Below are 57,671 nucleotides of genomic sequence, written 5' to 3'. Positions count from 1 at the left end.
CCGACAGGCACAGCACGACGATCGTAATGTCGTGAACCGGACTCCCATCTCCACCTCTCCCTGACGCTTGTTATGCTGTTCGCCTGCCTGCCGCGCGCTCTATGTGCCGACCACTTTCAGATGCGGCGAGGAATTGCCCTGTGGGCGCCGCTCCAGAAGCTTCATCGCGGCGTCGACGCCGCCGGAGCGGTGCGGCACGCCCGCGACCGACAGGCCCATCTCCACGCCGGTGAGCGCGCCGAGGAGCGTCAGCGCGTTGCATTCGCCGAGATGGCCGATGCGGAAGACTTTTCCGGCGACCTTGGAGAGGCCCGAGCCGAGCGATATGTTGTAATTGTCGAGCACGATCTTGCGAAACTGATCGGCGTCGTGGCCCGGCGGCATCAACACCGCGGTGAGCACCGGCGAGAATTCGGCGGGCTCCAGGCAGAGGATCTCGAGGCCCCAGTGATTGACCGCGGCACGGGTTGCGGCAGCAAGCCGCTGATGGCGCGCGAAGACGTTGTCGAGCCCCTCTTCGAGCAGCATCGCGATCGCCTCGCGCAAGCCATAGAGCAGGTTCGTCGCCGGCGTGTAGGGGAAGAAGCCATTTGCGTTGGACTTGAGCATTTCCTCCCAGTCGAAATAGGAGCGCGGCATCTTGTTGGTCTTCGAAGCAGTGCGAGCCTTCTCCGAGATCGCGTTGAAGCCGAGCCCGGGCGGCAGCATGAAACCCTTCTGCGAGCAGCTCACGCTGACATCGACCCTCCACTCCTCGTGGCGGTAGTCGACCGAGCCGAGCGAGGAAATGGTGTCGACCATCAACAACGCCGGATGCGCGGTGCGGTCGATCGCGGCGCGGATCTCGGCGATGCGGCTGGTCGCACCGGTCGAGGTCTCGTTGTGCACGACCATCACGGCCTTGATCGCGCGCGCGGTGTCGTCAGCGAGCTTTGCCTCGATCACGGAGGGGTCAGCGCCACGGCGCCAGTCGCCGGGAACGAAATCAACCTCGATGCCGAAGCGGCCCGCCATCTGCCGCCACAGGATGGCGAAATGGCCGGTCTCCACCATCAGCACTTTGTCGCCAGGCGACAACGTGTTGACGATCGCGGCCTCCCAGGCGCCCGTCCCCGACGAGGGGAAGATCACGACCGGACCTGCGGTCTGGAAAATCTTCCGGCTGCCTTCGAGCACAGCGCGACCGAGCTCACCGAATTCCGCGCTCCGATGGTCGATGACAGGCATGTCCATCGCGCGCAGGACGCGCTCGGGGACCGGACTCGGGCCCGGAATCTGAAGGAAATGGCGTCCCTGATGCATGAAAACGTCCCTGTCGGCGGATTCTGGCCCGGTCTAGAGATTATTTTGCATTCATTTTTTGTCCTTTCAATCGAAATTTGGTATTCGATTGCGAACATCGACGCGATCAAACAGGCAAACTACTGTGCGGCAAATGAAATCCACGATTCCAGATGCCGGGGTTCCGATCGGCCCGCCAGCCGCAAATGGCGGCGACCGTCAGGAGCCTTCGCTTCACGGCGAGACCCTGCTGCGGCTGCGCGACTACGTGGTCGAGGGCAACATCCCCGACGGCGCGCGCGTTCCCGAACGTCAGCTCTGCGAGATGCTCGGCATCTCCCGCACCCCGCTGCGCGAGGCCCTGAAAGTACTCGCCGCCGAGGGCCTGATCGAGCTCCTGCCCAACCGTGGGGCGCGCGTGCGCCAGCTCAGCCAGCGCGATCTCGAGGAGCTGTTCGACGTGATGGCGGGGCTGGAGAGCCTTGCCGGGCGCCTCGCCTGCGAAGCCATTACCGATGCGGAAATCACCGTGATCGAACAGCTGCATTACGAGATGTACGGCCACTATCTGCATCGCGACATGCACGGCTATTTCCAGGCCAACCAGCGCATCCACGAGAGCATCGTCGCGGCCGCACGCAACGAGACGCTAAAGTCGACCTACGCCAATTTCGCCGGCCGGATCCGCCGCATCCGCTACTCCGCCAATTTCGCCCGCAAGCGGCAGCGCTGGGCCGAAGCGATGCGCGAGCACGAGGCCATCCTCGACGCGCTGCGCCGCCGCTCCGCGAGCGAACTCAGCGACATCCTGTTCCAGCACCTGCGCAACAAGCGGGCGGCGGCGATCGAGCACCTGACCGAGCCTCAAGACGACGCGGCGGCCCCGCTTTGAGGGGCGCTCAGCTTGCTCATTTTGAATTCATAATATAATCGACCAGAAACAAGAATGAATACTCCAGCCGGGCTCCAGCCCCTCGTTGGATCACTCCGGGACCAGGGATGACAAACGACTCCTCGCTCGAACGGCGCCTGTGCGCGGAAATAACCGGCGACGTCCTGTTCGACCGCTTCAGCCGCGGCCGCTACGCCACCGACGCCTCGTTCTACCAAATCATGCCCGCGGGCGTGGTCGTGCCCAAGACCGTGGACGAGGCCTTGCGGGCCCTGGCGATCGCGCGCGACGACGGGCGGAAGGTCACCCCGCGTGGCGGCGGCACCTCGCAATGCGGCCAGACCGTCAATGACGGGCTCGTGGTCGATCTCTCGAAACATCTGAACCGGATCCTGTCGCTGGACGTCGAGGGCCGCACCTGCGTGGTCGAGCCCGGCATCGTGCTCGACGATCTCAACCGCCAGCTGAGAAAGCACGGCCTGTGGTTTCCGGTCGACGTCTCCACGGCCTCGCGCGCCACTATCGGCGGCATGGCCGGCAACAATTCCTGCGGCGGCCGTAGCTTGCGCTACGGCACCATGCGGGACAACACGCTGTCGATGGAGGCCGCCCTTGCCGACGGCACGCTGAGCCGCTTCGGCGAGGTCTCGCGCGATCTCTCTGACTTTGACGCGAGCGACAGCGCGCGGGCGCTCTTCCGCGACATGCTCGATCTCGGCGCCCGCGAAGCCGAGGAGATCGCCACGCGCTTTCCAAAGGTGCAGCGCCGCGTCGGCGGCTACAATCTCGATGCGCTGGTGCCGCGCAATGCGCGCAACAACATGGCGCACCTTCTTGTCGGCTCCGAAGGCACCCTCGCTTTCACCACCAAGGTCGAGCTGAAGCTGTGGCCGGTGATCCGCAATAAAGCGCTCGGCGTCTGCCATTTCGGCAGTTTTTATGAGGCGATGGATGCGGCCCAGCACCTGGTCAAGCTCAAGCCGATCGCGGTCGAGCTGGTCGACCGCACCATGCTCGCGCTCGGCCGCGATATCGCGATGTTCAGGCCGATCATCTCTGCCGCCATCAAGGGCGATCCGGATGCCGTGCTCGTGGTCGAATTCGCCGAAGAGGACCAGGCGGACAATCTGGCCCGCCTCAAGCAACTCGGCGAATTGATGGGCGACCTCGGCTTCGGCTGGAATAACGACAGACGCAAATGGGGCGGCGTGGTCGAGATCACCGAGCCCAGGCTGCAAAGCGGCATCGCAGATTTCCGCGCCGCCGGTCTCAACGTCATGATGTCGATGAAGCAGGAGGGCAAGCCGGTCTCCTTCGTCGAGGACTGCGCCGTGCCGCTGCCGCATCTTGCCGACTACACCGCGCGGCTGAGCGAAGTCTTCGCGAAGCACGGCACCAGCGGCACGATGTATGCGCATGCCTCCGAGGGCTGCTTGCATGTGCGCCCCGTGCTGAATTTGAAGCTGGAGAAGGACGTCAAGGCGATGCGGGCCATCGCCGAAGAAGCCTTCGAGCTGGTGCGCGAATACAAGGGCTCGCATTCCGGCGAGCACGGCGACGGCCTGGTGCGCTCGGAATTCCACGAAACGATGTTCGGCGAACGCCTCGTGGCCGACTTCAGGGAAGTGAAGCAGCGCTTCGATCCCGAGGGCGTGCTCAATCCCGGCAAGATCGTGGACGCGCCCAAAATGGATGACCGCTCGCTGTTCCGTTACCGGCCCGACTATCGCGTCACTGACTTGAAGACCAGGCTCGACTGGTCCGTTTATCCCGGCGCCGGCGGCGGATTCCAGGGCGCGGTCGAGATGTGCAACAACAACGGCGCCTGCCGCAAGCTCGAGGGCGGCGTGATGTGCCCGTCCTACCGCGCGACGCGCAGCGAGAAGGACGTCACGCGAGGCCGCGCCAACACGCTGCGGCTTGCGATCTCCGGCCAGCTCGGCCCTGACGCGCTTTCGTCCGACGAGATGATGGAGACGCTGAAACTCTGCGTCTCCTGCAAGGCCTGCCGCCACGAATGCCCGACCGGCGTCGACATGGCCAAGATGAAGATCGAGGTGCTCGCCGCTCGTGCCGCATCACACGGCCTGACGCTGCGCGATCGCCTGGTCGGCTACCTCCCGCGCTATGCCGGCCTCGCGTCGCGCTTCGCGCCGCTCGCCAATTTGCGCAACCGCAGCCCGCTGCTGCGAAAGCTGTTCGAGCGCTTTGGCGGCATCAGCGCGCGCCGGACGCTGCCGGCTTTCCGCAGCGACGTATTTGCGTCGCCGGCGGAATCGGTCGGGCCCGAAACGGGCCGCGAGGTCGTGCTTTTCGCCGACACATTTAATCGCATCTACGAGCGCGAAAACCTCGATGCCGCGCTGCGCGTGCTCGCGGCGGGCGGTTATCGCGTGCATCTGCCGAAACCTGCAAGCGGCAGCCGGCCGCTGTGCTGCGGCCGCACATTCCTGTCAGCCGGCCTAGTCGACGAGGCCAAGGCCGAACTCGACCGGCTCGTGGCCGCCTACGCGCCGTTTGCGGCGCGCGGCGTGCCGATCGTCGGACTCGAGCCGAGCTGCCTGCTGACGCTGCGCGATGAGCTCGCCTCGCTGCGCAAGGACGATGATGCCAAGGCGGTCGGCGCCCATGCCCTCACCTTCGAGGAGTTTCTGGTACGCGAGGCGAAGGCCGGACGGCTGCAACTGCCGCTCGGCGCCATCGCCGACAAGGCCGTGGTGCACGGCCATTGCCATCAAAAATCCTTCGGCGCGTTCAAGCCGGTCGAGCAGGTGCTGCGTCTCGTCCCCGGCCTCAAGGTCGAGACCATCGAATCGAGCTGCTGCGGCATGGCCGGCGCCTTCGGCTACGGCACTGAGACCTATGACGCCTCGATCGAAATGGCCGAGCTGTCGCTGCTGCCCGTTGTGCGGCGCGCGGATCAGGCGACGCTGGTCGTTGCCGACGGCACCTCCTGCCGGCACCAGATCCACGACGGCGCCCAGCGCGAGGCGCTTCACGTCGCGCGCGTGCTGGCGATGAGCCTCGATCGTGCCGAGACTCAATCCACAACCCCTCCCATTGCAAAGGAAACCAGCCATGGCTGACCTCACCCTCGACACCGGCCGCAAGATCCTCGACGCTGCCTTCGCGAAATCCACCGAGCTGAAGCTGAAGCCGCTGGTCGTCACCATCCTCGACGCACGCGGGGTGCTCAAGATCGCCGCGGCGCAGGACGGCACCAGCCTGATGCGCGCCGAGATCGCCCACGGCAAGGCCTATGGCGCGCTCGCGCTCGGCATGGGCTCGCGCGCTTTGTTCCAGCGCGCGCAGGAGCAGGCCTATTTCATCGACGCCGTGAACACCCTCGCCAAGGGCGCGCTGGTGCCGGTCCCCGGCGGCGTGCTGATTATGGACGGCACAACCTTGCTCGGCGCCGTCGGCGTCTCCGGCGACACCTCCGACAATGACGAGGCCTGTGCGGTCGCCGGCATCCAGGCGTCCGGGCTGAAGGCCAACGCGGGGTAATCTCCGGCGGGCCCTAGCATCTGCGATCTGGAAGCCATTTTTTGATATGTTTGCGGCGTTTGGGTCGACAAATAGGCGGTAGCGTTAGAGGGGCTCGAACCCTGATCCGAGGATTATGATTCCCGCGCTCTTATTTGCAAGGCACTGATCGGCGGTTGCCACGCGCCGATCTTCAATCGTCTTGTCAAGGCAGCAATGCGGAACCAATCGGGCTGTAACGGCGAAACTCATCAATCCACGCAACCCAAGGATTCGATTGCCTGCTTGAGGTTTTCCTCACAGAGAAGAAGGCCAGTTTCTTCTTCCGCGTGACCCAAGCGTGACCCAATTGAAAGCAGCCAGGCAGCCTCGGTCCGACCACCCTGTAAGCTATTGTTGGGGATCTTGGTGGGCGCACCAAGGAGATCGGCAGTCGAAGGGATCGACGGCACAACACAATCCGACTAATAGGTTCAAATCGCGGACCTGCAACCATCTCAAATTGTTATTTGAGACGGTCGCCTAGCGTTGCCCTCCGAAGCTGGACCGGAGTGCCAGCTAATCCCTTTCAAACCCACCTTTTTTGCAGCGACCGATCGCTATTTGCTTATCAGAGGCACACCCGGGCCATGTTTATGCGCGGCGAAGCCATTCATCTAGCTTCGACCATCGCCGTCGGCCCGAAGCGTTGCGAACAGCGATGGCCACTGCTTTCTTCTGACCCACCAAGATGACCAATCGCTTGCCCCTCGTGACCCCGGTGTAGAGCAGGTTTCGCTGGAGCATAGCGTAATGCTGGGTCATGACCGGGATTACAACAGCCGGGTATTCCGAACCCTGGCTTTTGTGAATTGTCGCAGCGTAGGCAGGCACCAAGGTATCGAGTTCACCAAACCCGTAAGTTACAGCCCGGTTGTCAAAGCTGACTGTGAGCTCGCCGTCGTCTAGATTTACTTCCTGGATATAGCCAATATCGCCATTATACACTTCCTTGTCATAATCGTTCTCGATCTGCATCACCTTGTCGCCGGGCGCGAAGGTCCACCCAAAGCGCTCGACCTTATTCGGCCCTGCCGGATTCAACGCTGCTTGCAGTTCGATGTTCAGTGACCGCGCACCGACCCCGCCTCGGTTCATTGGGCAGAGAACCTGAATGTCGCGAATGGGGTCGAGACCGAAGCGTTTGGGAATGCGCGTTTTCACCAACTCGACCATGCGCAGCACAGCGGTCTCGGGCTCGTCTGCTTGGACGAAGTAGAAGTCACTCTGGCCCTCCGGCTGGCTGAGATCGGGGATGAAACCCTGATTGATGCGATGGGCAGTGGTGATAATCCGACTTTGAGCTGCCTGTCGAAATACCTCGGTTAAACGCACCACGGGTAGGGCTCCGGAAGAAATGATATCAGCAAGCACCTGGCCCGGCCCTACGGAGGGAAGTTGGTCGATATCACCAACAACCAATAGCGCTGCGGAGTTCGGCAAGGCCGTCGCGAGGGCTTGCATCAACATCACGTCGACCATCGAGGCTTCGTCGACGACAAGCAGGTCGCAGTCCAGCGCATTATCGTCCCCGCGCTTGAAGCCTCCTCCTTTCGGGTCGACCTCCAGCAGTCGGTGGATCGTCTTAGCCTCGAAGCCCGTCGCTTCTGTCATGCGCTTTGCAGCCCGGCCGGTGGGAGCGCACAACAGCAGCCTTACTCCTTTTGCCGCCAGGATACGCAGGATGCCCCTGACGATGGTGGTTTTGCCGACGCCTGGGCCGCCAGTCATCACCAGGACTTTTGACATCAGAGCGAGGCGGATCGCGGCGACCTGCGTTTCGGCGAGGGCCAATCCAATCCGCTCTTCGACCCAAGGCAATGCCTTATCAGGATTAATCCAGGCCCACGGAAGCTTGCCATTCGTAAGCCGCGTCAGCTTTTCGGCGATTGCGCGCTCCGCTCGGTGTAACCCCGCGAGGAACACACATGGAGTTTCGTCGACGCTATCGGCGATGACCGTGCCCTCGGTCAGTTCCAGAGCAAGCGCCGTCCCCACCAGCTCCACAGATACCTCAAGCAGCTTCTCGGCCAGCCGCGTCAGCTCATTCGATGGCAAGCCACAGTGTCCCTGGTCCATGGCTTCGGTCAGCGCGTATGAAATACCGGCCCGAACCCGGATCATCGCGGTTTTCTCGATTCCGAGCTTCATCGCGATCGCGTCAGCAGTCTTGAATCCTATGCCGCGGATATCCCGAGCTAGACGGTATGGATTTTCGGACATGATCTGCACGGCATCGGCGCCGTAGGTTTTGAAAATCCGGACCGCCCGGGCCGTGCCGACGCCGTTGCTATGCAGGAATAACATGATTTCGCGGATTATCTTCTGTTCGGCCCAAGCGCTGGTGATACGGCTGGCTCGCACTGCACCGATCCCTGCGACCTCGAGCAGGCGCCGGGGTTGTGCTTCTATAGTATCGAACACCTTTTCGCCGAAGGCGCGCACAAGCTTCTTCGCGTAGACCGGTCCTATGCCGCGGATCATCCCGCTTCCGAGGTATTTTTCGATCCCGTCGACCGATGTCGGTTCCGAGGTCTTGAGAAACTTCGCCTTATACTGCTGTCCGTGGGTGCGATCGTTGATCCATTCGCCCGATGCAGTAACCCACTCCCCAGCTGCGATGACGGCCGAATGGCCGACTACCGTGACCAGCTCCCGGTGCCCCCTAGCCTTGATCCGAAGGACGCAGAAGCCGGTATCGCCGTTATGAAACGTCACGCGCTCGACGACGCCCGCCAATACTTCCTGGGTCGTCGGCTGGGCCTGGTGTTTCATAAGCGCAAACATATCATTTTCGCCGTGGCCGGGCAGCGCCTGTGATCGGGATTTGGCCCCACGACTCTAGTCGTGACTCTTGTTGTGGCCTTTTGCCAGCCATCCGCCAACCGTGGTTACTGACCTCGCTAATCCATGCGAGAGGAGTATAGAACTTGGCGCCGCCAGCACCAAAAGCCGGTTGGCACTAGTCCGTGCAGAGGCCGTGATCGAATAATGCGCAAGACACCACGACGCCGCTCGACGGAAATTGCTGCCTAGCAGCGATTTCGGGCGGGACCACGGTGCTAGCGCACCCGACACGATTCGATCGTGTGACCTGAGAGAGGGCGACGCACCCTCAAAACCGTCCCCTCGCCCGCCCCTCTTGGCCCTTGCCGACAGCAGGGCAATAAATGAACCGCAACGCAGCACTATGCAGCGTGTCGTCGTGCCATTTCTGTAAGGGCGTCGAGCCCCTTTTCCGTCAATGAATAAGGCGCTGCCTGCTCTCGGCTGGTCTTTTGCACTAACGCCTTCCGTTTTAGATACTGCATGAGAGCATTTATCGAAGCGTGCGGTATTTGTAGTGCATTTTTCAAATCCCTGATCCGCAGTGATTGTGCATCGCGTATAGCCGAGAGCACCGCGCGAACGCGATCTGATTCGACAGGTAGCCGGGGCGCATGCGCTAAGCGGGCGTCCGGGTGGCGTTGCGGATGCTTCAATCCGGCCGCAGTGATCCGATAGATTGCTCTATCAGCAAGGCCGTCCTGCGCTACGACAAGGTGCCTCGCAACAAAGCGATCAAGGATCTTCTGAACACTTTTCTCTGGGAGCAAAACTGCTAGCCTTATCTTTGTATCATTGGTTGCATAGGCGTCCGGAATCACCGAAAGCACGCACGACTCATCGCGTGACAGCAAAATAGTCTTGTCATTAGTGCGCGTGACGGCCTCAAGAATTCTTTCTGAGTCCCCGAATTTCACAAGTCCTTGCGCATGAAGTTTGACCAGAAGCTGACGAACTCTTTGAAGACTGATGCCTAACCTTTCGGCAAGTTCATTGCCCTGCATCGGCCGGTCTAAAACATCGAGCAGACGCCGAGCGCCAGGGCCAGGAAGTGCATTATCAGGCCGAATTCGATCTGGAGTTGCCTTAAATCGACAATTCCTTCCCCGTCGAGTGGGATGCCAACTACTCATAGCGCCGCGCCTGGCCAGACCTAGTTCCTTCAGTGCATCGAGCGCCACTGTTGCTCTCTTGAGATCAAGCTTGGCTTGAATTGCAATTTCAGTCTTGGATTCCTTGCGCAATCTGAGCGCGGCAAGACAAGCCGCCTGGGATTCGGTCAGAATAAGACTCCGAGCTCCGGGATTCATTCTGGCTCTCTGGCTGATTCGTGCAAGGCAACAGTATGGGCGATCTAGTGACAACGAACAGGCACAGCAGCAATAATCCACAACGCGATCAGAACAATCCAACGTCGCACGGTTAGACTTGCCACCAGACCGCACGCTCGACCCAGTTTCGCAAGCGCTGCCGCGGAGGATGCTCACTCTTCAAGTCGATCGCCACCTTTCACGAACAGCAGGCCAATGGCGCCGCCCGCCAGTAGCACCGCGATCGGAATAAGGCCAATCGCCTGTCGTCGAACGGACGTGTACCGATGATGTCGCGCCCTTGGTCGCTTCCCGTTTGGCCGAACCAAGCGAGATCAGTCCAGCCATCGCAAAGATGGTAGGCGAACACGAGGCGTTCGAACTCGATGCCGCTGAAATCCTCGAAGTGAATCGGCCGGACCGTCCGAGCTATCGTCACCTGCCTGCCTCCTGGCTTCCGCAACTGCGGAGTGGGTTGATGATCTGAACGTCCTCGAAGTCCTTTTCATTGTCGGTCACGACGACGCACTCATTAGCTTCGGCTACGGCGGCAATGATTGTGTCTAGCGCGCTTCGCGAACGGCCCTTGGCTTTACCGTTGGCCATCAGCCGCGCCCAGATCAAACCCGCCTTATCGTCGAACGATAGGATGCGGCCGGCGAACAGCGCTTGCGGCCCTTCTGGGCCAGCGAACCAAGTTTCAAGGCTGCTACGCTTCTTGTCTTTCGGCTTTTCCAAGATGCCTCGGTGGATTTCGGCGACGGTAAGCGAAGCAATGAAAAGGTCGTCGTCCTTCTGCGCGCCCATCCAAGCCAGCAGGGAGCCCGACGGCTCCGGCTTTATGACGTTGCTGATGATATTGGTGTCGAGGAGATAGCGTGTCACAGATCGACCTTACGCCCATCCTCTCGCGGCCGGCTGAGGTCGAGATCCTCGCCAACCAGAGGTGAGCGACGTAACGCTGCTAGAATACCGCCCGCTTTCGGAGGCTCGCCTGCCACGGCCTGCTGTATCGTCCGGCGAAGTTTCCCAGCTTCCGGACCTTCCTCCGTCAATTTCCGGGCAAGGGATCGGAGCAGATCGCGATCGGCGTCGAGCGCCTGAATCTCGAACCGCGCGATGCCACGCTCGGTCAGACGAGACCGATAATTCTCGAGGGCTCTCTTCTGTGCACTGTTGCTCATCGCTTGCCTCCGTGCTATATCCAGATATATAGCCTTATTGTCTTTGGAGTGCAAGGCTGGTGGAAGTGTTATCGGTCCCGGTAGATAAAGATGACCTCTCCCACGCATTTTAGGTGCCGGGGGGCTGCCACCGTGACGAGACGCCCCTCTTCCAAAGGGCGTGATCACAAAAATATTATTGCTACGATGGCCATCGACCCGCGCACCGCCACTACGCCGTCACGCGCCGGCATTCGCTCCGGTGCGACGCAAACTATTGATTTAAAAGCGATTTACGCCTTGCCAAGGCGTCATCAAGACATACAACAGCCGACAAGCTTCGTGTGGTCGCCGACGCGGCTCGCGAACCGGCCGTGCCTGCGTCATCGAAGCCCGATCCACGCCTCGTCAATCTGGTCCGGCTGCTGGCGCGACAGGCCGCACGGAACTTCGTTCAAGCCGAAACAGACAACCGGACGCGAGACCGCCTCCCGGAGTAAGGAGGTCGCCCTATGAAGGTCGCGCTCTACGCCCGCTACTCATCGGACAATCAGCGAGACGCCTCGATCGAGGATCAGTTGCGGCTCTGCCGCCTCCATGCCGAGAAGCAAGACTGGACTGTCGTCGACAGCTATACCGATCGCGCGATCTCCGGCGCGTCGCTCCTGCGCCCCGGCATTCAAGAGCTGATCAGCGACGCAATGCGCGGCAAGTTCGTCGTCGTGCTCGCCGAAGCAATGGATCGGCTGAGCCGCGATCAGGAAGACATCGCCGGGCTATTCAAGCGTATGGCCTTTGGCGGCGTACGTATCGTCACGCTTTCCGAAGGTGACGTGACGCATCTGCATGTCGGGCACGATGAACGCCCTCTTCCTGAAAGACCTCGCCGACAAGACGCGCCGTGGGCTGCGCGGCCGGGTCGAGGATGGCAAGTCCGGTAGCGGGCTGTGCTTCGGCTATGACGTGGTGAAGCAGTTCGCGGCAAATGGTGAGCCGATCCGCGGCGATCGGACGATCAACGAGGCGGAAGCCGCCGTCGTGCGCCGCATCTTCGCCGATTATCTCGCGGGCAAATCGTCCCGCGGCATCGCTGCGGCATCGCTTTTGAGCTGAACAAGGAAGGCGTGCCCGGGCCGCAAGGCGCCGAATGGGGGCCGTCGACGATCCATGGCAACCCGAAGCGCGGTGTCGGCATCCTCAACAATGAACTTTATGTCGGCCGCCTCGTCTGGAACCGTCTCCGCTATCTGAAAGACCCGGATACGGGAAAACGGGTGTCGCGCCTCAATCCTGAATCCGAGTGGGTGGTTCAGGAGGTGCCGGAGATGCGCATCATCGACCAGTAAGTCTGGAACCCGGTGAAGGCACGCCAGCAATCGCTCGCTTATGAGACGTCTGTGCCCAGCGAGAATGCGCAGAACGAACGGCGGCGTCCGAAGCACCCGTTCGCGGGCCTTGTGAAGTGCGGCTGCTGTGGCGGCGGTTACACGATGATCTCGAAGGACCTGCTTGGCTGCGCGACATTGCGGAACAAGGGCACCTGCGACAACCGCCTGAACATCCGGCGAGACGCGCTCGAAACCTCCGTGCTCAGCGGCCTCCGGACGCATCTCATCGAGCCCGAGCTATTCAAGGAATTCTGCGACGAGTTCACCCGCGAAGTGAATCGGCTGCGGATCGAGCGCAGCGCAGACATCATCAGTCAGGGCAAGGAGCTGGAACGTGTCCAGCGTGATTTGGATCGAGCGATCCAAGCCATCCTGGACGGCGTGCCCGGCGCTCAGCTCAAGGATAAGATTGGCGGTCTCGAAGCCCGCAAGGCGGAACTGACCGAGCTGCTTGCCAACGCTGATGAGCCACCGCCCCTCCTGCATCCGAACATGGCGGAGATCTACCGCCAGCGGATTGTAGCGCTCTATGAGAGCTTACAGAGCGAAGACGGCAAGGCCGAGGCGGCTGAGGTATTCCAGACGCTGGTCGATCAGATGACGCTTGTGCCTGACGAGGCCGAGCTGGCAATCGTGCTGCGCGGTGACCTGGCCGCAATCCTGCGGTTCGCTGCAAACAAGAAAACCCCGACGTCCTTTCGGAAACCGGAGTTTTGGGTGCCTTGCTTTCGCAAGAATCATTGGTTGCGGGGACTCGCAACCACCGATACCGACATTCGCTAGCCGTGGCCGACACACAGGCGGCAAGCATGCCGGCCTTCGGCACTTCCGACGTGATCCAGCGCGGCACGGAGGGACTCAATCATTCGCAATCGTTCTCGGCAGCGAAAGGATTTTCGGTGGCATCAAGAACGGCTCGGCGAGATGCCACCGCAACTTAGAATTGGTAGAGATTAGAATCCCTCAAACCAGAAATCGGGAAGAAGCGGTGCAATGAGCAAGCCGTTCTTATTGCTCACCTACTTATCTTTCCCGAAGCTTGGCGAAGCGACGTTGGGCGTTACGCGATTCAACGCGCCGCGTACGTTTAGATCGATTCCGAACTGTGACCTATTGTCACATCATCGTGTCTCACTGTAGCCGAGACCCCACAGGCTTTTCTCTGATGGGGACAACAGTGAAGCGTTTAGTGGGACCAATATGCGCGGCGGCTGCGATGCTGTCCGCTTGCCAGGCACATGCAGGGGAATCACCGTTCGGCTGGATCTACACCGCCGACCTGCATCCCAAAGGCACCGGCGAATACGAGCACAAGTCGTTTCTGCAGTCCGGGCAATCCCAGGGGCAGTATTATTACCTGCAGAACAAGGAAGAGATTGAATACGGCGTGACGGACCGGTTGCAGCTTTCCGGCTATTTCAACTGGAGCTATGCCAACGCCTTTCGTAATGGCTTTGACGGGACTACGGGCGGCCCGGGCGTCACCCAATTCCTCGATGCCTCGTTCGATCCTTATGCCCGTTACGAGAAGGCGCGTTTCGATTCAGTCGCGCTGGAGGCGATTTACCAGGTCCTGAATCCCGTGACCGATCCGATCGGTCTGGCGCTCTATATCGAGCCCGAGATCGGACCGAAGGAAAAGGAGCTCGAATGGCGGGTCATCCTGCAAAAGAACTTCCTGGACGATCGCCTCATCGTCGCCCTCAATATCATGGGCAAGCATGAGCGCGAAGTCTACGCCGACGGCTCGATCGAAAGAGCCTCTCCGATCGACGTGACGGTCGGCGCGTCCTATCTCGTCGCGCCGAACTGGATGATCGGCCTGGAGACGCGCATCCACAACGAGTTCACCGGCTACTGGTTCAACAATCCCGAACATTCTGCGTTCTTTGCCGGACCTGTCATCCACTACGGTCAGAAAGAGTTCTGGTGGACGCTGGCTTGGCGTCATCAGCTTCCTGTGGTCATCACCTACAACGAGGATCAGGCCTCGGTGGTCAAGCACGGGCGCATCTACGGCGATGAGCATGCCCGCGACGAAGTGATGTTCCGCCTCGGCGTGCCATTCGGCGCCAACTAACGATCGACCAAGGCACGCAGTCATGAAATGGACACCCATCCTTGCGGCACCGGCGGCCATCGTTCTGGTCGCGCCCGCTAAAGCGAATGTCTACCTGTCTGAGCAACAGGCGATGCAGGCGATCTTTCCGGGCGCATCATTCTCCTCCGGCGGCAGGCCGGGGCTGTTCCGGGCTTCGTCGGGCGGCATCGTGGTAATCGATCGCGTGCTTGGCAAGCACGAATACATCAAATACGCCGTCGGCATCACCGCGGGCGGAATGGTGAAGCAGATCGAGATCCTCGAATATAACGAATCCTATGGCTACGAGGTCCGCGAGGCTTCCTGGCGCTCGCAATTCGTCGGCAAGAGCGCGAGCTCGCCGCTGCAGCTGAACGTCGACATCAAGAACATCAGCGGCGCGACACTATCGTGCAAGCACATCACTGACGGCGTCAGGCGCATCGTCGGTCAGTTCCAAAGCCTGAAAGGCGGCTAGATCATGAGGCGCGCGCGACCGCTCTTGGGGACCATCGTCGAGATCGAGGTCGACGGCGCTGGGCCGGCGATCGCCGAGCGGGCCATCGCGGCAGCGTTCGATGCGATCGCGCTGGTCCAGCGCCTGATGAGCTTTCATGACTGCGATAGCGATCTCGGTCGCATCAACCGCGAGGCATTCCGCACGCCGGTCCGTGTTCATCCGTTAACCGCACGCGTTCTCCGGCGGGCGCACGCCTTCCACGCGGCGAGCGAAGGCCTGTTCGATTGTGCGGTTGGCTTCGAGCTGATGCGGCGCGAATTGCTGCCCTCGGATGGTCTTGGACACGTCTCGACGGGGAGCATCGCGGCGCTGCTTGTCTCTGCTGACGACAGCGTGTCGCTTGCCGCGCCGGTAGCGATCGATCTTGGCGGAATAGCCAAGGGCTTTGCGGTGGATCGTGCCATCGCGACCTTGCGCGCGGCGGGCATTCGACAGGCGACGGTGAATGCCGGCGGCGACCTGCGCGTCATGGGGGAAGCCGCCCAGCCGATCTATGTCCACGTCCCCGATGCCGGGCTTCGCGCGGCGGGACACCTGCGCAATGGCGGCATTGCCACCTCGGCCTCGACTGCCATTGTCAGCCGCGCGAGGGCCTCCCACCTTCCAGCGCCAGACATGGACGGCAAAGCCTATTCGGTGGTCGCGCCGAGCTGCATCGCAGCCGATGCGCTGACCAAGATCCTGGTCCAAACCGGCGACCTGCAGCATCCCAGCTTTGCCCGTTTCGGCGCCACCGCTTTCATCAGCTGCGGTGACCTGCGATCAATGGCGGCCTAACCCATGCGCCTCGGCTCTGTTCAGAAGAGCGTTGTCTGGACTGCAACCAGCGTGGTCGCGCTGACCGGCCTGGCCTGGTTCGTCCTGCACGACCTCATCGAGATGGAGCCCAGCGAAACCGAACGGCTGCTGCTGATGGTCCACGGTATCTCGGCCTACGCAATGTTGATTGTGATCGGCTCGCTCCTGCCACTGCACGTGCGTTCGGGCTGGCATCGGCGGCGCAAGCGATGGACCGGTGGCACCACGCTGGCTACGCTCGTCTTGCTCGCCATGACAGGCCTCGTTCTCTACTACGGGGGCGAGCAGACGCGCGAGCCGGCCCGGTGGATCCATATCGGAATCGGGATTGCCTGCATCGCCCTGTTTCCCGTCCATGCGATGCTCGCGGCAACGATCAGGCGCAGCGCGGACAGCGCCACATCACCTCAGGATGCGGCGGCGGGGAGTCGGACTCGCCTTGCATCCGCATTATTGGGCCGACGCTAGTTAGCTAGCTTGTTCTATCGCTCGTAAGATTAGCGGATGTCTGCCTCGAGTCATTTGCGACGGAATGGCAACGTGGATGACAAGTCCGCTTTGCCCTCCGATCGCTACGGTCCTGACGAGGTAAATCTGGCGGTACCTGAGGGGTTAGCGGCTCACCAAAGCCTAAGATGCCAACTGCAACGGATATCGCGGCAGATCTGCACGCGGAGGCCCTCAGCGCGGATCTTAATGATCGCGATTTGTGAAAGGAGCCGCGGAGAAATGGCGAGGAGGACATCCGTCGACGCCTTCTGCGCGGAACGAATGGCCCCCGATGGGCCGGTCTGGCACTGGCTGTCCTGGTCGCGGACGGCTTACTCGCGGCGGCGGTCTGGATCGCCGTCGACTTCGTCCCGGGCTAGATCCTCCGCCCTGTAGAAGCGAGACTCCATGAAAGCGCCGGCGACGTAAGCGAACTGGCTGACCACAAAACACCCGATGATGACCGGAACGCGCGCAGCGAACCCAAAGTCCGCGGCTCGCAGAAGGATCGCGGAACCGATCGCGATCAACGGTGATACCAAGGCGATAATCCAGACGCGAAAAACGAGGCCGGTTGCGAATCCCAGCAAGGCGCTCGTTGCGAGCAGTGTAACGACCATATTCACGTTCAACTCCGAAGCTGCCGCAAGAAAAATGCCATCCCGCGGGACGCCATTTGCTTTTTTGAAGTCTGCTATTTACGGATCAACGGATTCTTGAGCGGAGCTGGCCCGTCCGGTGCCCACGAACGTTTGGTCAAAAATGTAGATGCCGGGCGGAGCTGCAGCGGCAGCAGCGCCAATCGTTATTCCTGGCTTCTGTTGCGCGGCTGCGGCTCCATATTTGGTTGCCTTTGCTGGTGACCATGCCGCCACCGCCACGGCACCAGCCACAGCAAATATTTCCATTTAATTGCATCCTGCCCCTCCAGATTGGCTCTGTAATGCCCGAGGCTGCTTCAGGACTCCATCGAGACCTCGCTCTAAGCAGAGTCGTCGACATCGTCGTCATCGGTCCTTGGCGCCAATGGTGGTCGCGCGCTGCAGGAATTGCGGCGCGTGATGACGCGGCTCGCGCGGGGCCGGGCGCTCGGAGGGGTCGCGGCCGAGCTTGGATTGCAGCTCCACCAGGTCGGTGAAGACGTCGGCCTGGCGGCGCAGCTCGTCGGCGATCATCGGCGGCTGGCTTGATATCGTGGAAATCACCGTCACCCGGACGCCGCGGCGCTGCACCGCCTCGACCAGCGAGCGGAAATCGCCGTCGCCCGAAAACAGCACGATCTGGTCGACATGCTCGGCAAGCTCCATGGCATCGACCGCGAGTTCGATGTCCATATTGCCCTTCACCTTGCGGCGGCCGGAGGCGTCGATGAATTCCTTGGTCGCCTTGGTGACGACGGTATAGCCGTTGTAATCGAGCCAATCGATCAGGGGACGGATCGACGAATATTCCTGATCTTCGATGATGGCGGTGTAGTAGAAGGCGCGCAACAGGGTGCCGCGGCTCTGGAATTCCTTGAGAAGGCGTTTGTAATCGATGTCGAACCCGAGCGTCTTGGCGGTTGCGTGCAGATTGGCGCCATCGATGAAGAGCGCGATCTTGTTGGAAACCGGTGACATCAAAGATTTCTCACGTTGTTGGAGTTTATTTTGGCGCCGATCAACGAGCGACGAACGCCCGCCGAATAACAGTCGAATAGTGCCGTGGTCGGACAATGTTTGTCATCGATATCAATGAATGCGTCACGATTCCGTGGGCATCGGTTGAATCTCTTTGGATGCCGTTTGCAAGGATGGACGCACCAGCGGATTGCAATTCACCATTGGCGCCTTCTATGCGCAGGAGACGTTCCCAGTAGAGAACCCTGTGCGGTTGATCAGCGTGGCAAATTGGCTGATACGCTAAGAATAGCCGTCCTTCCTGCATCGCTGAGGCGGCAACGACGGCCGCCGCCATGTCACTTCGATAATCACAGCCCCCGGCGACGTTTCCTCGCATGGCGATCGCGCCACCGTCATACGCAACCGTCTCCACGCCATCCCACCGATCATCGTCAGGCAACGCGCCAATGCTGATGGCAGCGAGCACGGCCATATTGAAAACCTGAATTGGCTCACCGCCGATGGCAATCAAGGCGCCTTCGATTAAGGCTGAAACTTTGGCGAACTGCGATCCGCGACGCGCGACAACCGCAAATCGGTCAGCCGCAGAGCGTGCGATACCGCCATCTGCGCCACAAAACGGCGCGGCGCGCTTATGCAGAACATCACTGACAACTGACGCAAGCGAACAATCGTATGCATCTGCGAGCTCGCCTAGATTTTCGATGACGACAAGAAGTGAAACAGCGTCATCCGACGGAGCCCGCGAGGCTGCCACGTCCGCTTGAGCGGCGAGTTCACGCATGGGTACAGCCGACGACGCGCCGCTTGACGCTTGTTGACGGGCGTTCAAGGTTGACGCTCCCCTCGGGGGATTGCAGGGCAGCGCGCCTCCGCAGCGATCGTTGTTGAATTTCGAACGCTGCGACGGCGCAGAAATCCCGTAAGCTCCGGCGAACACAGAGTTCCCGCCGAAACTAACCTGCAGCCATGTGTTGGGGGGCATCGCCAAGCGAGCCCCCGATGACCTGCGGCTGTCCACTTTATCCGCGATTGCTTTGTCGTGTTCCCACACCGTCTCGTCTCGACCTTTGAAGAAATGCAGTATGCGCAGCCGCTGCTCCATGCTTCGCGCTCGGCGTGATGGATGATGTTCGTCGGTGTCCGTTTCATCATCGGTCTTCATCGAGCAGGCTCAACCTACCAGTTGACCCGCACCCCGAACTTGCCGCTGTAGGCAGAGCGATCGCTGCTTGTGCCCTGCATGTAGCCGACCTGGGCAAACGCCGCGGTGCGCCGCGTCAGCTGCGCAGTGAAGCCCCCCGCGAGCTCCACCCAGCTGCCGCTGAGGTCCGAGCTGAAGGGCAGGAAGCCACTGGCCGAGGAGAACTCCGTCTTGTTGTTGCCCATGAACTCGTGCCACAGGTTGGCGCGCAGCCACGCGGTCATCATGCGCGCCCGGTCGCCCTCCTCCAGCGCCCAGGTGCGCGCGAAGCGGGGTCCCACGCGTCCGGCCAGCGACTCGGAGGTCGGGAAGCGCACCGTCGCGGCCACGTCAGCCGAGTCGTCGAGACCGATGCGCTGGTACATCAGCTGCGCCTGCGGCTCCACGATCCAGCCGCCGCCGACCTGGATCGGGTAGCCGCCCTCGAGCGAAGCCCCCACCCCGCGGCCGTTGGTCGACAGCGTGATCGGGCTCTCGAGCCCCTGGGTGCGCGACGACAGTGCCTTCACGTTGTTGTACAGGGTGACCTGGGCCACGGCGTCCACATACCAGCCCGAGGCCCCGAAGTGCGTTCCGTAGAAGCCGAGCGTCTGGGCGTCGAAGCTGTTGCGGCCCGCGCGGATGCCATCGGCATGGGTCACATCGCCGCCCAGGTGGCCGATCGCGACGGAGATGCCGGCATGATCGCGCCCACCGTCCTCACGGGCCCGGCGGTACACATCCAGGCCAACCTGCATCGCGCTGATGTCGTAGTCGAACTTCGGGCCATCGCTGTAGATCGAGCCGGTGCCCTGGCTGCCATGTATGCCGATCATGCGGCCCCAGGCTCCGTTGGCCACGGTGCGGTTCGCATCGAGCGCGCTGTCGCCGCGCAACTGCTCCTGTTCGCCGACCCGCTCGTGCATCGTGCCCAGCGTCGCGCGTCCGTAGAGCTGGGCCATCGACGGCAGCGCGGTGTAGAGCGAGACTTCCTGCCGGTAGTTCGGGGTCTCCGAGCCGGGCTGGCTCAGCGGCAGGGTCGAGCGAAGGAACCAGTCCTGGGCATCGCTGCCGTCGGTGCTGCCGCGGAACAAGGTGTATTCGTACGGACCCGCGATCACCGGCTTGCTCAGGGTGAAGGCGCCGCTGGCGGTGGTGGCGCCGTTGATCGCATCCACCACCAGGATGCCGTTGCCGTAGGTGAGCGCACCGGCGCCGCCGACGTTGGTGATCCTCAGGCCCGAGGTGCCGGTGGCCGTGCCGCCGTTGACGATCAGCCGGTCCGAGGGCGAGCCGTCCGAGCCAAGGTAGGTGTTGAGCGCGACGGTGCTGCCGATGTTGCCCACGTAGCTGTTCACCGTTAGCGTGTTGCCGATGCCCGTGCCGCCGACCTGCGCCAGGCTGTTGTTCACGAGCGTGCCGTCGATCGTGAAGTTGCCTTTGGCCAGCCCGGCGGCCGCGAGGGTATCCGCCACGGCGACGGTGCCGTTGTTGGTGACCGTGCCCGTGACGCTGCCGTAGCCGCCGAGCGTGGCGCCGGAGTTGACCGTCGTGGCGCCGCCACCGGACAGGGCCGCGCTCGTATGCGCTTCATCGCCGACCACGAGCGTGCCGGCGGTGACGGTGGTGCCGCCGCTGTAGGTGCTGATACCGTTGAGGGTCAGCGTGCCGACACCGGTCTTGGTCAGGCCGCCCGTGCCGGTAAGCGCGTTGTCGGTGGCGATGGTGTAGCCGGCGTCGTCAATGGTGGCTCCGCCGCCGTTGATGTTGAGCGCGCCCGCCTTGAAGCCGGAGATGAAGCTCGCGTTGTCCGCGATCGCGCGCAGGATGCCGCCGTCGAAATTGACCGTGCCAGTGCCGCTGCCCTCGGCCAGCGACAGCGTCTGCAGGACACCTTGGCGGCCGGAAGTGCCATTGAGGTTCACCGTGCCCGCGCTGCCCGCCTGCGCCGCGACCACCACGCCGCCAGCGGCGGTTACCAGACCTGCATCTGCAACCGTCAGCTTGCCGGTGCCGGCATTGCCGACGGTGATCGTGCTGTTGTCGGTCCAGGTTGAACCCGCCCCTGTCACCAACACCGTGCCGTTGCCGGTGGCGAGATTGCCGAGCACGCTGACCGTGCTCAGCAGCCTGCCGCCATTGCTGATTGTCAGCGTGCCCTTGCCGGCATTACCAATGATCGGATCGCCGGTATCATCCCAGATCGAGCCTGCGCCATCGATCGTCACGACACCGACGCCGGATGCCGCATCACCGATGATGCCCGACGCACTTTTCAGTGTTGCGCCATTGGCAATGGTCAAGGTGCCGCTGCCTGCCTCACCAACCACAATGGCCCCGCTCGATGTCCAGCTCGAACCCGGGCCGCTCACTGTCACCGTGCCGTTGCCGGTGACGGCATCCCCGATGATGCCGACGGTGTTCGAGACAGTACCGCCATTGCTGATCGCGAGCGTGCCGGCTCCGGCGTTGGCGACCGTCAGGGTGCTGCTGTTGGTCCATTTCGAGCCCGGGCCGCTCACTGTCACCGCGCCGTTGCTGCCCGCGGCATTCCCGATGAAGCTGTTGGTGTTCGAGACAGTACCGCCATTGCTGATCGCGAGCGTGCCGGTTCCGGCGTTGCCGACCGTCAGGGTGCTGCTGTTGGTCCAGTTCGAGCCCGGGCCGCTCACGGTCACCGTGCCGTTGCTGCCGGCGAAATTCCCGATGATGCCGGCGGTGTTCGAGACAGCACCACCATTGCTGATCGCGAGCGTGCCGGTTCCGAAGTTGGCGACGGTTAACACCAGCGCTGATAGTGTTGAGCCCGAACCGTCGACGGCGAGCGCACCCTTGCCGGTGGAAGCGCTCCCGACGGTTACAGTGCCCGACGCCGTGACGGTACCGCCACTACTAATCGCGAGTTTTCCGGTTCCGGCGTTGCCGATCGACATCGAGCTGTTGCTCCATTTCGAACCCGGGCCGCTCACTGTCACTGTGCCGTTGCTGCCCGCGGCATTCGCGATGATGCTGTTGGTGTTCGAGACAGTACCGCCATTGCTGATCGCGAGCGTGCCGGTTCCGGCGTTGGCGACCGTCAGGGTGCTGCTGTTGGTCCAGTTCGAGCCCGGGCCGCTCACGGTCACCGTGCCGTTGCCGGTGGCGGCATTGCCGATGACGCCAGCGGTGTTCGAGACAGCACCGCCATTGCTGACCGCGAGCGTGCCGGTTCCGGCGGCGGCGACGGTTAACCCCGCCGCTGATAATGTTGAGCCCGAACCGTCGACGCTGAGCGCACCCTTGCCGGTGGAAGCGCTCCCGATGGTTACAGTGCCCGACGCCGCGACGGTACCGCCACTACTAATCGCGAGTTTTCCGGTTCCGGCGTTGCCGATCGACATCGAGCTGTTGGTCCATTTCGAACCCGGGCCGCTCACTGTCACTGTGCCGTTGCTGCCCGCGACATTCCCAATGAAGCTGTTGGTGTTCGAGACAGTACCGCCATTGCTGATCGCGAGCGTGCCGGTTCCGGCGTTGGCGACCGTCAGGGTGCTGCTGTTGGTCCAGTTCGAGCCCGGGCCGCTCACGGTCACCGTGCCGTTGCTGCCGGCGAAATTCCCGATGTAGCTGCTGGTGTTCGAGACGGTACCGCCATTGCTGATCGCGAGCGTGCCGGTTCCGGTGTTGCCGATGTAGAGCGTGCTGCTGTTGGTCAAGTTCGAGCCCAGGCCGCTCACTGTCACCGTGCCGTTGCTGCCGGCGGCACCTCCGATGACGGTGCTGATGGTCGAGACAGTGCCTCCATTGCTGATCGCGAGCGTGCCGGTTCCGTTTTGGCCGACGCCTAGACTACCTCCGGAATTGTTCCATTTCGAGCCCGCGCCGCTCACTGTTACGGTGCCATTGCCGGTGGCCGAGAGGCCCAGATGTGCAGCGTTGGGAGTCGTCAGCGTGCTGCCGTTCTGGATCGTGAGCCTGCCGGTTCCAGTGTTGCCGACTACCGTGAATCCCGAAGCGCCTGTCGAAGGGCCGGAGACACCGAGCACGGTGGCATTCGGGCTCGTCGTGTTGATGGTGACGGAACTGGTCGCCGTCGGCACCGCGCTGGTCGACCAGTTGGTCCTGGTGGTCCAGTCGGTGCTCGTGGCACCGGTCCAGGTCTGCGCCGCCGCCGTTCCCATCGACAGCAGCGCCGTCACCGCCGTGCAGGTCAAGCTGGCTGGCCCGACCACACCACGTGAGGCGCGCATGGCGGACATGGCTTTGCATCTGCCTCGGGTGATCTCTGAAACGGCGGTCCAGGTGCCGTGAGCCTTGTTCCAGACCACGCGATGTGCCTTGTTCATTCCTTATCCTCTGCCAACATTGCCACCACACCGCGCGAGAATGTCCGCGACAGAGAGCTTGGCCTTGGCATCACCGCTTGCATCGAGGGTAATTCGTTCTGGTGCTTCATCTCCAACCCTGTGCCATGTCTTGACGAAGCCGCTTGATGACCGCGCGGCGACTGGTTTGGCTGCGCCTTGGGATGACGACGAAACCGAAGAGCAATGGTCGGACTCTGACATGATCTCGCGCTTACGATGATCAACGATCGATATCGGTTCATGGTGATGCGCGACGTCTTGCGGTCTGTTGCGGCCCGGCGGCAACAATCCCCTCATCGCGAAGGCGCGCACCATCCAGGCTTCCAATCGACGCGACCACGTCGAGCAGGCTGCTTGTCCAAGGGGCGGCGCCGCTGCAAAACCGCGCGATCGCCGCATCGGCACGCTCGGCGCCGATGAAGTGCGCAAGCAAGAAGGCTGCGCGACGACGCTGACGGTCCAGGTCCGAGCCTGCCGCGCCGGCGATGAGGCCCGTCACATAGGCGGTGAGGATCACGTCGGCCTGCCAAAATCCGACGTCATCAATCTGCGCGAACTGCCCGTGCACTAGACGGGTCAACCCGCGCAGTCGCGGTGCGAATTGCGTAACCGCCTCGATCATCGCAGGCGAGGCGTTGTCATCGTGTGCCGGACAAGGAACCGGGTCCAAAGCGTACTGCGATGACGCATCATTCGGCCCAGCGGCGGACGCACGGAGCTCGAAGACAACAATGGCCAGACTGGCAATTCCGAATATCATCGCTGCTGCGGCATTTCCGCCGCCGAGCCCGAGGATCATGATGGGAGCGAAGACCGTGATTGCGCCTCCAACCACCCGCAACAGGACTCGCTCCACGACCCCTCGGTTTCGAAAGGTCCGCACAGGCGATCTATTCGGCGGTCCCAGGACATCGCTGTCGCTTGTCGATTGCGGCGCGTTTCCAGCGCCGGGAGCCGCGCGAGATGAGGATGAAGGGGCCGCGCACGTGCGTTTGCTCATGGCGCTAGCGCAACCTCCACCAGGCCGCTGACCAGAGCCGCCGCCAGGACATCAAGCGCGAGTTGGAGTCGAGCCATTGACGCCCCCTCTCTCGCAAGGCGCCTTAACGCCCGGATCGCTCGACGGAGGTCGCAGCGATGAAGGATTCCCGAACAAATAGCCTTGGAGCCACTGCGCACCAGCCTCCCGTGCCAAGCGCGCATCGGAAGGCGTCTCGATGCCCTCTACGATGACGGTCTCGGCAAGGCGTGCGGCGGAGCCGACCAAATCTGACAGGCACGATTGCCACCTCGCATCGACACGCGCGCGGTGCAGGCATCCGGCGTCGATCTTCACGAAATTGAGGCTCAATGACGTCAAGGCGTGCCGACTGTTATTGCCAGCACCGAAATCGTCGACGGCGATGCGGCAGCCGAGTGAGCGCATCGCGTCAACGAACGTCCGCACCTGCTCGTTGGTTGGCAACGGCGCTGTTTCGGTGACTTCCAGGATCAGGCGGGAAGCGATACTCGTATCCTTCAGAAGCCGCGCGATAGTGGATACCCAGCCATCGTCGAGAACAGCGCTTCGTGCCGAGATATTACAGCCAAGACAAATCTCAGGCGTCGTTCGCAATTCATCGATCGTCCGATTGACGACCCACTGGTCCAACTGGCGGACGAGTCGCAATCGTTCCATCGCAAGGATCGACGCACCAGCGGGTTGAACGCGGCCATCGGCGCCCGCGATGCGCAGCAGTCCTTCCCAGTAGAGAACCCGGTCCGGTTGATCAGCGCGACAAATAGGTTGATAGGCTAAGGACAGCCGTCCTTCCCGCAGGGCGAAGACGCCCGCAACGGCCGCCGCCATGTCAGCCCGATAATCGCGGCCCCAGGTCGCACCGCCTCGTTCGGCAACGGCCTTGGCGTGCGCTGCAACCGCCTCCGCGACATCGAAGCGATTGACGTCGGGCCGCAGGATCTTGACCGTGACGGCAGCGAGCACAGCGATATCGAAGACACGAATCGGCTCGCCGCCGATGGCTGTCATGGCGCCTGCGAAGGCCGCAACGTTTTCGAAACGTAATCCCTTCCGCGTGACGACTGCGAACCGGTCGGCTGCAAGACGCGCGATGCCGGCATCTGTTCCGCAAAACGATAAGGCGCGTGTATGCACGACGTCGCTCACGACCGACGCCAACGAACTGTCATAAGCATCCGCGAGGTCGCCCAGATTATCGATGACGACAAGAAGGGAAAGGACGTCATTCGTTGGCGCCCGCGAAACTGGGAGAGCCGCCTCAGCCATCAATTCACCCATCGGCGCACCCGGCAAAAGATCGAGCGGAACAAGGGCGCGCCGCTTGATGTTTTTTGACGCACATTCAGGGTGGACGCTCGCTTCGAAGGAATGGGAAACAGCGCGCGTCCGCGACATCGCTCGACTGGACGCGTTGTTGAATACCGATCGCGGCGACGGCGCAGAGAACCCGGGAGTCCGGCGAACATAGAGTTCCCGTCGAACCCAACCCGCAACCATGTGTTGGGGCATTGCCAAGCGAGCCCCCGATGACCATTGAGCCCCATTGTTTCTGTCCGCTTTGCGGCCTTCTGATACAAATGCGTCGGAGTCGACTTTGGTGGTCACTGCCGCCCAATTCCCAATTCGGAGGAAGCGCGCCCCTATGCAGAAAATGCTAGCAGCAATCGAGGCGTAGGCTCCTGATCATAACCGTGTTCAAGTTGATCATTTTGGGGTTCGCTTTTGGCGCTAGATTCGACGCGGCGACTAATCTCCGCCATCGATTTTCAGACCGCTCGCAGGAATGTCCTCTGGGAACTGCCGCGGACGGTCTCACTTGATTGGCAACGAAATCCGCGAGCGGCAGGAGCGGATAAATCAAGCCTTTGACGCGCGGTGCGCGACGCCGGAAATAAAGGACGCGGCCGAAAGGAGGCACATCGTGACGAGATGGTTACGACAGCAGGCGCCGATCATCGCGCCTGTTGGTGCGGCATTCAGCGCTTGGGCCGGCGGCGCCGCAGCTGACACGATCTAAACCGTCGTCCGCGCAGACGATTGCGAGCCTGACGATCCAGGTCAACCTGTCGACAGCGCGAAGCGAGCGCGACTCACACTTCGCGGGTGGGTTTTGGTATCAAGCCGCAAGTGGGCGCGATGAGCTGCGACGGACGGCCGCTCAATGAAGCCGTCGTGGGAAGCTGGATGGTTCCCGAAGGTTGCCAGCGCCTCTTCTGGCGCGTTCCGCTAGACAAGCCGGAGGTCTCGGCAGCCAGCGCGCAAAGGAGCGTCGCAACCCGCGCAGGGTTTGTTCTGTTCTCCGAGGCCACTCACTTCCTCGCTTCGATGATGCCGATGTGAGGCGGTTCGCCTGGAAGGCATGGTCCATCCGGTCTTTCCAGCGGCAACGAACGGAACCCTGCCCCTGCCGGCGCGATCGGCGGCGCCTCTGTTCACGGACGCAACGCCGGCAGGGCAGACGGCCGAATAGAACGCGGAGCTCATCTACTTTCTGGATAATCCGACATACAGCGATCAACGGCCCGATACAAAGCAGCATCTTGCCGGTCTTCTCTGGCTGCGACAATGCTCCGGCGCGAGCGTGAGCGTCACTGCAAAACGGGAAACATCCATCTAGAAAACCAATTCCGTCGATGCAAACGCTCAACCGCCTTCTCGTAAAATGAAAGCAAAGAGATCCGCCTTGTCAGAGTCTAGAGAACGCGGCGCCAGCCGAGTTTATCGGCGACACCACGTTGGTCATAGTCCACCGGAACGCCACGCAACAAAGTTTTCCGAGTGACTGCGTACGCCGGATTGACGATGATGCGCGGCGCTCGTCGGCCGGCGAGCACTTCGTGCGCATAGTAGACGCTGAGATAAGCTTCCTCGTAGAAGCTCTGCGCGACAGTGAAACAGAAGGCGGAGCCACTCTTGATGTACTCGAACGCCTCGCTGCCGCCATCGATACCTGTTGCAAAAATGTTGCAGCGCCCGGCTGCACGGATCGCCAGCGCGGCGCCGACTGCTCCACCGTCCCAGGCATTCCAGATTGCATCGATGTTCTGGTGCGCGACCAGCATCTCCGCAATCGCCTCCTGGGGCGTCGCTAAGCCGGTCAGGGCAAATGCGCATTCGGCAACGACCTTGATGTCGGGATAACGGGAAAGAACGAATCTCAGTCCGTCCGAACGAGTGCTCCACGCTTCGTTCGATGGGAGATCGACAATGGCGATATTGCCTTTTCCTTTGAGTCTCTTGCAGATGTACTCCGCAGCAGCCGCGCCCATTGCAAAGTGGTTGTGCATCGAGGTCGATTGGGCGGTTGCTCCAGGAACGTAGCTGTCGCACAGGAACGTCGGGATACCCGCTTCAGTCGCTGCCTGGATCGACCTCGACACAGCCCCGGGGTCGGCAGGTAGGATAAACAGAGCATCCGGCTTCGATGCGATGAACGAGGCGATCTGCTCAGTCTGCTTTTTGACGTCCCACTTGGCGTCTGCAATCGTCAGAGACCCTCCCAGCTTGGAAACCGCGTCCTTATAGCCAGCAATGATGCGCCGGAACGAATCTTGGCCGGTAAACGGAACGGAGAGACAGAAACGATAATCTCCTGGACGCTTTGCGAGCGTCACTGCAGGCTTCGCGAACGTTGCAGCCATGGCGTTCGTGGCGCCAGTTGGCTCGATGGAACGTCCTTCAATTGAAGATCTGAAAGTTTCGGAAGCTGCGTGTGTGACTTCCGCATTCACACGAATGACTGCGCACTGATAAAGCGCAAGGTGCAAGGACATGTATGTTTTTACGAGTTCAACCAGCGAAGGGCGAATCCCAACCGCCCGCCCGCCATCGGCATGTAAAACAAAATAGCCTTCTAGCGCAGCAGTCTCCATCAAGCGGCGCACATGCGCTCTTGATACGCCGAAATACTTGGCGATGGAACCGTACGGAAACGATACGACCTGGCCCGTTGTTGAGCGCGTCGGATCAAACATGGTCCAAAGTCTAAGCAAGATTGCAAACCCAGCATCTCGCCCGCTGAATAAGCGCATCTCCGGAACAGCGTCGAGAATCCGGCAATTGTCGAAGTACATTTCGGTCGTGTTCGCGACGATTGCCTCCGGGAGCCTGTCGTCGCGTTCAAATCGCGATTGAAGGCTTTCGTCGCCGTTCAGGGCGTCCAAGGCTTTTAAGTAGGCGACAATGAACTTCCGCAGTGCACCTCTTGCCAATTCCGTTGGCTCAAGCCTCATGACGCGCCTGTCGCCATCGCGCCGGACAGGCCGCAAATAATCTGCATGCCTGAGGAGACGAATTAGTGCGGCGACGCGGTTCTTGCCGCAAAGGCCGTGCATAGTTGCGAATTCTTGCAGACGATGAAGGGCGATCCCGGATTCGGGATTGCCGATGTCTCGCCGATAATGAAGAAAAACGATGTGCCCGCGGAGCAAATGGCGTGCCTCGTCGGTAGCGATCTTGCTGAGGAGAGGATCGCCTTTGAATGGCTCCACGTAGTCGCGGGCAAATACGCAAAGCGCCTCTTCGAACCTGGGATTCTCCCTGATCCCCGCCGCCATCGCCAACAACTCACCCGAAAGAAGCGATAGCCTGTCGGTTTTTCCTCTGTCAGATTCGCACGCCAACTCAGTATCCCAACTCTCGCAGCATTGATCGTCATCCCTATGTGTTCTTTATCCTTTTCAGCTTCGCCACCATGAGGCACATTTCAGCGGCTGAATGTGAGCAACGCGCGTTGTCCGCGCGACAACGCACCCGAGGGACTCGCAGCAGCCGTCTGGCGACAAGACGCAGGGTGTGTTTGGAGATTGCTCTCGGGCGCTCGTTGGCGGATCCCGCATCGCCCATTAAATGTCGAGGTCTCAGCGCGGGGTGAACAATTTGCGAGTCCAGGAGCCGAGCTGGATGAGCCCAATTTGCGGCGGTCGCAGTGCGGAATCGCACTGACTGGAATCGGATAGCACCGAGCTCGTTATCACCAGCCGGCCTCCTGACAACTGCGCTTGTCTTTGCGAATTCTGCGGATATAGCCCTTCGTTCCCATGACTTTATTCTAGGTTTCACTGGCGCGCCCTGATTGATCATTTCAGGGTGAGTTCTGACCATTTTGGGGTGAAGCTTCGTGAACGTCAGAACCTTACGGCCACCCACATGCTTGAGACTAAGTTTTTTAGACACCACAACTTCGTGCTCGCGCCCTGGGAGGCGATGGGCTAGCGGAACAACTCTCGCGAGGGCGCTGAATTGGACATAGAGATCCAGGTGATCTAGCCCAGCGACTTTTACGCACTCGCTTTGAGGAAAGGGTCCAGACGAGCACCGAAGCGCGCAACGGTGCGTCACGCGTAAAGTCGAGCCGACCAATCCGCTTCGGGTTTCGGATATTTGATTGAACCATCGCCCAAATCTCCGTTCCGGACCCAGTGGCTCATAGGCATGACAATGCAAATTTCTGCAGGTGCCTTTGCGCGTGCTAGACGTACCAAAGCGACCTCGAAGCAACTCGGGCCAAGCCGCGAAAACGTCGGCGAAGTCGAACTCATAGCTCATGCGACCATCCGATCCGGCAAGCCGGCAGAACGCCTCGATGCTGCCGATAGCTTGACCGCTGGAGCAATCCAGCCCGCAGACGCCTCACTTAGCGGTCCTTAGAGACAACGAACGATGCCCGAGCATGCATCTGTGAGCGGAGTATCTAATTGCCAGCCTTGTCATGCGTGCGCTTCCTGTTGAAAGGAGATCGGCGACCGCTGGTGAAGCGTGGCAGCTGGGAGGCGCGTGTTGCCGAGGATGAGGTCAGCAGCTTTTTCGGCGATCATGATGGTCGGTGCGTTGGTGTTCGACGAGGTGATCCGCGGCATCACAGACGCATCACAAATCCTGATGCCGTCGATACCCCGGAGCCTGAGGTCCGGGTCGACGACCGCCATGCGGTCTGTCCCCATCGCGCATGTGCCGCAGGGGTGGTGATCGGTCTTGCTGGTCCTGACGGCATAATCGGCGAGTTCGGCTTCGTTTGTCATTGCCGCGCCCGGCATGCGCTCGGCCATGATGAAAGGCGCCAGCGCAGGTTGCCGCAGGATCTCCCGCGCCATCCTCAACCCTTCGAGCGACATCGACCGATCGAGAGGATCCTCCCAATAGTTCGGGTCGATCAGCGGCATCACCAAGGGATCTGCGCTTGCGAGGCGAACGGTGCCGCGGGAGCGCGGCCTGAGGAATGCCGAGTTCAGCGTGACGCCTGCATTCTTGAGCTTCTCCACTCCGGCCTCGATGCCGGAGCCGAGGCCGAGGTGGAATTGGATGTCGGGCCAGCAGGCTGCCCTTGCCGTCGCGTCGGCGTACCAAAATCCGCCCGTCTCGAACAGCGTGGACGCGACCGGGCCGCTCTTGAACAGGAGATATTCCAGCCCCGCCCATACGGTCCGGTGCAGCTTGGCGTAGCTGTCATAGGTGAAGTCGCCCTTGCACTCGGCGATCGCGTAAAGGTCGAGATGATCCTGAAGGTTTTCGCCCACTCCGGGCAGGTCATGCACGGGCTTGATGCCGACGGACGTCAGATGATCGGCCGGCCCCACGCCGGACAACAGCAGAAGACGCGGCGAACCGATCGCGCCAGACGTCACGATGATTTCCCGCTCGGCACGGACGACCTCAAGAGGCCCGCGATCACGCACCATCTCGACGGCCACGGCGCGTCCTTTTTCCACGACGATGCGGGTGATGCGTGCGCTTGTGATAACGGTGAGATTAGCCCGGCCGCGCGCGGGCTTCAGGTAAGCCGTGGCCGTGGAGCAGCGTCGCGCATCGCGCACCGTCACCTGGTAATGCCCGACGCCCTCCTGGCGGGCGCCGTTGAAATCCGGATTGTAGGGTATTCCATACTCCTGCCCCGCTCGCAGGAAGGCTTCACTGATCGGCAGCGGATTGATCGGAACGGACACACCGAGTGGCCCGCCGCGCGCGTGATAGGCGTCGACGAAGCGTTGGTTGTCTTCGGCACGCTTGAAATAGGGCAGAACCTCTGTGTAGTTCCAGCCTGTCGCACCCCCCGCAGCCCAGGCGTCGTAATCCTGTGGATTGCCGCGGGTGTAGACTTGAGCATTGATGCTGGAGCCGCCGCCTAGCACTTTCGCTTGCGTATAGCGGAGCGCGCGACCGCCGAGGTGGCGCTGCGGCACTGTTGAGAAGCCCCAGGCTGCTATTCCCTTCGTCATCTTGGCGAAGCCGGCCGGCATATGGAACAGCGGATTGAGGTCGCGCCCTCCCGCCTCGACGAGGAGCACGCGGATGGTTGGATCTTCGCTCAGGTGGTGGGCGAGAACGCATCCGGCTGATCCCGCCCCCGCGATGATGTAGTCGTACGTCATGGGGTCTGCCCTCGAATCGTCGGCCATCAGAGTCGCGGAATGGAGAGCCCGCCATCGACAGCGATGACGCTGCCTGTCGCGAAGGCGAAGTCGCCGCAGGCGAGACTCGCAACGACGGTGGCCACGTCGCCTGTCTCGCCCCAACGTCGCGCCGGCACCAGTCCGGCGGCGATGCGCTCGTCATAAGCGGCGGCCACTTTCGCCGTCATGGCGCTGCGCACGATGCCGGGGCGCACATCGAAGACGCCGACACCCTCGGGCGCGAGCCTGAGCGCAAGGCCGCGCACCCACATCGCAAGCGCACCCTTCGACATGCAATAGTCGATGCGCTCGGATGAGGCGAGTTCAGCCGACACCGACGTGATCGTCACGATCGATCGCGGTGCATCGGCGGGCGGTCGCGAGAGCATGGCACTGACCACGGCCTGCGTCAGGAACACCGTACCGCGCAGGTTGACGGCCATGATCCGGTCGAAATTCTCTGGCGCTAGATCGAGGAGATCGCCCCGCACGACGGCGCCCATGCCGGCATTGTTGACGAGACAGTCGATGTGACCAAATTCAGCAAGCGCCCGTTCAACCAACGGCGCGTGCGTGGCGAGGTCGGCGATGTCGCCTGACTGATAGAGCGCCCGACAGCCGCGGCGGGCGAGGTCTTTCAGCAATGCCTCGCCCTCCGCCTGCGGCGCGAGATCGGTCACGGCGAGATCGAAGCTCCGCTCGGCGAGCGCTTCGGCTATGGCACGGCCGATACCCTGGCAAGCGCCAGTAACGATGGCAACGGGGCGGCTCATGATGCGGCAAACCTCTTAGCGACGATGTGATCGGCAACGCGCAGCGCCTGCGCTGCGATCGTCAAGGCCGGGTTAACCGCCGCAGACGAGGGCATGAAGCTCGCGTCAACCACAAACAGGTTAGGGTGGTCGTGAGCCCGACAGTATGTGTCAAGCGCCGAAGTGTCAGGATCATCGCCGAAGCGTACGGTGCCGCATTGATGCGAGGGCGTGCGCCGATCGAAGGGGCGCGTCAGGATAATCGGATAGCCGGCCGCGCGAAACATCTCGCGCATACGTGCAACGAGGCCGCGATGCGCGGTCATGTTGCTACGCCGCCAGTCGAGCACGATGTCGCCGCCTTCAACCCTGACGCGGCTCTCGGGGTTCGGCAGATCCTCGCTCATCAGATACCAGTCAACGCTGTGGGCGGAGAGCTTGGCAAGCAAGCGCTCCGGCACGAGGCGAAGATTGGCTTTCAGGATCGGCGCCGTGACGCGGCCCAGCAACTGCACGTTACCGAGCGGAGGGCCGCCGCGTCCGTCGTCGAAATAGAAATCGTTGAGACCGAGCGTCTTCTGGTAGACGGAATCGTTTCTCTGCCGCGGGTCGACGGCGAGCATCGCCGTGCAATTGTGGTTCATGAAATGGCGACCGACGACGCCGGAGCGGTTGGCGAGGCCTGCGGGACAATTCTCGTTCGCAGAACGCAGCAACAGCGCGGCCGAATTCACCGCACCAGCAGACAACACGACCAGGCCTGCGTGTATCAGGCGACGTTCGCCCTCATACAGAACCTCGACCCCCGCGATTTGCCGTCCATCGGCGCTGGAAACAAGGCGCTCGACAAGGGCTCCGGTGACGAGTGACACATTCGGGCTGGCAAGCGCCATCGCGAGTGGACCCGTCTCGGCATCAAACTTGCCGCAGCGCGTATCGGGATAAGCATCCCATGGCGTGCGGCCGCGGGCGAGCCAGCGCTCGACGTCGACGGCGAGTGGCAGCGAGAAGGGCTTGAGCCCGATCGCCTTGAGCCGCGCCCGCGCGGCGGCGATGGAGGGCTCGTCGGGAACCGACGGATGTGGGAATCCGGTCGATCGCGGCGGCTCTGTCGGATCCTCCCCGCTCTGCCCATGCACGTTGAACAGGGTCTCGGCCTTGGCGTACCAAGGCTCGAGTTCACCGTAGGAAAAGGGCCAAGCCGGCGAGAGGCCGTCCGCATGCTCGAGCGCCTCGAAATCACGCTCGCGATAGCGGATCAGCACGGCGCCGTAAAATTTGGAATTGCCGCCGACGAAATAGTAGTTGCCCGGGCTGAAGGGCACGCCGCGAGCGTTGCGCCAGGTCTCCTTCGGCCGCCAGACACCTTCGGCGAAGATGGCACGCGTATCGCGAGCCGCCGCACAATCAGGCAGCTGCTCGCCGCGCTCGAGGATGGTGACGGTAGCGCCGCTTTCGGCAAGCCCCGCGGCGAGCGTGGCGCCGCCGATCCCCGAGCCGACGATCAAAACGTCCGTTTTGTGCGGTAGGCTGTTCATGCGAGGCGTTGCCCGCTTTCCGGATCGAACACGACCGCTTTGTCGAGATTGAAGGCGAAGGACAGGGTTTGTCCGGGCCGCACATCGGCATCCGAGCGCATGCGGGCGACCACTTCCTTGTCGGCGAGGTGAGTGACCACGAAAGTATCCGACCCCGCCGGCTCGACGATCTCGACTGCGCAATCAACGAACTCGATCGCGCGTGCATGGCGGTCGGCGCTGTCGCGATCCGTGATCGCCTCCGGCCGCAGACCGAGTATGAGGCGGCGCCCCTCCTCCAGGGTGGTAGACGTGATCGTCGGCGGGATACCAAGCACGAGATCGCCTCCGCCATTGCGACGGCTGATGCTCAGACCCTTGCGTCCATCCCGCTGCACCACGGCCGCCCGCACCAGGTTCATGGACGGCGAGCCCATGAAATCGGCGACGAAAAGATTGGCGGGGCGATTGTAGATCTCGTGCGGCGTGCCGACTTGCTGCAGCTCACCATCCTTGAGCACTGCGATCTTGGTGGCCAGGGTCATCGCCTCGATCTGGTCGTGGGTGACATAGACTACGGTCCGACCGGTCTCCTGATGGAGGCGCTTGATCTCGATTCGCATGTCGACCCGGAGTTTCGCATCAAGATTCGACAAAGGCTCATCGAAGAGGAACAGGCGGGGATTGCGCACCAGCACCCGGCCCATGGCGACACGCTGGCGCTGCCCGCCGGAGAGCTGGCTCGGCTTGCGCTTCAGCACATGCGTGAGCTGCAGCGTCTCCGCAACTCTGGCGACGGCCTTGGCTCGTTCCTGCTTCGGCACGCCGCGCATCTCGAGACCGAAGCCGATATTTGCCTCGACTGTCATCGTTGGATAGAGCGCATAGGACTGGAACACCATGGCAATGTCACGCTTCGACGGATGCAGATCGTTGATGACCTTGCCCGCCAGACGGATTTCGCCCTCGGTGATGGTTTCGAGCCCGGCGATGGTGCTCAGCAAGGTGGACTTGCCGCAGCCGGACGGCCCGACGAGGACCAGGAAGCCGCCCTCTTCCAGCTCGATATTGATGTTCTTGAGCACTTCGATCGTGCCATAGCGCTTTCTGAGCGCAATGAGGTCGAGAAAGGCCATAGCCGTTACCCCTTAACAGCGCCGGCCATGAGGCCGCGCACGAAATAGCGTCCAGCGACGAGATAGACAAAGAGCGTCGGCAAGGCGGCGAAGATCGCTGCAGCCATGTTGACGTTGTATTCCTTCACACCGGTCGAGGAATTAACGAGGTTGTTGAGCGCCACCGTCATCGGCGCGGCCTCACCCGCCGCGAAAGATGAGCCGAACAGGAAGTCGTTCCAGATATTGGTGAACTGGTAGATGACCGTCACCACGATGATCGGCAGCGATGACGGCAGCAGAATGCGGAAGAAGATCTGAAAGAAACCTGCCCCGTCGAGCATCGCCGCGCGAACGAGTTCGTCGGGAAAGGCGACATAGAAGTTGCGAAAGAAAAGCGTCGTGAAACCGATGCCGTAAACCACATGCACAAGCACCAGACCGGTCGTGGTGTTGGCAAGCCCCAACGAACCGAGCAAACGCGCGGTCGGCACCAGCACCACCTGAAACGGGATGAAGCAGCCGAACAGCATCAAGCCGAAGATCCAGCGGTGGCCCGTAAAGCGCCATTTGGTCAGGACATAACCGTTGAAGGCGCCGAGCATGGCCGAGATGACCACGGCTGGCACCACCATGCGGATGGAATTGACGAAATAGCCCTTTACACCGTTGCAGCTCAGACCGGAGCAGGCGCTGGACCAGGCCTTCTCCCAAGCGTCGAGAGTCGGTGCGACCGGCAGCGAAAGCATGGTGCCTGAATGAATCTCGTCGAGGGTTTTCAGCGACGTAACAATCATCACAAACAAGGGCAGCATGTAAAACAGAGCGAACACACCGAGCGTGCCATAGATGAAAAGGCGCGAGAGTCCGCGCGGATGAGTGGCTGAAGCCTGTGCGCTCATGTCTTCTTCTCCCGAAGCTCGGAGTAGAGATAGGGCACGATCAGCGCCGAGATGGTCATCAGCATGATGACGGCACTGGCGGCGCCTACTCCCATCTGGTTGCGGGTGAAGGTGTAGGAATACATGAAGGTCGAGGGCATCTCGGTGGCATTACCCGGCCCACCGCCGGTGAGCGCGATGACCAGGTCGTAGGATTTGATCGCCATGTGAGCGAGCACAATGAATGCCGACAGGAACACGGGCCTAAGCTGCGGAATGATGACCCGCCAGTAGATATTCGGCGTCGACGCGCCGTCGATCTGCGCCGCTTTGATGATCTCGTTGTCGATGCCGCGCAGCCCAGCCAAGAACATCGCCATGACGAAGCCGGACGTCTGCCACACACCGGCGATAACGATAGTGTAGATCGCCATTTTGGGATCGATCAGCCAGTCGAAAGTGAAACTCTGCCAGCCCCAGGCATGCATGACCCGGTCGAGCCCGAGGCCTGGATTGAGGAACCACTGCCAGGCGGTGCCGGTAACGATGAAAGACACGGCCATCGGGTAGAGATAGATGGCGCGCAACAGACCCTCGGCGCGGATCCGCTGATCGAGCAGGATCGCGATCAGGAGGCCGAGGATCAGCGAAAGTGTGATGTAGAGCGTGCCGTAGATAGCGAGATTGATCAGCGCCACATACCAGTTGGGGATGCTCCACAGCCGATAATACTGTTCGAGGCCGACGAAGTCGTAGTTCGGCACGAGCCGCGACTTCGAGAACGACAGATAGACTGTCCAGAGAATGAACCCGTAGACGAAAACCAGTGTCAGGGCGAAGGACGGGGCCAGCACGATCTTCGGCAGATTGGCCTCCAACCAGCCGATCCCGCCCTCGGCGCGCCGGGTCCGTGACGTCGCCAGTGTCGTGATGGTCATGACATTTCCTCCCTCAGCCCGGCCGCGCCGGGATGCCGCCGATGGCGGCATCCCGCTTTGGTGGCCCTTATTGGGCATTCTTCACGGCAGCAACCAGAGCCTTGGCGGCGGCGGCCGGCTCGAGCTGCCCGTTCAATTCGCGCGTGATCACGTCATACATCGCAAGCTTGATGGCGGCGCGATTGGCATGACCATGGGCAAATGAGCCGATCAACGTGCCCTTGGCGCTTGCCTCCTTGAGGTCGGCGATCGCTTTCTTGCCGCAAGCATCGAACGCCGTATCGGGCACGTCGATGCGAGCCGGGGCTGAGCCCTTGATCACATTGAACGACGATTGAAACGACGGATCCTCAACGTCGGCGACGAGCTTAAATTGCGCGTCCTGCTGCTCCTTGCCGACTTTGAAGGCGGCAAACTGGTCGGAGTTGAAGGTCACGATACCTTGCGTGCCCGGGAAGCGGATGCAGACGAAATCCTCGCCGGGCTTCTTGCCGGCGGCGACGAACTCACCCTTGGCCCAGTCACCCATGATCTGCGCGCCGGCCTCGCCTTTGATCACCATCGCGGTCGCGAGGTTCCAGTCGCGTCCGGCGCGATTGCTGTCGAAATAGCTCCTGAGTTTCGACATGCGTTCGAACACCTTAGTCATAGTGTCGGAGCCGAGCGCGGCCCCATCGAGATCGACGAGCGCCTTCCTGTAGAAGTCGATACCGCCAGTCGTGATCACCACAGAGTCGAAGACCGTCGCATCCTGCCAGGGCGCTCCGCCCTGCGCGAGCGCTGTGACACCGGCCGCCTTGAACTTGTCGAGGAGCGCGATGAACTCGTCCCAATTCTCCGGGGCCTTGCCGCCAGCCTTATCGTAGAGCGCCTTGTTGAGCCACACCCAGTTGGTGGAATGGACATTGACGGGTGCGGCAATCCACTTGCCTTTATATTTGGAGAAGGCTTGCAGGGCAGGTGGCACGACCTTGTCCCAACCGTTCTTCTCCGCCACAGCGCTGATGTCGGCAAGCACCCCTTCCTCGGCCCAGTCGGTGACGTCGAAACCGAGCAGCTGGACGGCGGCGGGCGGATTGCCGGCGGCCACGCGGGCCTTCAATGCCGTCATGGCTTGGGTACCGCCACCGCCGGCAACCGGCATGTCCTTCCAGGTTACGCCCTGCTTCTGGAGCGTCTCCTTAAGGACGTTGAGAGCCTTGGCCTCGCCGCCCGAAGTCCACCAATGGAGCACTTCGACGGATTCATCCGCGCGGGCCGCTCCGATCGATAGGGCGCCCGTTACCATGACGGCCGTCATCAGTTCGCGATAATACCTCATTGTTTCCTCCTTCTCTGTGTTCTTATGGGACTACGCTCGCCTTATTCACGCAGCTCCGCGTTGGCTGATTGGCAACCACCAGGCTATCCGCGGACCGGTGTGAAAGTGCAAAGTCTTTTCTTCCGTGTAGTCGGCGACGGCGTTGCGCCCGAGCTCGCGACCGAGACCGGACTGTTTGGTGCCGCCGAAGGGCAACTCGGCCGCCCCGTCCATGAAGGTGTTCACCCAAATCGAGCCTGCGCGGATGCCATGGGAAACCGTGAGGCAAGTATCAAAATCGTGGCTCCAGACCGAGGCTGAGAGGCCATAGGCGGTGTCGTTGGCGATCGCGACGGCCTCCGCTGTCGTGCGGAAAGTCAGGACCGACAGGACCGGACCGAAGATCTCTTCGCGCGCGATCGCCATGGCCGGTTTGACGCCGCTGACGATGGTCGGGGCCATGAACTGCCCCATCGGGCTCACCAGGCGGCTGCCGCCGAGCACGACCTCGGCGCCGGCAAAGCGTGCGGTTTCGACATGGTGTTCGATTTGCTCGAGATGGGCTTGGGTGATCACCGCCCCGACCTTCACAGCCGGGTCAAGCGGATCACCAACCGGCACGCTGGCGGCCCGCGTGCATACCGCGGCAAGGAAATCATCGGCGATCGATTCATGAAGGATGATCCGGCTGCCGGCATTGCAGCATTCACCGGCGTTGAAATAGGCACCGAATACCACCGCATCGAGCGCGGCATCGAGATCGGCGTCAGGGAATATGATCTGAGGGTTCTTGCCGCCGAGCTCCATCGATATCTTCTTCAAGCTCGCGGAGGCAACCGCCATCGCCGTTTTGCCGACGCGAGTCGAGCCGGTGAAGGAGACCATGTCGATCCGCGGATCGGCGGTGAGCGGCGTCCCGACGTCGGGCCCCTCACCGACGAGAATATTGACCACACCCGGTGGCAGGCCGACTTCAAGCAAGAGCCGACCCAGATGCAGCGTGGAGGCGGAGGTGAGCTCGCTGGGCTTGACCACCGCGGTGCAGCCTGCGGCAAGCGCGAATGGCAGCTTCTGGCTGACGATAAGCAACGGGAAGTTCCAGGGCGTAATGATTGAGACGACACCGATCGGCTCCCTGACCACAACGCCGAGCTTGCCGGGGCCAAGCGTCCCGTAGCTCTCACCATGGAGATCCCGGGCAAGCGCCGCGGCGTAGCGCCAGATATCGGCGGCGCCCGCGATCTCGGCACGGGCCTGCGTGATCGGCTTGCCACTTTCGAGCACATCGAGGGTCGCGAGCAGTTCGGCGTCGCGTTCGATAAGTGAAGCGACATTGAGCAAGCGTTTGGATCGCTCCGCCCCCGTCAGCTGGGGCCAGGGACCATCGTCGAAGGCTCTGCGTGCCGCGGCGAGCGCCGCCTCGACCTCTACCGCGCCCGCCCGCGCGTAGGTCGAGACCGTGACACCGTGTGCCGGGCTCGCGCGCGACAGCACGCCGCCATCGGCGGCCTTTCTCCAGTTGCCGTCGATCAGCAGATCGTAGCCGCGCTGCGTCGCTGCCAGGGCGGCGTCGAGGCGAAAGCGGTCGAGGGCGATCGGAATATTCATGGTGGTGTCTCAGCGGTTGGCGAAGGTCGGCGCGCGCTTCTCGCGGAAGCTCGCCACGCCCTCCTTCAGGTCATCGGTGTAGGAGGTAAGCGCCCCGGCGATCGCCTCCATCGCCGCCGCCGTCTCCTCGCCCTCGGCGGCATTGATCAGTTGCTTCGCGATCGCGACCGCGACGGGACCACGCGCGGCGACGGCTGCGGCGAGTTCCTGGGCGCGCGCGATCCCTTGTCCCTGGGGCACGACTTCGTCAACGAGACCCAGGCGCTCGGCCTCCGCCGCGCCTACAATCGCACCGGACAGCGCCAGTCGTCGCATGACCCGCGCGCCGAAACGGCGGACGAGCCGCTGTGTGCCGGACCAACCCGGCACCATGCCGATGCCGGTCTCGGGCATGCCGAGCCGGGCTTGTTCTTCGGCGATGCGGAAATCAGCTGTCGCGGCGAGTTCGAGCCCGCCACCAAGGCTGTGGCCATTCAGAACGGCAATCAACGGCACCCGAAGCCGCGCGAGCCGGTCAAATGCGCGGTGCCCTGCCGACACCCAGTGGCGCCACATGTCGAGAGGTTCGAGACCGCCCCACGCAGCGATGTCTCCACCGGCGCAGAAGGCCTTGCCCTCGCCGGTCAGGATCGCGACGCGCACGTCACCGTCCGCCTCGATCGCGTCGGCAGCTGACACGAGCGCCGCAATCATTGCGGCATCGAGGACATTGAGCTTGGCGGGCCGCGCTAGCGTGATGCGGGCGACGCCGGCCTCCTTGGACAGGTGAATAGCGTCGCTCATATGTTTGTCCCCTTCAGAACGAGGCCGATCGGCTCGGGCCGAAACAGGGCCGGATCCATCATCCGAGGAGTTTCAGGAACAAGCAGCGGGAAATTCGCTTGGGCGAGCACGTCGCGATCGAGGTCCACGCCGGGCGCGAGCTCCGTCACTGCAATGCCATCACGCGTCAGTTCCATCACGCAGCGCTCGGTGATGTAGGTGATTGCCTGGGCCTGCTCGACCGCGCGCGGTCCGGAGAAGGAGACCTGCTCGACGGTCTCGACCAGCTTTCTCACCTTCCCTTCCTCGCGGATGACAAGGCGGCCGTCGCAGATGTCGAGTCCGGCTCCGGCGGTGAAGAAGCCGGAGAAGACAATTTTGCGGGCACGCGCCGTGATGTCGACGAAGCCGCCGGCCCCCGCTGTCACATGGGGCTTGAAACCAAGCTTTGAAACATTCACCGAACCCTGCCGGTCGATCTCGAGAAACGAGAGGAGCGAAGCGTGAAAGCCTCCGCCCTGAAAATAGGTGAACTGATAGGGGGCGGGCATGATGGCTTCCGCATTGGCGGCGCAGCCGAACTGGAAGTCGAGCAGCGGGACGCCGCCGATGGCCCCCTGTTCGATCACCCACGTCACGTCGCGGTACCGGCCTTCTTCGAGGAGAATGCGTGGCACGTTGGCCGAGATGCCGAAGCCGATGTTAACCGCGTCGCCATACTGGAGCTCCCGCGCCACCCGTCGGGCGATGACTTTCTCGATGCCGAAGTCGGGCACGGAGAAAGACGAGAGCGGTCGGAAGATTTCGCCGGAGATGGCTGGATCGTAGTATGTCTGCGTCGTCTGCATCTGGTCTGGCGCCACGACGATGACATCGACAAGCACGCCTGGCACCATCACCTGCTGCGGCTTCAGGGTGCCGCTTTTGGCCAGGCGTTTCACCTGGGCGATGACCAGGCCGCCATTGTTCCGCACCGCCAGCGCCTGATCGAGCGGACCGAGATAGCCTCCCTCGTGCTCGTAGGAAAGATTGCCGCGCTCGTCCGCCGTCGTCGCGCGAATGATGGCGACATCGGGAACGATGGCGGGGAAGAACAGCCAGGTGTCGTCGGCGAAGGCGATGCGCGAGACGATGGGTTCGGCGGCGGCGCGTGCGTTCATCGCGCAGCCTTCGCGGTCGGGATCGACAAAGGTATCTAGCCCAATCTTGGTGATGACGCCGGGTCGCTTGGCGGCGGCCTCTCGGTGCATGTCGAACAGGATGCCCGAAGGGATGTTGTAGGCCGGAACGGCATTGCCGGTGATCATCCGCCAGATGGCGGGAGGCTCGGCCGAAGACGGCCCGGACGGATAGGAGCCGGCGAGCACCTTGGCGAGGAGTCCCTCCTTTGCGATGTGGTCGACGCCCTTAATACCGTACATGTCGCCGGAGGCGATCGGATGGAGCGTCGTCAGCCGGCGCGGATGACCGGTTTCATCGAAACGGCGGCCGACCGCGGCGAGCACGGCATCCGGGCAACCGAGCCCCGACGACGACGACACGGTCACTGTCGCGCCGTCCGGAATGAGACCCGCGGCCTGGTCGGCGGTGAGAACACTTGGAAAGGCCATGATCGACGAAGCTCCGTTCTGTTCAAAGCCCGGGAACGACAGTCACGACGCGTCCGGTCGCAGTCGATTCGAGAGCCGCAAGCGCGACGGCCATCGCGCGCACGCCGTCCTCGCCGGTGGCGGCCGGCGTACCGTCGCCTCGGATTGCGATGTGAAAGGCCTTGACGGCTCGGGCATAGAGATTCTCTTGGTCGAGCGGCAGGGGCTCCTCGCCGGCAGCGGTGCGCAACAGGACCTCGCCGACTGGGCGCTGCGTCATGCAGTTGGTGGCGATCAGCGACCCGTCACTGCCGTGGACTTCGAAGCCGGTCGTTGCAAATTTCGTGGTGAAGGCATCGTGGAACTGAGCGATCAGGCCCGAGCGAAACCGGACGACACCCATCACGCCATCCTCGATGCCACCGACTGCCATGCCGCTGGATTGGGAAAAAGCGGTCACGTCGGTCGGCTCTTCGTCGAGAACGAAGCGCAGCGTGTCAGCATCGTGCACGGTGATGTCCATGATGACACCGGCGCCGGCGCCAGGCGTCGTGATACGCCAGCCCTGTAGATGCGGCGGCAGGTAGACGGCGTGAAATACGCGCGCGTAGAGAGGCCGGCCGATCCGGCCCTGCTTGATCGCGGCACGGAGCGCTCGGTGGGTCGCAGCGTTGCGCAAGTGATGGTTTGTCCCCATCACGATGCCGGCGGCTTTACAGGCCTCTACCATGCGTCTTGCGTCGGCGAGATTCAGCGCGAGCGGCTTCTCGCAAAGCACGTGCTTGCCGGCCGCGGCCGCGGCGAGCGTCTGCGGGCAATGTAGCTCGTTGGTGGTCGAGATATAGACGGCGTCGATACCGCTCCCAAGGAGCGCATCGAGACTCGTCACCGCTGTCGCGATGCGGTTCTCAGCAGCAAAATGGTTAGCGCGCTCCGGGTCGCCGCTCATGACGGCCACGACTTCGCCGCCGGCCGCGCGGATTGCGTCGATCATCCACTCCCGAGCGATCGTGCTCGCACCAATCAATCCCCAGCGCACTTGGTTCATGACGCGATCCTCCGCCCGAGTCTTGCCCCGCAGCTCTCGCGCACGACGAGCCTGGCTTCGCCAGTGTACGTATCGCGGCGCCGCTCACCCTCATTGATCTGCCGGAGCAGGATCTGCGCGGCCCGCTCGCCAAGGCCTCCGGTATCGACCGAGACAGTGGTCAGGGCCGGCGAGACGTGACGCGCCTCGGTCGTGTCATCGAAGCCAACGATCGCGATGTCGCGCCCGGCGGCAAGCCCGTACCGTGCGATGGCGAGCATCGCGCCGATGGCCACGACGTCATTGAAGCAGACCACCGCCGTCGGCCGCCTGTCGACGGAGAGCAATCGGCTCATGGCGTTGAAGCCCCCGTCCTTGGTCGGCATGCTTTCGCCTATGAGGGATGGCTGGACGGCAAGGCCGGCCTGATTCATGGCGCGCGTGAAACCGGCAACGCGGTCCTGAAAGACGACCATATGACCAATGCCGCCGAGGAAGGCGATGTCGCGATGACCGAGGTTGATCAGGTGTTCGGTTGCCCGCGCAGCGCCGGCTACATTGTCGGAAACGACGAGCGAGGCGCGGGCGCCAATGATACGTCGGATCGCGAGGACGACAGGCAGATGGGATCCGAGCCGTTCGATCTCCGCGGCATCAGTGTCGAGCGCCGGGCAGAGGATGAGACCAGCCGCCCCATGCTCGCGCATCGAACGCACAACCTCGGCCTGGCGCACCACGCTTTCGGCCGTGTTGGCAATGAAGGGAATGACCCCCGAATTCTGCAGGGCGCGCTCTATACCGATGGCGAGCTCGGCAAAGAAGGGATTGGCGAGATCGTTGATCACCATGCCGACGATGTCAGATCGCGCCCGTCGCAGACTGGCTGCGCCACGGTTGTAAACATAGCCGAGCGCGTCCATGGCCGCGGTCACGCGCTGACGAGTCTCGTCCTTGACGAGCGGGCTCATCTTAAGGACCAGCGACACAGTCGACTTCGACACCCCGGCCTCCCGGGCGATATCGATGATCGTGACCGGGCGTGCTGCGCTCCTCGCGCCCACCATGCTTGCGCTCCCTAGTTTAGTGGAACGTTCCAATACCGCAGAGGCAGATTCTTTGCAAGCGCCTTTTTGACGGGAAATCTGTTGAAAATTCTCCCTTCGTGATATACATTCTATTGGAACGTTCCAAAAATGGCTGCATGGGAGAGGAGGAAACATGGTGGCATCGCTATTTTTGCCGCGAAACGATGGTGCAATCGAAAGCTATGACCTCGGCCCCGCGTCGCCTTACACGACGAGCCACGTCGGCGGCTTCCCGCGGATAGTGTATGCGGCAGCGCATGTGGTCGCGGACCCGCTCACTCCACATGGTCCGTGGTCCGACTGCGCTATCGACTGGGAAACAACTCTCGCTTTTCGGCATCACCTGTGGCGACTTGGCTTCAAGATCGCCGAAGCCATGGACACCTCGCAGCGCGGAATGGGCCTCGACTGGTCTAGGGCGAAGGAACTAATCCGCCGCTCCCTCGCCGATGCAAAGACCGTCCCCGGCGTCGATCTTGCGTGCGGTGCCGGCACCGATCAGCTCGTCCCGAGCGAAGCGCGCAGCCTCGATGACGTGATCAGGGCCTACGAAGAGCAGATCGGCCACGTCGAAGCCCACGGTGGCCGCGTTATCCTAATGGCAAGTCGAGCGCTCTGCTGCATTGCGCGTTCCGCCGATGATTACCTCGCCGTCTACGGCCGCCTGATCTCTGGTTGTCGCAACAAAGTCATCCTGCACTGGCTCGGCGCCATGTTCGACCCGGTTCTCGCCGGTTATTGGGGTTCGCACGAGGTCGAGGCGGCCATGAGCACTTGCCTCGACCTCATCGCCGCCCATGCCGACCGGATCGACGGCGTGAAGATCTCGCTGCTGGAGCGCCGACACGAGGAGCGCATGCGCGCCCGACTGCCGACCGGAGTCAACATGTACACCGGTGACGATTTCAATTACGCCGACCTCATCGAGGGCGATGGCCGGAACTTCTCGCACGGTCTGCTCGGCATCTTTGACCCGATCGCCCCGGCAGCAGCCGCGGCCCTTGATCGCCTCGCGGACGGCGATCGCGCCGGCTACCACACCATCCTCGATTCGACCGTGCCGCTGTCGCGGCGGATCTTCGAAGCGCCGACGCAGTACTACAAGGCGGGCGTGGTCTTCCTCGCCTGGCTCAATGGTTTCCAGGACCATTTCCGAATGGTCGGCGGCATGGAATCGGCTCGTGGCATCCTCCATTACGCGGACATATTCCGGTTAGCTGACGCGGCCCGCCTCCTCGTCGATCCAGACCGCGCCGCTTATCGCATGCGGCAGTTCTGCGAGATCAACGGAATAGGCATCTGAAGGCTATCTGTGGCAAGGGCGGCCGGCACTTCCAGGAACCGTGTGGATTATGTTGGGACATGTTCTGATGACGCTCGCATGAGACGTCCGATTGAGACCCGCGCGAATCCGCGAAGACGGGCTAACAACGGTTGGCTTTTGCGCATGGTGAAGTCGCCCACGAGGACTCAAGACGCGGAAAGCCTTTGATGTTCTACACAGACAACTTCCCAAATGTGGGTCTCTCTCTCCACGAGCTGCCACCGATCATACGTCTCGATGGTCATCCACTTGCCGAATGGATCCGGCCCGCGATCGAGTTCAAGCACTAAGCGAGGTTAATCCGGACGACGATTCGTCGTGATGTAGCAGCCAGAATGTTTCGTATGCACTCAAATTCTCACAAATGGAGGAGTACGAGCCCAATGAAGATCACCTGTATGCTGCAAGTGCCGTATCGGCAACTGCCTGACGACTTCGAGAAGCGTTTTCGAGTCGGTCGTCACTACTCCATGCCAGCAACTCACGGAAGCGTCGAAAGTTGTCGAAGACTACCCGCACTCTGGCTCGCGAGCGATCCGCAGCGCGTCGGTAGGCGCGATCGGGCTCAGTGAATGCGATCACGGGCAGGCAGTGCGGAGATCTTAATGCACCACGTTTATCAACGGTTCATTGATCTACTGTCGAGCGCTGGAGACGCTGAGGCTTTTTCCAGAGCGATGGCTACTGCGGCAGCCGCGATGGATTTGTCCTGTTTTGCATACCTTGCACTGCCGTGTCGGCTAAGCAGAGAACCTCTTGTAATTTCAACATATCCTGCCGATTGGGTTACTCACTATTTGCGCAGCCATTACGAGCGCATTGATCCCATCATTACACAAGCGCTCCAGAATCCGGAACCCTTCCGGTGGGGTTTAGGCTTAACTGCGAGACCACTCTCTTCGGTACAGCACGAACTATTTCATGAAGCTTCCGGCTTTGGAATCCGATTCGGTTTTACAGTTCCTATCCACGATGGTCATGGTCCCATCGCTGCATTGACCTTCGCCACAGACGAAAAGCGGCCGCAGTTCGAAAGCTGCATCAATTCGCACGCGCGCGTCCTTCAACTCATGGCAATGTACTTCCATGCTCACGTTCGACGTAAGCTTTCGGGCGATCGGAGAACCGGCGACGCGGTCCTATCTCCTCGCGAACTCGAATGTTTGGAGTGGGCTGCAGAAGGCAAGAGCGCTTGGGAAATAGGATGCATCCTTGGCATCTCGCGTCATACCGTCGCCTCATACCTTGAGAATGCGAAGGAAAAACTGGGCGTCCGTACGCTAGTGCAAGCAGCGATACGCCTGGCAGCTGCAAAAGGAGGAGAGCACAATTAAGGCAGGACTCCCCCGCAACTACGGGTGATGCGTCCAATCAGGAAGCCAGCTTCCATAACGCGTGACAAGTGTCGTTTGGAGGCGATCATGATCCAGTTAATTACCGAGAAGAGCTATGGTGCATTTACAGAAACTCTCATCGCAATGTACCAGCTTCGCTATCGAGTTTTCAAAGAGCGGCTAGACTGGGACGTCAATACCAGCGGAGATATGGAGGTTGACAGCTTTGACGCGCTTCATCCTACCTACCTCGTGCAGCTAGCAACGGACGGACGTGTACAAGGTTGCGTTCGACTACTGCACACTGTCGGGCCTACTATGCTGCGTGATACCTTTCCTGTACTCCTTGCTGGTCACGGCGCGCCATCGAACTGCTCAATATGGGAAAGTAGCCGATTCGCATTGGACGTTGCGACAGATGCTCCAAAAGGAAAGCACGGTATTGCCCGCGCCACATATGAATTGTTCGCTGGGATGGTGGAATTCGGCCTTTCGCGACAACTTTCCGATATCGTCACAGTAACCGACGCTCGAATGGCGCGAATTCTGCGCCGCGCCGGCTGGCCCTTGCGGCGCCTAGGCAACCCGTGCAACCTTGGAAATACCTTGGCCGTTGCAGGTTATCTCGAGATATCCACTGACGTGCTGGCGAGGATTCGTAACGCGGGTGGTTTCGCCGGGCCCGTCCTTTGGGAGCCGGTCATTCTCGCGGTCGCCTGACCTTAATCTCCAGACGAACAGCTCTGTTAACTCTAAACCGACATCGCTGGCTGCGGCGCGATGCAAGGCGATCGCCCGCTTCGCGGGCTTTGAGAAACGAGACAATGGATAAGTCCCGCATGTCCCGGGTGCTCGCTGTTGACCTGCAGCAGCTCCAGTTTGCGATCGCAGCCGTTGATTATGGGAGTATTCGGCGAGCCGCCGAGTTACTGTCTATTCAACACTCGATCGTGAGTCGAGCTATTCGCCAGTTTGAGCATCGGATCGGCGTCACTGTATTCGAGCGCTCAGGCGGAGGGGTAAAGCCAACGCCAGCTGGACGAAGCGTTTTGAGAGTGGCCAGGTTAATTCTGGAGCAGGTCGATGTGCTTGTTGCAACAGCAAAGTCGAACGGGCGAGGCGAAGCTGGCCGCCTTTCGATCGGCTTTTGCACCTCCATTTCCGCGGGAAATTTGCGAGCGACACTAACCGAATTCAAGAACCGGCATCCTCGGATCGAACTTGCAACGGTCGAGCGGTCGCGGACGCGTCTTGCGACGGCGCTGCGAAATGGCACGGCGGACGTTCTCATTGTAACTGGAGATGTGCCGCTGCTGGACAATAATGTTCGCCCGCTGTGGAGTGAGCGCATCCTGGTCTCTATGCCGGAAAATCATGCATTGGCAGCACGAACCGCAGTCTATTGGACAGACCTCCGAAATGAGACCGTCCTACTAAGCCGGCACGATCCCGGACGCGAGCTTGAGGATCTCTTGATTTCAAAGCTTGTCTCTCCCGCAGATCGACCGAAGATCGAACGGCATGACGTCAGCCGAGGTATCATCAAGAGTCTTATCAGCATGAAGCTTGGGATCAGCCTAGTCCTAGAATCAGACCTTGGCGCGAGCTTCGCTGGCTTGGTCTATCGCGAATTGCGCGATGGGACGGGGCCGACACGTGTTGACTTTTCGGCACATTGGCGAGCCGATAACGAGAACCCAGCCTTGAACGGCTTTATCAAACTTTTGGCCGAACGCTATCCTTCGCTGACGTCCGGTGAATGAGTCATGCGACGCCGCTTTGCAAACCCACGGTCCGTGGCCATGAACCGCGCCAGCATCGGCACGATCAGCTTACCCGGATCATTGACCGGCTGACCCGTTTCACGCGCAAGCGCTGCCGCGTAAGCGACCAGATCTCGATGCACGGAAGCCGGCAATTCAAGAGTGATCTTGACAGGCTTGTCGTCGGGCAGCGTTCCAATCTTGAGCTTGGCCATAACTGCCGTCACCCTCTATATGGCTCGAGAACGAGATCGCGATTGACGATAACGCGGACCGGGAATCCCGGACGGATGGTCAGCGTCGGCTGAATATTGAGGCTGCGACGGACAACCTGCTGGCCGGTTTGATTCAACGTGTCCCCGGCTCCGTGCCGCAAAGCCTGGATGATCGCACTATCATTGCTGTTGGTGTCGGAACCCGCACCAAGCTCAGTGCCGACAGCCAGGAGCGTCGACAGGGCCGCAGCTTTGAGCAATTCGCCCCAATGGTTGTCGACTTCGTCTTCGAGGCCGGCATATCCTGCCGCGTCTGCACCCGGCTGCCGCTCGAGAACGATCGAACGGCCATTCGGCATGATGAGGCGGGTCCAAACCAGCAGGACGCGAGACTGGCCGAACGCGACCTGGCTGTCGTAGACCCCGATCAAGCGCGCCCCCTGCGGGACGAGCAGGAGACGACCGGTCGGCGAATCGAAGACGCTTTCTGTTACTTGCGCGGTGATCGGCGCCTTCGAAATCTCGCACTATCGGCCAACTGAGCGACCAAACAGCGTAAGAATTGTGCATCCGAAGAATGGCGAGGAAGCTTGGTGGCCACTATTCGACGAAATGGGCGAGCCTCTCTTCCCCGAATTGATGGCGGAGCTCGATGCCATCAAGGCAAAGACGGTTTGGGGATTGGTCTTTCGGCGCGATCATGAGCATCGTAGGTCACCTGCCCCGCTCCCATGGCCTACAGAGCGCAAAGATCTGCGTTATCTACGGAGTGTCGTAAAGAAGATTGTTGCAGCAGCTGGGCTACGCAGCGAACTCTCCTTTACCTCATTCCGTCACGGTGGTTTTACCGAAGGTGCGGACAGCGATCTCACGGATGCTGAATTGCGGGCCGCTGCCCGCCATCGATCGAGCCACCAAATTCCTACCTATGCAAAGCGCACGCGTAAACAGCTGATCGCAGGCTCCAAGAAGCGCCGTGAGGAGCGGGCAAAAGCAGCTCTTGTCGGACTAGCCGCTCGTCGCTCGTCGGAATGACGGCGCGGCCCGCGACATAAGCCATTGATTCATTTTGGTGGGAGGCTCCAAGCCTCGAACCGAGGACCTGCGCGTTAAGAGAGCTATTTCCCTGTCCAGGAGGGCTTGCGCTTCTCGCTGAATGCCTTCAGGCCCTCCTTGGCGTCCTCGGTCATCGCGAGCAGTGCGATCTGACTTTCGGTGTAGGCGATGCTCTCGTCAAACGACATCGACGCGATCGCGCGCATGGCGTATTTGCCACGGCGGATCGCGGTCGGCGATTTGTCGATGATGCGGCCGATCAGCCAGTCGACCTTGGCATCTAACTCGGCCGCCGGCACGACGTAATTCAGAAGCCCTGCCGCCTGCGCTGCCCTCGCATCGAACGGCTCACCGGTAAGCGCCCATTCATTGACGAGCCGCTGCGGCGCGATGCTCTGCAACAGGCTGAGCACCTGCATCGGGAACACGCCAACCTTCACCTCGGGCAGGCCGAAGATCACGTGATCAGCGGCGACCGCCATGTCGGTCATGCATAGCAGGCCCATGCCGCCGGCCATGCAGACCCCGCCGACCCGCGCAACCGCCGGCTTGGTCGCGTTCTGCGACAACCGCAACAGATCGGCATAGTCGACATTCGGCTTGGAATGATCCATCGCGAACGCCGCGCCGGAGTTCTGCAGGTCCGCGCCGGCGCAGAACGCCTTGTCGCCCGCGCCCGTCAGCACGATGACCCGGACGTCCTTGTCGTCATGCGCGTTCCGATACCCTTTGGCGATGCCGGCAATCACGTCGCCGTTCAGTGCGTTGCGTTTCTCCGGCCGGTTGATGGTGATCCAGAACGCCTGCCCGCGCTTTTCGGTGATGACGCTTGTGGTGTCGGTCATGGCACGCTCGCTTTTTGTCTTCTGCTTGCCCGACATTTGCGGCAGATGCACTACAGGCGCAAGTGCAATCTACGATGATGTGCCGCCTTAGCGCCTCGACACAATTTTGCAGCGCGATCGAACGAGGGATGCGTCAAACTGACCGCAAACGAGGGTTACACTGCGGGCAGTCACTCCATGCAGGACAGCGGCGCGGCGATCCAGAACGCGGCCGCGCAAGTGCGTGACTTGCTGATCGGCGAGGCCTCGGCTGAGCCAGCCGATCGAAAGCCTGCGAACCGAGAACGGCGCGGTCATCGGTCCGGATGGCACGCGACTACGCTATGGCGAGCTCGTCGCCTCCGGAATGCTGCACGTGCAAGCACAGCCGTCTACCCGCAATCACACCACTCTTGGACATCATTTTCGAGTAGATCGATCGCCGCGAGCGCGGATAGTTCGTCAGGTCTCATTTTGCTTTCCGGGGATGGAATAGCTCCTCGACCGACTCTTTCGGGTCCTTGATCCGAGAGCGGTCCTTGCGATCGTTCTTTTGCGCATCGAGCTTCTGCAGGAAGCGGAAGCGCGGCGATCGGGTCGCGTGCCCGGACCGGCCGTGCTTTGTCATGCCGAAACCCTTTTGGCCGCCGTGCGTCATTTGATCACCAACGCAACAGTGCGTTTCTTGCACCCGAGAGCCGCCACCGGGGCCAAGCTTCATGGCGGAGAAAGGATAGCCCTGATCATCAAACAGCGCGAGACTTCGAACGCGGCCAGCGGCGACCGGGCATGGGGGAAATTCCTTCATTCCGGGGACGTTCTCAGGACGGCCACAGAGCCCATGACTGTGGATCGGCGTGGGGTCCCGACGCCGATCACACATCCTTCATCTCTCGTATGGTTCTGCACCGTCGTACTCAGACGGCGCTCGTGACACACGACCCCAACCGGCCATGACGCGCCGCAGGGCGGGAACTGTGGTATCCTCCGTCAAACGCGATGGGACGGTTCAATGAAGCGGCGGACCCTCAAATGGCACTTGCTGCTCGTGCTGAGCGTCTCGTGTCCTCGCCGGGCTCCACGACAGCACAAAATGGCCTGGCATCCCCACCTCTTGGGCGCTGCTTGCCCGCGCCGACGAGGTGATCGAATGAGTGCGCCAGGCAAGCTGGTGCGATCCAGCCGGTGGAAGACCGGTCCGAGTAAGGGGTCGCGTCCGCTTGGTAGCGAATGTTGCGTGGCCCCTGGCGACAGTGACCGCGAAGCGTACAGAGCGATTGCACACGGATCTGAAGATAGCTCTCCCGGGTCTCGAGGAGGACCAACGTCGTGAAGCGGGACTTCGACCTCATCGTCTATGGCGCGACGGGTTACACCGGCCGTCTTATCGCCGAATATCTGGCGACGTCCTATCGCGGCGACGATGCTCCGTCCTGGGCGATCGCGGGACGCTCGACCGACAGGCTCCAGAAGGTGCGTGCCGACATCGGCGCACCAGACGATTTGCCCTTGGTTAAGGCGGATGCCGCCGAGCCGGCCAGCCTGCGTTCGATGTGCGAGCGTGCGGCCGTGATCATCACGACGGTCGGGCCTTATCAGGCCTACGGTCCCGAGCTCGTGGCGGCCTGCGCGGCCACGGGCACTGGCTATGTCGATCTTTGCGGCGAACCGGCTTGGATGCGGCGCATGATCGACGCCCATCACGAGGAGGCGAAACGGACCGGCGCGCGCATCGTTTTCTCCTGCGGCTTCGATTCCATCCCGTTCGATCTCGGCGTGCTCACGCTGCAGGAGAAGGCGCGCGAGAAATTCGGACGCCCGGCGCGGCGGGTCAGAGCCCGCCTGCGCAAGGTGAAAGGCGGCATGTCTGGCGGCACCGCGGCGAGCGCTCAGGCGACGTTGGCCGCCGCCGCGCGCGACCCAGCCTTGGTCCGGCTGCTGACCGATCCCTTCGCGCTGACGCCGGGGTTCATCGGGCCATCGCAGCCGTCGGGCCTCATCCCCGAATACGACCCGCGCATGAACGCGTGGCTCGTGCCGTTCCCCATGGCGCCGATCAACACCAAGAACGTGCACCGCACGAATTTCCTGTTAGGTCATCTCTACGGCACGGACTTCGTTTACGACGAGATGATGGTCGCGCCGGGATTTGGGGAAATCGGACGCGTGACGACGGAGACGTTCGCCACGATGGTTTCCTTGTTCAGGACCGGCGGTCTTAAACCCGGCGCAGGCCCGACTCGGGAAGAGCGCGAGAAGGGCTTCTACGACATCCTCTTCCTGGGCGAGCTGCCGGATGGCGGACGGGTCGAGGCGGTAGTCACGGGCGACCGCGATCCCGGCTATGGCTCGACCAGCAAGATGATCGCCGAGAGTGCTCTCTGCCTCGTGCGCGACGTGCAGGGCGAGGGCGGCACCTGGACGCCGGGCGCGCTGATGGGTCCGGCGTTGCGCAAGCGTCTGAAGGAGCGCGCCGGCCTCACCTTCAGCGCGCGTTGAGGTAGCGCTCAGAACTGCAGCGGCGTGCTGAATATCGTGGATCGCAATCAACGAAAGCGCGGCTTGGCGAGCGCGAGCCTCAAATCCGGTTCAATGGACGCTTCTGGCCCCGTACGCGACGAATCCGACCCACGGCCCTGCGTCGGCTCTCAGGGGGCAGACCGGACATGGCCGAATCACGGCCAAATCGACGCGAATGACCTGAAGCTATCATCAAAACGCTCGCTGGAAAGGGAGCGCGTACTCAGTCACGTCGATATGCCTTGAACGAGAGGAAGGCGCCGAGCCCCAGAAGCACGATGGCTCCTGGAATGATCGCGCGGGTGGCCTGACCAATTCCGCCGGCAATTGCGGCCAGGCCGGTTGGGAAAAGCATTCGTGCAAGGCCGCTGAGGATGGCAAGCCAGCCAAGGAGGGTCACAAGCACCGGCCATTCCTTCGTCCAGCGCTTGTGAGCGCGCACAATGGCAAGTCCTGCGACGAACAAGAGGGCACCGGACACGAAGATGAGCGCGGGGTTGCGGGAAACCTGTTCAGCCAACTCAGGGAACGAGCCAATGTTCAGCAGCATTCCGGCAGCGATTGCGACAAGCGTAGGACCGATCAGGCGGGCGATCGTTTTCGAGGTGGTCATCGGGTTGGCCTCCGGTCCGAGCATTACCAGTCTCTTTCTACTCTCGCGACGCAGAGCGCTTTTTCCCGCCAGGAAGCTCGTGAATTCAACCGCCTCACCACCGTGAACGCTCTCAAATCCAAGGCCGCAGTAGAAGTGGACGGCGCGCGACATGTGGGGGTCGCGAGGGTAACCGCGCTGATGCTCTCGATCATTGTGGCCACGCTCCGCTGCGGATGCGCCACCGGCTTATTACAAGCCGGATCCAGTCCCCTCCAGTTGAGCGAACCGGACGATCAGAATCTCCTTCATCGTCATTCTGCCGTTGGCGAGCTTCTCCGCCAGCATGAGCTGCTGCGTATTGGGCAGGCCGGCCGGTATCACCATTTTCCCACCCGCTTTCAATTGGTGGATCAGCGGAGGAGGAATGAGATCGGGAGCGGCCGTCACGATCACCTTGTCAAAGGGAGCGTGCTCTGACCAACCGTGATAGCCATTTGCAATCTTGAGTTCGACATTGCTGCAGCCCTGCTGCCGGAGCCGTTGTTTCGCCTTCTGGCCAAGCTCTTCGATGATTTCAACGGAGTATACCTTGCGGGCCAGCTGCGCGAGGATGGCGGCCTGATAGCCAAGACCGGTACCGATTTCGAGAACGCTGTCGTCGGCCTTGATGTCGAGCAGATCGGTCATTAAGGCGACGACAAATGGCTGCGAGATCGTCTTTTCGAAGCCGATTGGAAGCGGAATATTGGCATACGCGTACGGCTGAAATTCGATTGGTACAAACTCATGCCGCGGCACCTTGCCCATGGCCGTCATGACGCGTTCGTCAAAGGCACTCTTGCCGATTGTGTCACGCAGCGCAAAGGCGCTGGCGGCGATGACCGCGAGCATGTCTTTACGCAAAGCCTCAACGTCTTCTGCTCGCATTGGTAACTTTCAAGGGCATAGAGCGGTGCACCCGCCAGGCTATTGCAATCACTGGCCACCCGTCACGACCGCTCCCGCGGGCAGATGAACAAAGTTCCTCAAGCGGAACTCCATCGTCCATGACGCGCTAAGTCGTCGCAGGCCCATTGAGGACAACGAGACGCCTTCAAACGGACGAGAAAGATTGTACAATCTCGCCAGCTGCCTTTGAAGCGGGACATGCCGAAATCTTCGCGGCGGAGCGGGCAGCGACCGTGCCGTCGGCAGGCATTTTGACTGGCAATCCGGCGCCGCTCCTTTACCTACGCCGCCAGCATTTACATTTCGCAGGCTCGCGCTGCTCCAGCAGCGCGGAACGCTTTGGTGAAAGCAACGGAGGATCACAATGAGCTGGTCCTATCTCCCGAGATGGAAATTCACGGATAGTTGCGGAAGGCCGCGGGTGCCCGGAGGGATCCACATGGGCTGCACCCATGACGCCCATACGCAGCAAGGCCATGCGACACGGCGCGCGCTACTCAAAGCTGGGGTTGCGATCGTCGGCGGTGCCGGGCTGGCGACAGTTGTCGGCCCCCGCGAGGTATTCGCGCAAATCCGCGTCTTTCCACCACCGCCGCCGGCGGTGAGCCCGATCGCCGGTCTCATGGATACGCATGTTCACGCGGCGCCCGACGTCTTCGGGCGGTCGCTGGACGATGAGGAGGTCGCGACCCTCTATAAGTCTCGCGGGCTGGAGTCGCTCGTTCTCAAAAATCACGTCGTGCCGACTGCGGACCGGGCTTGGTTCGCGCGCAAGCACGTTGCCGGCCTCAAAGTATTCGGCGGAGTCGTCCTTAATTCACCGGTCGGCGGAATAAATCCGGATGCCGTTAACTGGATGTGGCGCATGCAGGGTGGCTTCGGCCGCGTCGTGTGGTTCCCCACCTTCGATGCCGACAACCATGTCAAGCATTTCAAGGACGCGCCGGAAGGTATCAAGGTGCTCGACGCTAACGGAAAGGTTCTTCCGGCAGTGCGGGAGGTACTCAAAATCTGCGCCGAGCAGAAGCTCGTCGTTCAGACCGGGCATCTATCGCCAAGCGAGGCCCTCGCTGTCATCGAGGCGGGCCGCGACGCCGGCGTGGATCGCATGGTTGTCACCCATGCTCAGTTCGAGGTTGTCAACATGGACTTCGAGCAAATGAAGAAGGCCGCGTCGATGGGCGCGAAGCTCGAGCTGTGCGCGATGGGTCCACTGATGGGACCGGAGGCGCATGGAGTGGATGCGGCACTGGCGACGAGTGAAGGTCGAGGAGAGTGCCGCCGCAGTGAAGGAAGTTGGCGCAGAAAACTTTATACTGGCGACCGATCTCGGTCAGACGGGCAATCCAAGCCCGGCCGACGGGCTGCAACTGTTCGTCACCGATCTGATGAAGGCCGGCCTGACTAAAGATCAGATCACGACGATGGGACGGGAGGTGACTGGCAAGCTGCTGATGGGCTAACTCGCGGTCCGTTACCGCTGATGCGGCACGCGCCTGAATAGAGGAATAGGTGTGCCTGAGCACGCCGCGGGCAATGCATGGACGACATTCGCTCCAACACCACCTTCCCTTCCGCCCCAATCCGGTAACTGGAGCGCTCTTGAATGATGCCGGCTTCGAGGCGCCTCATCGCTGCGTGTTGGAGCGGGAGTCTGATGAAAAGGAGGTCGCGATGAGGATTGAGAACACCACATTTGGCGCGATTACGATAGACGGAAAGACGTATGAGCACGACGTGGTCATTCGCCTTTCCGGCGAAGTTGTGAAGCGGACGCCCCTTGAGACAGCAGGTGTTCAAGAGCGCGTTGATGTGTAGCCGGCATAGCACCAAACATGCACATAGCTGATGCGTCGTCCGTTGGACTCCGCCTTTGCCCCGCAATTGGGGGACAAGCGGATATCAATCCTGCCTCATCTGACCGCCTCGATCTGCTCGGCATTCCCGTTCACCCCGCGAGCCTGATCCGGCTTGCCGGCGCAACTTTCATGATCCTTGGCGTCGCCCTGATACGGACGTAGCCGCAGAAGATGATGCGGCCGCAGTCGCTATTGTTACTGCGTCAGAAATCTATATGCGACGATCAGAGCCACCGAGATCGTGAAAATCAGCAGTGCCGTGATTGATTTTCGGATAATTGGCCTCGTTGAATGGCGTGCAGCCGATAGACCGGGCTGAGGTTTAGGCCGTCTCTGGAACCGCACGACTTGTCCCTCTGTTGTTGGGGTGCGGGGCTTTGGCGCTGGCGCCGCGCCCACGCCTCCCATCTCGCTGTAATAAGCGTTGTAGACTTCGCCTTCGGTACCGGAAGCGCCGCCTTCATAATTAAGTTGGCGCACGCCACAACAACCCTGCCAAGTCGACATAAACTCCCTCGCCGTTTGGCGCCCTCCACAAGTCCAGCCTTCGCCAAGCATGCGATCGGCCGTACTCTGGACGCATGGCACTCTTTCGACGAAAATCCCTCATGGAAGAACTGGAACACGAACTTGTGGGGTTGCGCGCACGCGCCGCGACCCTTCACAGCCGTCATAAAGCTGCTGAGGCGGCGTCCGTTGACGCTGAGGCGAAGCTCCAGCACCACCTGCTGGAAGCCGACCTCGATGCCGACGAAAAGGTCCGCAACAAGCTGGAGGCGACGGTCGCAGCATGCGCACTGACGCGCGACAACTTCGCCAAGGCGATC

Annotated in this window: 50 protein-coding genes and 4 pseudogenes (1 of these 54 running past the window's edge); 22 read left to right on the top strand and 32 right to left on the bottom strand. The window is 61.6% G+C overall.

Going from position 1 to position 57,671, the window contains the following annotated elements; genetic code table 11:
* Together IVA82_RS02540 and IVA82_RS02535 are read right to left on the bottom strand one after the other, a co-directional pair.
* Positions 1-37, bottom strand: a pseudogene (locus tag IVA82_RS02540) (MFS transporter); its annotated part reaches 303 nt to the left of the window's first position; the annotation flags it as partial.
* Between the two features lie 62 nt (positions 38-99).
* Entirely contained in the window at positions 100-1,302 is a 1,203-nt protein-coding gene (locus tag IVA82_RS02535; RefSeq protein WP_247381810.1) for an alanine--glyoxylate aminotransferase family protein, read from the bottom strand.
* A gap of 133 nt (positions 1,303-1,435) precedes the next feature.
* Here IVA82_RS02535 and IVA82_RS02530 point away from each other — a divergent pair, with 133 nt between their 5' ends.
* From IVA82_RS02530 to IVA82_RS02520, 3 genes are all read left to right on the top strand, one after another.
* The gene (locus tag IVA82_RS02530) at positions 1,436-2,173 is read left to right on the top strand and encodes a GntR family transcriptional regulator (protein WP_247381809.1); all 738 of its coding nucleotides are present in this window, start codon (positions 1,436-1,438) and stop codon (positions 2,171-2,173) included.
* 107 nt (positions 2,174-2,280) lie between these two features.
* Positions 2,281-5,259, top strand: a complete 2,979-nt coding sequence (locus tag IVA82_RS02525) for an FAD-binding and (Fe-S)-binding domain-containing protein (RefSeq protein ID WP_247381807.1) — start codon at positions 2,281-2,283, stop codon at positions 5,257-5,259.
* Entirely contained in the window at positions 5,252-5,680 is a 429-nt protein-coding gene (locus IVA82_RS02520) for a heme-binding protein (RefSeq protein WP_247381806.1), read from the top strand. Before IVA82_RS02525 ends, IVA82_RS02520 begins: the two co-directional genes overlap by 8 nt.
* Before the next feature lie 612 nt (positions 5,681-6,292).
* Here the strand turns inward: IVA82_RS02520 and IVA82_RS02515 are convergent.
* The 4 genes from IVA82_RS02515 to IVA82_RS02500 all read right to left on the bottom strand — a co-directional run bounded on the left by IVA82_RS02515 (position 6,293) and on the right by IVA82_RS02500 (position 11,018).
* Positions 6,293-8,485 carry an ATP-dependent RecD-like DNA helicase gene (locus IVA82_RS02515; RefSeq protein WP_247381803.1) on the bottom strand — a complete coding sequence of 731 codons (2,193 nt, stop codon included), beginning with the start codon at positions 8,483-8,485 and terminating at the stop codon, positions 6,293-6,295.
* Positions 8,486-8,886: 401 nt separating this feature from the next.
* On the bottom strand, positions 8,887-9,834 hold the full coding sequence (locus IVA82_RS02510; RefSeq protein WP_247381802.1) for a hypothetical protein: 948 nt from the start codon (positions 9,832-9,834) through the stop codon (positions 8,887-8,889).
* Positions 9,835-10,269: 435 nt separating this feature from the next.
* On the bottom strand, positions 10,270-10,719 hold the full coding sequence (locus IVA82_RS02505; RefSeq protein ID WP_247381800.1) for a type II toxin-antitoxin system VapC family toxin: 450 nt from the start codon (positions 10,717-10,719) through the stop codon (positions 10,270-10,272).
* Positions 10,716-11,018, bottom strand: a complete 303-nt coding sequence (locus IVA82_RS02500; RefSeq protein WP_247381798.1) for a hypothetical protein — start codon at positions 11,016-11,018, stop codon at positions 10,716-10,718. Before IVA82_RS02500 ends, IVA82_RS02505 begins: the two co-directional genes overlap by 4 nt.
* A 491-nt stretch (positions 11,019-11,509) precedes the next feature.
* On the opposite strand from IVA82_RS02500, the gene IVA82_RS02495 reads away from it, so the two are divergent.
* From IVA82_RS02495 to IVA82_RS02460, 8 genes are all read left to right on the top strand, one after another.
* Positions 11,510-11,938: a recombinase family protein gene (locus tag IVA82_RS02495; RefSeq protein ID WP_247381797.1), complete on the top strand. Its 429-nt coding sequence runs from the start codon at positions 11,510-11,512 to the stop codon at positions 11,936-11,938.
* Positions 11,856-12,110 carry a recombinase family protein gene (locus tag IVA82_RS02490; RefSeq protein ID WP_247381831.1) on the top strand — a complete coding sequence of 85 codons (255 nt, stop codon included), beginning with the start codon at positions 11,856-11,858 and terminating at the stop codon, positions 12,108-12,110. Before IVA82_RS02495 ends, IVA82_RS02490 begins: the two co-directional genes overlap by 83 nt.
* 11 nt (positions 12,111-12,121) lie before the next feature.
* Positions 12,122-12,343 (top strand): recombinase family protein, encoded by a 222-nt coding sequence (locus IVA82_RS02485; protein ID WP_247381795.1) that lies wholly within the window; start codon positions 12,122-12,124, stop codon positions 12,341-12,343.
* 144 nt (positions 12,344-12,487) lie between these two features.
* Positions 12,488-13,168: a hypothetical protein gene (locus tag IVA82_RS02480; RefSeq protein WP_247381793.1), complete on the top strand. Its 681-nt coding sequence runs from the start codon at positions 12,488-12,490 to the stop codon at positions 13,166-13,168.
* A 433-nt stretch (positions 13,169-13,601) separates the two neighbouring features.
* Positions 13,602-14,465, top strand: coding sequence for a DUF6662 family protein (locus tag IVA82_RS02475; RefSeq protein ID WP_247381791.1), 864 nt, complete (start codon positions 13,602-13,604; stop codon positions 14,463-14,465).
* A gap of 22 nt (positions 14,466-14,487) precedes the next feature.
* Positions 14,488-14,943: an FMN-binding protein gene (locus IVA82_RS02470; protein WP_247381789.1), complete on the top strand. Its 456-nt coding sequence runs from the start codon at positions 14,488-14,490 to the stop codon at positions 14,941-14,943.
* Between the two features lie 3 nt (positions 14,944-14,946).
* On the top strand, positions 14,947-15,762 hold the full coding sequence (locus tag IVA82_RS02465; RefSeq protein ID WP_247381786.1) for an FAD:protein FMN transferase: 816 nt from the start codon (positions 14,947-14,949) through the stop codon (positions 15,760-15,762).
* Between the two features lie 3 nt (positions 15,763-15,765).
* Complete coding sequence (locus tag IVA82_RS02460) at positions 15,766-16,251, top strand: hypothetical protein (RefSeq protein WP_247381784.1); 486 nt, start codon at positions 15,766-15,768, stop codon at positions 16,249-16,251.
* A 353-nt stretch (positions 16,252-16,604) separates the two neighbouring features.
* Here IVA82_RS02460 and IVA82_RS02455 read toward each other — a convergent pair whose 3' ends face one another.
* The 5 genes and pseudogenes from IVA82_RS02455 to IVA82_RS02435 all read right to left on the bottom strand — a co-directional run bounded on the left by IVA82_RS02455 (position 16,605) and on the right by IVA82_RS02435 (position 22,793).
* Positions 16,605-16,898, bottom strand: coding sequence for a hypothetical protein (locus tag IVA82_RS02455; protein ID WP_247381783.1), 294 nt, complete (start codon positions 16,896-16,898; stop codon positions 16,605-16,607).
* A 72-nt stretch (positions 16,899-16,970) separates the two neighbouring features.
* Positions 16,971-17,180: a hypothetical protein gene (locus tag IVA82_RS02450; protein WP_247381781.1), complete on the bottom strand. Its 210-nt coding sequence runs from the start codon at positions 17,178-17,180 to the stop codon at positions 16,971-16,973.
* Positions 17,181-17,254: 74 nt separating this feature from the next.
* Positions 17,255-17,891 (bottom strand): annotated as a pseudogene (locus IVA82_RS02445) (NYN domain-containing protein).
* Positions 17,892-17,931: 40 nt separating this feature from the next.
* Positions 17,932-19,059, bottom strand: a complete 1,128-nt coding sequence (locus IVA82_RS02440) for a hypothetical protein (protein WP_247381776.1) — start codon at positions 19,057-19,059, stop codon at positions 17,932-17,934.
* 14 nt (positions 19,060-19,073) lie between these two features.
* Entirely contained in the window at positions 19,074-22,793 is a 3,720-nt protein-coding gene (locus IVA82_RS02435) for an autotransporter outer membrane beta-barrel domain-containing protein (protein WP_247493153.1), read from the bottom strand.
* On the opposite strand from IVA82_RS02435, the gene IVA82_RS02430 reads away from it, so the two are divergent.
* Entirely contained in the window at positions 22,756-23,367 is a 612-nt protein-coding gene (locus tag IVA82_RS02430; protein ID WP_247381829.1) for a hypothetical protein, read from the top strand. The genes IVA82_RS02435 and IVA82_RS02430 overlap by 38 nt on opposite strands.
* Positions 23,368-23,661: 294 nt before the next feature.
* On the opposite strand, the gene IVA82_RS02425 is transcribed toward IVA82_RS02430, so the two are convergent.
* From IVA82_RS02425 to IVA82_RS02355, 15 genes are all read right to left on the bottom strand, one after another.
* Positions 23,662-24,279: a hypothetical protein gene (locus IVA82_RS02425; RefSeq protein WP_247381774.1), complete on the bottom strand. Its 618-nt coding sequence runs from the start codon at positions 24,277-24,279 to the stop codon at positions 23,662-23,664.
* A gap of 195 nt (positions 24,280-24,474) precedes the next feature.
* Positions 24,475-25,839 carry an EAL domain-containing protein gene (locus IVA82_RS02420; RefSeq protein ID WP_247381772.1) on the bottom strand — a complete coding sequence of 455 codons (1,365 nt, stop codon included), beginning with the start codon at positions 25,837-25,839 and terminating at the stop codon, positions 24,475-24,477.
* Positions 25,840-27,137: 1,298 nt separating this feature from the next.
* On the bottom strand, positions 27,138-29,066 hold the full coding sequence (locus IVA82_RS02415; RefSeq protein ID WP_247493152.1) for a sugar ABC transporter substrate-binding protein: 1,929 nt from the start codon (positions 29,064-29,066) through the stop codon (positions 27,138-27,140).
* Positions 29,067-30,152: 1,086 nt separating this feature from the next.
* Positions 30,153-31,811 (bottom strand): GMC family oxidoreductase N-terminal domain-containing protein, encoded by a 1,659-nt coding sequence (locus IVA82_RS02410; protein ID WP_247381768.1) that lies wholly within the window; start codon positions 31,809-31,811, stop codon positions 30,153-30,155.
* A 26-nt stretch (positions 31,812-31,837) separates the two neighbouring features.
* Complete coding sequence (locus IVA82_RS02405) at positions 31,838-32,605, bottom strand: 3-ketoacyl-ACP reductase (protein ID WP_247381766.1); 768 nt, start codon at positions 32,603-32,605, stop codon at positions 31,838-31,840.
* Positions 32,602-34,122, bottom strand: coding sequence for a GMC family oxidoreductase (locus IVA82_RS02400; RefSeq protein ID WP_247381764.1), 1,521 nt, complete (start codon positions 34,120-34,122; stop codon positions 32,602-32,604). Before IVA82_RS02400 ends, IVA82_RS02405 begins: the two co-directional genes overlap by 4 nt.
* The gene (locus tag IVA82_RS02395) at positions 34,119-35,237 is read right to left on the bottom strand and encodes an ABC transporter ATP-binding protein (RefSeq protein ID WP_247381762.1); all 1,119 of its coding nucleotides are present in this window, start codon (positions 35,235-35,237) and stop codon (positions 34,119-34,121) included. Before IVA82_RS02395 ends, IVA82_RS02400 begins: the two co-directional genes overlap by 4 nt.
* A 5-nt stretch (positions 35,238-35,242) precedes the next feature.
* Positions 35,243-36,118: a carbohydrate ABC transporter permease gene (locus tag IVA82_RS02390; RefSeq protein WP_247381759.1), complete on the bottom strand. Its 876-nt coding sequence runs from the start codon at positions 36,116-36,118 to the stop codon at positions 35,243-35,245.
* Positions 36,115-37,035, bottom strand: a complete 921-nt coding sequence (locus IVA82_RS02385) for a sugar ABC transporter permease (protein ID WP_247381757.1) — start codon at positions 37,033-37,035, stop codon at positions 36,115-36,117. Before IVA82_RS02385 ends, IVA82_RS02390 begins: the two co-directional genes overlap by 4 nt.
* Positions 37,036-37,102: 67 nt before the next feature.
* Positions 37,103-38,356, bottom strand: a complete 1,254-nt coding sequence (locus tag IVA82_RS02380) for an ABC transporter substrate-binding protein (RefSeq protein WP_247381755.1) — start codon at positions 38,354-38,356, stop codon at positions 37,103-37,105.
* Positions 38,357-38,401: 45 nt separating this feature from the next.
* Positions 38,402-39,943 carry an aldehyde dehydrogenase family protein gene (locus tag IVA82_RS02375; RefSeq protein ID WP_247381754.1) on the bottom strand — a complete coding sequence of 514 codons (1,542 nt, stop codon included), beginning with the start codon at positions 39,941-39,943 and terminating at the stop codon, positions 38,402-38,404.
* A 9-nt stretch (positions 39,944-39,952) separates the two neighbouring features.
* Entirely contained in the window at positions 39,953-40,726 is a 774-nt protein-coding gene (locus IVA82_RS02370) for an enoyl-CoA hydratase/isomerase family protein (protein ID WP_247381752.1), read from the bottom strand.
* A complete protein-coding gene (locus IVA82_RS02365; protein WP_247381750.1) occupies positions 40,723-42,315 on the bottom strand; it encodes an acyl CoA:acetate/3-ketoacid CoA transferase in 1,593 nt (530 codons plus the stop codon). The genes IVA82_RS02370 and IVA82_RS02365 overlap by 4 nt, the downstream gene beginning before the upstream one ends.
* A gap of 22 nt (positions 42,316-42,337) precedes the next feature.
* On the bottom strand, positions 42,338-43,342 hold the full coding sequence (locus tag IVA82_RS02360) for a Gfo/Idh/MocA family oxidoreductase (RefSeq protein ID WP_247381748.1): 1,005 nt from the start codon (positions 43,340-43,342) through the stop codon (positions 42,338-42,340).
* Positions 43,339-44,541 (bottom strand): LacI family DNA-binding transcriptional regulator, encoded by a 1,203-nt coding sequence (locus IVA82_RS02355; RefSeq protein WP_247493151.1) that lies wholly within the window; start codon positions 44,539-44,541, stop codon positions 43,339-43,341. Before IVA82_RS02355 ends, IVA82_RS02360 begins: the two co-directional genes overlap by 4 nt.
* A gap of 1 nt (position 44,542) precedes the next feature.
* On the opposite strand from IVA82_RS02355, the gene IVA82_RS02350 reads away from it, so the two are divergent.
* From IVA82_RS02350 to IVA82_RS02335, 4 genes are all read left to right on the top strand, one after another.
* The gene (locus tag IVA82_RS02350; RefSeq protein WP_247381825.1) at positions 44,543-45,709 is read left to right on the top strand and encodes a dihydrodipicolinate synthase family protein; all 1,167 of its coding nucleotides are present in this window, start codon (positions 44,543-44,545) and stop codon (positions 45,707-45,709) included.
* Positions 45,710-46,335: 626 nt separating this feature from the next.
* Positions 46,336-47,064, top strand: coding sequence for a LuxR family transcriptional regulator (locus IVA82_RS02345; RefSeq protein ID WP_247381743.1), 729 nt, complete (start codon positions 46,336-46,338; stop codon positions 47,062-47,064).
* Between the two features lie 87 nt (positions 47,065-47,151).
* Complete coding sequence (locus IVA82_RS02340) at positions 47,152-47,784, top strand: acyl-homoserine-lactone synthase (RefSeq protein ID WP_247381741.1); 633 nt, start codon at positions 47,152-47,154, stop codon at positions 47,782-47,784.
* A 119-nt stretch (positions 47,785-47,903) separates the two neighbouring features.
* Positions 47,904-48,827, top strand: a complete 924-nt coding sequence (locus tag IVA82_RS02335; protein ID WP_247381739.1) for a LysR family transcriptional regulator — start codon at positions 47,904-47,906, stop codon at positions 48,825-48,827.
* Here the strand turns inward: IVA82_RS02335 and IVA82_RS02330 are convergent.
* Both IVA82_RS02330 and IVA82_RS02325 read right to left on the bottom strand, forming a co-directional pair.
* The gene (locus tag IVA82_RS02330; RefSeq protein WP_247381737.1) at positions 48,800-49,042 is read right to left on the bottom strand and encodes a DUF2274 domain-containing protein; all 243 of its coding nucleotides are present in this window, start codon (positions 49,040-49,042) and stop codon (positions 48,800-48,802) included. The two genes, IVA82_RS02335 and IVA82_RS02330, sit on opposite strands and share 28 nt — an antisense overlap.
* Positions 49,043-49,050: 8 nt before the next feature.
* A pseudogene (locus tag IVA82_RS02325) lies at positions 49,051-49,548 on the bottom strand (TrbI/VirB10 family protein); the annotation flags it as partial.
* On the opposite strand from IVA82_RS02325, the gene IVA82_RS02320 reads away from it, so the two are divergent.
* Entirely contained in the window at positions 49,544-50,077 is a 534-nt protein-coding gene (locus tag IVA82_RS02320) for a hypothetical protein (RefSeq protein WP_247381735.1), read from the top strand. The pseudogene IVA82_RS02325 and the gene IVA82_RS02320 overlap by 5 nt on opposite strands.
* Before the next feature lie 83 nt (positions 50,078-50,160).
* Here the strand turns inward: IVA82_RS02320 and IVA82_RS02315 are convergent, their stop codons facing one another.
* Positions 50,161-50,943: an enoyl-CoA hydratase/isomerase family protein gene (locus IVA82_RS02315; RefSeq protein WP_247381733.1), complete on the bottom strand. Its 783-nt coding sequence runs from the start codon at positions 50,941-50,943 to the stop codon at positions 50,161-50,163.
* Positions 50,944-51,084: 141 nt separating this feature from the next.
* On the opposite strand from IVA82_RS02315, the pseudogene IVA82_RS02310 reads away from it, so the two are divergent.
* A pseudogene (locus tag IVA82_RS02310) lies at positions 51,085-51,319 on the top strand (xanthine dehydrogenase family protein molybdopterin-binding subunit); the annotation flags it as partial.
* Between the two features lie 72 nt (positions 51,320-51,391).
* On the opposite strand, the gene IVA82_RS02305 reads toward IVA82_RS02310, so the two are convergent.
* Entirely contained in the window at positions 51,392-51,730 is a 339-nt protein-coding gene (locus tag IVA82_RS02305) for a hypothetical protein (protein WP_247381731.1), read from the bottom strand.
* A 521-nt stretch (positions 51,731-52,251) separates the two neighbouring features.
* On the opposite strand from IVA82_RS02305, the gene IVA82_RS02300 reads away from it, so the two are divergent.
* On the top strand, positions 52,252-53,421 hold the full coding sequence (locus tag IVA82_RS02300) for a saccharopine dehydrogenase NADP-binding domain-containing protein (RefSeq protein ID WP_247381729.1): 1,170 nt from the start codon (positions 52,252-52,254) through the stop codon (positions 53,419-53,421).
* 244 nt (positions 53,422-53,665) lie between these two features.
* Here IVA82_RS02300 and IVA82_RS02295 read toward each other — a convergent pair whose 3' ends face one another.
* Together IVA82_RS02295 and IVA82_RS02290 are read right to left on the bottom strand one after the other, a co-directional pair.
* Complete coding sequence (locus IVA82_RS02295; protein ID WP_247381727.1) at positions 53,666-54,208, bottom strand: hypothetical protein; 543 nt, start codon at positions 54,206-54,208, stop codon at positions 53,666-53,668.
* 78 nt (positions 54,209-54,286) lie between these two features.
* The gene (locus IVA82_RS02290) at positions 54,287-54,964 is read right to left on the bottom strand and encodes a protein-L-isoaspartate(D-aspartate) O-methyltransferase (RefSeq protein WP_247381726.1); all 678 of its coding nucleotides are present in this window, start codon (positions 54,962-54,964) and stop codon (positions 54,287-54,289) included.
* Between the two features lie 643 nt (positions 54,965-55,607).
* Between IVA82_RS02290 and IVA82_RS02285 the strand changes: the two genes are divergently transcribed.
* From IVA82_RS02285 to IVA82_RS02275, 3 genes are all read left to right on the top strand, one after another.
* Positions 55,608-56,393 carry a DUF6282 family protein gene (locus IVA82_RS02285; protein ID WP_247381725.1) on the top strand — a complete coding sequence of 262 codons (786 nt, stop codon included), beginning with the start codon at positions 55,608-55,610 and terminating at the stop codon, positions 56,391-56,393.
* Between the two features lie 194 nt (positions 56,394-56,587).
* Positions 56,588-56,803 carry a hypothetical protein gene (locus IVA82_RS02280; RefSeq protein WP_247381723.1) on the top strand — a complete coding sequence of 72 codons (216 nt, stop codon included), beginning with the start codon at positions 56,588-56,590 and terminating at the stop codon, positions 56,801-56,803.
* Between the two features lie 649 nt (positions 56,804-57,452).
* On the top strand, positions 57,453-57,671 hold a 219-nt coding region (locus IVA82_RS02275), incomplete at its 3' end, for a hypothetical protein (RefSeq protein WP_247381721.1).

Source organism: Bradyrhizobium sp. 142, assembly GCF_023074015.1.
GTDB lineage: Bacteria > Pseudomonadota > Alphaproteobacteria > Rhizobiales > Xanthobacteraceae > Bradyrhizobium.
The sequence above is the reverse complement of the archived record's forward strand: the minus strand, read 5'-3'. Positions and strand labels throughout refer to the sequence as shown.

Bases quoted from the DNA above. Each gene is read 5' to 3' on its own strand.
- IVA82_RS02535 (WP_247381810.1), bottom strand. From the start codon at position 1,302: ATGCATCAGGGACGCCATTTCCTTCAGATTCCGGGCCCGAGTCCGGTC.
- IVA82_RS02530 (WP_247381809.1), top strand. From the start codon at position 1,436: ATGAAATCCACGATTCCAGATGCCGGGGTTCCGATCGGCCCGCCAGCC.
- IVA82_RS02525 (WP_247381807.1), top strand. From the start codon at position 2,281: ATGACAAACGACTCCTCGCTCGAACGGCGCCTGTGCGCGGAAATAACC.
- IVA82_RS02520 (WP_247381806.1), top strand. From the start codon at position 5,252: ATGGCTGACCTCACCCTCGACACCGGCCGCAAGATCCTCGACGCTGCC.
- IVA82_RS02515 (WP_247381803.1), bottom strand. From the start codon at position 8,485: ATGTTTGCGCTTATGAAACACCAGGCCCAGCCGACGACCCAGGAAGTA.
- IVA82_RS02510 (WP_247381802.1), bottom strand. From the start codon at position 9,834: ATGAATCCCGGAGCTCGGAGTCTTATTCTGACCGAATCCCAGGCGGCT.
- IVA82_RS02500 (WP_247381798.1), bottom strand. From the start codon at position 11,018: ATGAGCAACAGTGCACAGAAGAGAGCCCTCGAGAATTATCGGTCTCGT.
- IVA82_RS02495 (WP_247381797.1), top strand. From the start codon at position 11,510: ATGAAGGTCGCGCTCTACGCCCGCTACTCATCGGACAATCAGCGAGAC.
- IVA82_RS02490 (WP_247381831.1), top strand. From the start codon at position 11,856: ATGAACGCCCTCTTCCTGAAAGACCTCGCCGACAAGACGCGCCGTGGG.
- IVA82_RS02480 (WP_247381793.1), top strand. From the start codon at position 12,488: ATGATCTCGAAGGACCTGCTTGGCTGCGCGACATTGCGGAACAAGGGC.
- IVA82_RS02475 (WP_247381791.1), top strand. From the start codon at position 13,602: ATGCTGTCCGCTTGCCAGGCACATGCAGGGGAATCACCGTTCGGCTGG.
- IVA82_RS02470 (WP_247381789.1), top strand. From the start codon at position 14,488: ATGAAATGGACACCCATCCTTGCGGCACCGGCGGCCATCGTTCTGGTC.
- IVA82_RS02465 (WP_247381786.1), top strand. From the start codon at position 14,947: ATGAGGCGCGCGCGACCGCTCTTGGGGACCATCGTCGAGATCGAGGTC.
- IVA82_RS02460 (WP_247381784.1), top strand. From the start codon at position 15,766: ATGCGCCTCGGCTCTGTTCAGAAGAGCGTTGTCTGGACTGCAACCAGC.
- IVA82_RS02450 (WP_247381781.1), bottom strand. From the start codon at position 17,180: ATGGAAATATTTGCTGTGGCTGGTGCCGTGGCGGTGGCGGCATGGTCA.
- IVA82_RS02440 (WP_247381776.1), bottom strand. From the start codon at position 19,059: ATGAAGACCGATGATGAAACGGACACCGACGAACATCATCCATCACGC.
- IVA82_RS02420 (WP_247381772.1), bottom strand. From the start codon at position 25,839: ATGTCGCGGACGCGCGCTGTTTCCCATTCCTTCGAAGCGAGCGTCCAC.
- IVA82_RS02410 (WP_247381768.1), bottom strand. From the start codon at position 31,811: ATGACGTACGACTACATCATCGCGGGGGCGGGATCAGCCGGATGCGTT.
- IVA82_RS02405 (WP_247381766.1), bottom strand. From the start codon at position 32,605: ATGAGCCGCCCCGTTGCCATCGTTACTGGCGCTTGCCAGGGTATCGGC.
- IVA82_RS02400 (WP_247381764.1), bottom strand. From the start codon at position 34,122: ATGAACAGCCTACCGCACAAAACGGACGTTTTGATCGTCGGCTCGGGG.
- IVA82_RS02395 (WP_247381762.1), bottom strand. From the start codon at position 35,237: ATGGCCTTTCTCGACCTCATTGCGCTCAGAAAGCGCTATGGCACGATC.
- IVA82_RS02390 (WP_247381759.1), bottom strand. From the start codon at position 36,118: ATGAGCGCACAGGCTTCAGCCACTCATCCGCGCGGACTCTCGCGCCTT.
- IVA82_RS02385 (WP_247381757.1), bottom strand. From the start codon at position 37,035: ATGACCATCACGACACTGGCGACGTCACGGACCCGGCGCGCCGAGGGC.
- IVA82_RS02380 (WP_247381755.1), bottom strand. From the start codon at position 38,356: ATGAGGTATTATCGCGAACTGATGACGGCCGTCATGGTAACGGGCGCC.
- IVA82_RS02375 (WP_247381754.1), bottom strand. From the start codon at position 39,943: ATGAATATTCCGATCGCCCTCGACCGCTTTCGCCTCGACGCCGCCCTG.
- IVA82_RS02370 (WP_247381752.1), bottom strand. From the start codon at position 40,726: ATGAGCGACGCTATTCACCTGTCCAAGGAGGCCGGCGTCGCCCGCATC.
- IVA82_RS02365 (WP_247381750.1), bottom strand. From the start codon at position 42,315: ATGGCCTTTCCAAGTGTTCTCACCGCCGACCAGGCCGCGGGTCTCATT.
- IVA82_RS02360 (WP_247381748.1), bottom strand. From the start codon at position 43,342: ATGAACCAAGTGCGCTGGGGATTGATTGGTGCGAGCACGATCGCTCGG.
- IVA82_RS02355 (WP_247493151.1), bottom strand. From the start codon at position 44,541: ATGTTTCCTCCTCTCCCATGCAGCCATTTTTGGAACGTTCCAATAGAA.
- IVA82_RS02345 (WP_247381743.1), top strand. From the start codon at position 46,336: ATGCACCACGTTTATCAACGGTTCATTGATCTACTGTCGAGCGCTGGA.
- IVA82_RS02340 (WP_247381741.1), top strand. From the start codon at position 47,152: ATGATCCAGTTAATTACCGAGAAGAGCTATGGTGCATTTACAGAAACT.
- IVA82_RS02335 (WP_247381739.1), top strand. From the start codon at position 47,904: ATGTCCCGGGTGCTCGCTGTTGACCTGCAGCAGCTCCAGTTTGCGATC.
- IVA82_RS02330 (WP_247381737.1), bottom strand. From the start codon at position 49,042: ATGGCCAAGCTCAAGATTGGAACGCTGCCCGACGACAAGCCTGTCAAG.
- IVA82_RS02315 (WP_247381733.1), bottom strand. From the start codon at position 50,943: ATGACCGACACCACAAGCGTCATCACCGAAAAGCGCGGGCAGGCGTTC.
- IVA82_RS02305 (WP_247381731.1), bottom strand. From the start codon at position 51,730: ATGAAGGAATTTCCCCCATGCCCGGTCGCCGCTGGCCGCGTTCGAAGT.
- IVA82_RS02295 (WP_247381727.1), bottom strand. From the start codon at position 54,208: ATGTCGCGCGCCGTCCACTTCTACTGCGGCCTTGGATTTGAGAGCGTT.
- IVA82_RS02290 (WP_247381726.1), bottom strand. From the start codon at position 54,964: ATGCGAGCAGAAGACGTTGAGGCTTTGCGTAAAGACATGCTCGCGGTC.
- IVA82_RS02285 (WP_247381725.1), top strand. From the start codon at position 55,608: ATGGATACGCATGTTCACGCGGCGCCCGACGTCTTCGGGCGGTCGCTG.